The sequence below is a fragment of the Echinicola arenosa genome, assembly GCF_014841125.1.
GTDB classification, from domain to species: domain Bacteria; phylum Bacteroidota; class Bacteroidia; order Cytophagales; family Cyclobacteriaceae; genus Echinicola; species Echinicola arenosa.
Genome location: NZ_JACYTQ010000003.1, coordinates 115,344 through 173,014 on the forward strand (window position 1 = coordinate 115,344; position 57,671 = coordinate 173,014).

The following is a 57,671-nucleotide window of genomic DNA, read 5'->3' on the forward strand; positions in this document are numbered from 1 at the left end:
CACTTACCGAAGTCAGTGGGTTAATTTTCCAGGCGCCCCCAAAACCTTTACACTTACGGCCGACCTTAGTGCCAATGAAGGAAAAATGGGGTTTGGCATCTCATTTTTGAGTGATAAGCTAGGTCCAGCCAATACCAATGGGGCTTTGCTCACTTATGCTTATAGAATTCAAACAGGGGTGAATTCGTTTTTGGGTTTGGGAATTAGCGGTGGGGTTTCAGAATATGCGATAGATGGCTCCATGTTGGATCCCAATGATTACCCTGATGCAGAACTTCCGCAAGGAAGGATAAATCTCTTTACACCTAATATGAATGGTGGTATCTTCTTTCATACTACCCGGTTTTATGCCGGATTAAGTGCTTACAATATGGTTGGAAAAAAGTCCTTGGAAAGAGAAGATGTAGCATTGGCATATCATGACTTTCACTATTACTTGACTGCAGGACTAATGATTCCTTTTTCAGAGAATGTTCAGCTAAAGCCTTCATTTTTGATCAAAGAGGTAAAAGGCTCTCCTACCAATTTTGATTTAAATGCCATGTTTTTGTTTTATGAGAGAATTTGGTTGGGAGGTTCTTACAGGGCAAACAGCAAACTATGGAATGACAACTTAGAGGACAATCTGAATAATAGAAATGCCCTCGCCTTAATTCTTGAGATTTTCGCTACTAACAATTTCAGGATAGGCTATGCTTATGATCATAGTCTAAATGTTTTGAACAATTACAGAAACAATAGCCATGAAGTGTCAATAGGATATTATATCTCACCAAAAAATGTTAGAATAAGAAATCAAAGGTGGTTTTAGTTAAATTTTATAAAATAAACTGTTTGTAATCATTTTTGAGCTGTTTGTTTTTAGAGCATAGTTTTTACAGTTCTCCTACTATCTTTTTCTCCCTGATATTTACTGTTGGGCCGTTTTAAAATGGTTTGTCTTCTTATATCTTATTGATAATAAGTGATTTATTTGTTAAATTAAGTAGGTAGATTATTGGATATTGTTTTTGTTGATCAAACACCAAGATACACCACAAAACTGTTTAAAATGAAACGATTCATTGGGCTTTTAACCATTGCATTGGTAATTGTCATAGTCCTGATTTTTGTGACCAATCCTGAATTATTAAATAAGGTATGGCTCTATATTATTGGGTTTATTGGCTATATCGTGATGCTTGGGGAAAAGGGTGTTTCAGTGGTTAAGAAAGCATTTGGTAGCGATAAAATACCTCCAGATAATTTGAGTCAAAATATCTCAAATGAACAAGGTGTCAGGGAGTTAAGCCTAACTGAGCTTGAAAAGAAGGTAGCCGAAGTGGCAACCAGATTAAATAATGATCCAATAGAAGGTAAAGCGCTAGGAAACGGAACCGTTACCATCCTGAGGTATTTGGATGATGGTGAAAGTACTTTAGGATTATTGTTTTTAAGAAACCAATTCTTTGCCTATACTTTAGAAGATACTTTTAGAGCAGAAAAAATACATGGAAAAACCAGAATACCAGAGGGGTTTTATTCTGTCGATTTTTTAAAGGAGCAGACACCCAAGACACTGGCCTATCGAAATAGCAGGCCTTGGTTTGATTATCATTTGGAAATCAAGAACGTACCCAATTTCAGCAATATTTATATCCACGTGGGAAATACCCATGAAGATACTAAAGGGTGTATTTTAATAGCTGATGGGGTAAATGCAAGCACCTCCAAGTCTGTTGCCATGTCAAGGCAAGCCTATGAAAGGTTCTATAAAAAAATCAGCAGTTTACTGAAGTCAAATGAGAAAGTCAACATCCAGATCTATGATGAAGACTGGTTTGAAAAAAGCAAAATGACAACCATATGAACAAATTTATCCAACAAAATAAACTAGGGGTCCTGCGGGTAGTGACCATTTTTTTAATGGTGATACTATGTGCTGTTTTGGTTTACTTCCTTCTTGATAAGCAGGATGAAAAGGGTGCAGATATTGGTAAAACCCAACAGTGGATAGGAGTGGGAGCAGTCTTTCTGGTTGGAATTGCTATAATGTATAGCGTGGTTGTCAAATATTTCAGGTCACCAGAAAAGAAGAGAGGAATATATCGAAACAAGTACCATGATGTGTTTTTCAAGGGAACGGTAATTTTTGCCATTTTATTGGCAATAGGAGGGAACCTGTATGGGTTGCTTTCCTATTTCGAAGGAGGTAATCCTTATCGGATTGTCGGACTATCGATTACGGTGATTTGGTTAGCGGTTTTTATGATCTATTTTGTGTGGTCGGTATACTTTTACAATATCAATTATGGAATCACAGATGAGGAGTGGGAAAAGATTTTTAGAGCAAAAGAAATGAATGAGTTTGGTGTCACACATGATGACCCCGGCCTTGTGGAACCACTTTTTAATCCTTATCGAAGTCAGACCTTTGGTCTTCCTCCTGGGACAGTTAGAGGCATGATTGCTTTTACATTGCTGATTGGTGGGATTTCTTTATTGATCAGTAGTTATGGCCTTGATTATGTTTCCAATGCTGAGGTGGCACTTAGGGCAAAACAATTTGAATTTTTTGAAACAGCATTTTTGATGATGATAGCTTTTTATTTTGGCGACAAGTCTTTGAAATACCTTCAGAAAAGATGGAATGTAAATCAGGAACCAACGGAAGATAATGAGGAAGAAAATAGCCAGAAAACTTCTGGTAATCCTCTGGAAACAAAAACTACTGAGACCTTTAGCTTTCCTACTTCGGATCCAATGGCCATCGAGGACCAAGCTTTTTTAGAAGAAGATGAGATGTTTGCAGAGAGCAATAAAACAGCGGATTTAACCAAGCCAGTTACCCAACTAAAGAATGCTTTAAATACTACTCCAACACCCCCTGTTACAGCTATAGGTTCTGCCTATGTGCAAATCATGGACAATATCAATGCGAAGTTATTGATAGATGAAGAAATTAAAGAAGCCTTGGTTGATTTGAAAGCAGAAAAAGGAATTGAATTGACCCTACCTATTGTAAAGGCGGTTATATCTGTCGAATCTTCCGGGAGAGGACATTTGAAGGATGGTAGGGCAAAGATTCTTTTTGAGGGACATAAATTTTGGTATTGGCTGTCCAAAGCTGGGAAGAAAGAGGAAGAGTTAGTAGAACTTCAAAAAGAGCACCCCAGCATCATTTATCCAAAGTGGACAAGGGAATATTATGGTTTAGGGAAGGAAGAGTACAAGCGCTTGGAATTAGCCAAAAAAATAAATGAAAAAGCAGCAGTTTACTCTGCCTCTTGGGGCCTTTTTCAGATTTTAGGAGAGAACCTTGAAAACAATATTAAAAGCAGAAATTACAAAGACGTAGCAGAATTTGAGGCAAAGCAGCATGAAGCGGAGTACTACCATTTTCTTGATTTTCTAGCCTTTATCCAATATAAAAAATTGAAAGGCAAAGCTTTGATCAATTATATCGCGGAAGGAAATGAAGGTGGATATGATTGGGCATCCTTTGCTTATGGCTACAATGGTAGAGGTTATAAGGCCAATAAGTATGATCAGAAAATGGAAGCCGCTTATCATAAATTCAAAAAGGAATTGGGATGATTGGCTCCTTTACATATCGTTTCATATGTCATGTTTGTTATTGTGTTTGTCTGATATTTTTCTCTTGTAATCGAGACGAAAGAGCATTGGTGGTGGGCAAAATACAACTTGCAAGCGATTTGTCCACTACTGAGTTTGTGATTGATAAGGTTGTCTTTGGCACAAAAACTAAGAAACTGTTGTTGATCAATATCAGTGAAGCGCAATTTTTGGCTTATTCCAAAGCAACGGTCAAGACTGGAGTGGATCTCAGTAAGATTAGCCCAGAGGATATCTTAATTGATAGAAACAAAATTGAACTAAGACTTCCAGCTATTGAGGTAATCAACTTTTCTTATCCTCCATCTAGTTTTGTAGAGGACACTTTAGTCTCTGATACCAGGTCATTTCTTAATAAAATCAACATCCGAGACCAAGAAGAGTTTTTCCGATTGGCTGAATTGGACATTCGATCCAACCTTCAATATATGGGATTAGTGAAAACCTCCCAAGATCATACGCGAAAGATGTTTAAAGTACTTTTGAGTTCTTTGGGGTATAAGGAGGTTTACATTAGTTTTAAAAGTGACGAGCTATTAATTCCACAAGTGAATTTACTAGCGGATCAAGATCAAATTGTAAGTCCATGATCGGTTTACTGTTTAAAAATTGGCGCTTTATAATTGATATCCTATTGGTGATAGGAGTAGTAATTCTATTGTTTTGGTGGAACCCCCTGGGGATTTTTGGAGGAGGGCTTAAGTTAGAAGACACAGCTAACATGGTTACTGAGGTCAATGAAATTGGCGAGCTTGTGACGGCCGAATATTATGGAGAAGTCATTACTTCCATTGATGAAGCAAGACTTAATCCGATACAATCTGAGGACATAAAAGAGGAGATTGGCATCCTTCAGCTTGATTTGCTGGCAGCTTTAACCAATTTGACTAACTATCAAAAAAGACCTGTGGATGATAGGGTAGAAGAATATAGAGAATCCGAAAAGATCAATAATTGGAGAAGGATTATCAAGCATGAAGTAGACAGTAGAAATATAATGGAAAAGTTGGCGTATTTGGGGTATTTGGATGAAATAGCTGGTGATCCTTTGTATGATGATTTGATGGAGTTTTTATGGAGACAAGAGTTCGAACCTGCAACTGATAAGGAACCGAAAACCAGGGATCTTGAAAAGACCATGTTCCAACTTTATAATGGCCTTGATAATCAACAACCATTTAATGAAGAATTGAAAGTAGCTTTTATCAGTAACTATCATAGTAACCTCAATGAGAGTTTAAGTAGAAAAGAGTCCAGAAAGAGATTGACCATGATTGGTAGGGGTTGGGTAAAAGCTGGTTTTGATTTTGGAGAACTGGGGTCTGAATCGGTTGTCTATTATGAGGACAGGGGAATTGTACATATTATAGGCTTGACTCCTAAAATATTGAATGCGGACATAAATCCATGGTTTATCCCGGAAAAGGGAATTCCAGGTTTTCAGATTCTTGATGAGAAGGGTCAGGTAAATTTCCATGATGCCAAAAGGGTTAAGCAATACTGTATTGATAAGTTGACCATGTATGCTTACCAAGCTCAGATTCTTGAAAATGCCAGAAAACAAGGAGAAGAAACCTTGAAAAACCTTTTTTCTCTTTTGACTGGTCAAGAGATCAAACAAGTCGTTTTTCATAACAACCCATTTATTGAATTTGCCAAAGAAGCAGAGGAAGACGAATGGATAAGTTATTCGGAGGCTTATTTGTTTGATTCTTTGTTGAGAATAGAAATAAAGAAAATAGATTCCCTCAAAAATACGGTACAAAACCAGTCAATCAATAGGGGATTTGCTGAGGAAAACGAGAAGATTATTGTTCAAATTCTCCAAAGGTTCCAGCAATATCCTTATCTGGAAGGTAGGGACATGTTTAATTATTTTTCCCTGCAAAAGAGCAAAATAGCCGAGGACAGTTTGATTGATAAAAGGGAAATTGAATTATTACAAAATATGAGAGTTGGACTAAGTTTTGGATCAGAAATAAGTCAAATTCAATATGAAAATGTTTTCGATCCTTTGACTGGATATTGGTATGACCATCCCTTTAAATATGCTAAATCTTATAACGGGATGCTGAATGCACTTATTGAAATGGATTTGGGACTTACTGATGTGGATACTGCTACTTTACCGAAAACTGAATTTGATTTGTTATTAGTGAAAGATAGTATTAGGGTTTCCCATTATGAATACTTAGATCCCAATGAAGAAAAAGTTCTGGTGACGTATTTTTCCAAGAACTTTAGTGACAGTTTATATACCAATTGGCTCTATCCTATAGCCCTGAATTTGGACAGTTTATATGCTTTTAAGGAAATGGATAAGCCTTTTGAGGATAGTTTGTCCATAGCATCGGAGAATGTACTTCCAAAACGGACAACTGGTTTTTGGTATTTTGAATCTTCCTTGAACCCAACAGAGTCTTTTGCTGTCAATCTCAATCCTGAAAGTTTTTTGCCCAAACCGCTGCTTCTTAAGTTTGAAACAACTCCATACCTTTATCACTCTGAATTTGGTTTTTTTGGAAAGGGAAACTTTAATCTCAATGTAAGCGCGGACGCTCTATCAAATAAAAGAATACTCAATGAGCAGCAAACCAAAGAACTGAGCGGTTTTCTTAGTCTTATGATCCAAGTAAGGATAGCAGAAGATTCCAAATCACTTTTGGATAAAACGACAGATTGGGTCAATAGTAGAACCAAAGACAGAAAGGGCTCCCAAGTTTACTTTACCAAAAGAGGCTTTCAAGTGAAATAGTTAAGGGGATTAGCTATTTGATCTTTTTCACATAAGTTTCGAAAACATTTCCTGAAAAGAATTTTCCGAAAGCGGAAATAGCACTTAAGTTCTCTGAAGTGCCCGAAACATTAACAGCTTTCATGGTGGTCAATTGTTTCATAAAGTCCTCTGGGTGTATTTTCAGTTTGCCTTTTCCTAATGTTTCTCCTCTTGAATCAGCTCCTTTCTTGATAGTGATGAAGAGGGTCGTGGTATCTTTCCAAACGTCAAATCCTTTGTCATTATGGACATCCTTGTATCCTTCAAAATAGTATTTTTCACCTTTATGGTCTATTAAAGTAGAATTATAGATCATTTTCTTTCTTTCGGGATCAGCTTTATCTTCGATGAAGAGGTTAAAGGTTCCATATAGAGCAGTAAGTGGTTTAGGAGAAATGGCTGGTGCTGTCATACTTCCCATAAGGCCGGCCAAGTGGTTTTGATCTTTCACAAAAGTGTTCACATCTTCTGATAATATAGTCAAATTGAATTCGAAAGGCGAGTTGTTGGATTGCCCTAATTCATACCCTTTTTCATAGTCAGTCATTTCTCCCAAGCTAAAGTAACCTTTCATGGTTTCGGTAAACTGAACTCCTTTGGTTTCAATATTTTGACCTTTTTTGATAGAAGTGTTTTCGAAACTGTATTGGAGATTTTTCCCCATTGAATCAGCTATCAATTTACAACTTCTTTCGGCCAAAGCACTGATGGTGAGCAAAGGGTTGGTGCCTACGGGCCTCGGGAAAACTGCTCCATCCATGACGTAGAGACCATCGTATAGGTCTGTCCCTGATAGCCCTGAAAATACCTGTCCCTTATGATCCACCACCCCATTCTCAGCAGTATCTCCCATACTACAACCTCCCAATGGATGCACAGTCACCAGTTCATGATCCATTAATTTATTCCAAGTGGGATTAGGTACCCTGTTTCCGCCTAAAGCAGTAGTGGCAGAAAGCAATTCTCCGTTTACTTTATTGAAAATACCTTGTTTACCCACACCTTCCCAATTAATGATCAACTGATCATTCTCTAGTTCCATTTTGCCACTGGCATCATCATGGGTCATCACCAAATAGATTTGAGTGTGATTGACTGCACCATGAAACGGTCCTTTGAATATACTTACGATTTCACGCCACTTTTCTCTCCAAAAATCTTTAAAGCCCCTGTCTGTGTCATTTCCAAAAAACCTCGAAAATGTCACCAAGGAGCCTGCCATGATACCCCGAATAGGCCCAGGTACCGTACCTTCTTCAAGGGTCATTCCACTTTCCATATCATCCCGTTCTCGCATGTCTATGACGCTAGTGATGCAAGGCCCCACGTTGGCAATTCCTCCAGTGGCTTTTTTACCTAGACCAATACCGTTGATGGGCATGTCATTATTATATCCAAAGGCCAACACATCTCCATTTCCTGTCATTTTTTGGCCAAGAAGGGAAGAAAAAGTCAGCCCTTTTTGAGCAGATCTTAGTAGAATTTCTGTAGAGCCTAAAGAACCAGCACTAACGATAACCTTGTCAGCAAAGACAAATAATTCAGGAGCGTCAAATTTTTCCCTTCCCACATTGAGCAGTGAGAAAGACACCTTCCAGCCTTTTGTCGCCCTTTCGATATGTCTGACATCGATGTTGGTGAAAATTTCTGTCCCGTGATTATAGGCATCTGGTAAGTAATTCATGGCCGTCGTGTTCTTAGCCCCAACGTTGCAGCCTGTAACACAATCCCCACAATTGTTGCATTTAGGCTGCTTCACTCCAACATGATTTGCTTCTTGGTCTTTGAAATTGACATTGATATCCAGTAGCCTAAAGTCTTCTGACATATAATCTGCAGACTTTCTCATGGCCTGTGTCTTATTTAATAGGGGGTAACCATCTTTGTTTTCCGGATAGGGGGTGGGCTTAAGCATTTCCCAAGCCCTTTCCAATCCTTCCTGAAAAGAGCTTATGTCGTTTCGAAGAGCTTCTGGCCAAGCTTGGTCTTCCATCACTCTAGGGTCTGGCTTGATGGAGACATTGGCATTGACCAATGAGGTTCCGCCAAGTCCACAACCTTTGAATACACTGATGCCATTGCCTATGGTGAAATCATAAAGGCCGTTATTGTCAGCTGACTTTTTTCCTTTATTGAAGTTCATCTCTTTGGCAGCTTCAGCTAAAGTGTTTGGGAATTGACCCGGCAGAAACTCTTTCCCTTTTTCCATTAGACAGACAGAAAGCCCACATCTGGACATTCTGGAGGCGGCTATACTTCCTCCGTAGCCAGAGCCAATGACAATGACATCGTAGTGACTTTTTAACTCGGTTATAGGTCTAGAGAGCTTTTTCATGACGGATAATGATTGGGTTTTCGATTAATTCATATTGTATGGGACTACCTTTGAAAGTGGTTTGGTCTTTATCATCAGCATTGATAACTGTTTCTTGCCAGTCCTTGACCACCGCTTTGACACCAAAAGGATAGATGGTCATTGCTTCTGCATTGATATGGATTCTGAGAAAGTTCTTATAGCCTTCATGCCTAAAAGAACTTGATCCTTCGGTAATGTGGTTATCTAAAAAGTTGACGCTTATAAAAAGGTATATTCCAAAAATAACGGCACTGGTAATTCCTGAGATAATGATCAGCATACTAAAATAAATGACCAGATACTGCCAGCTATCATCCATCAAATTGAACAGTATGGATGTGATGTAGAGCATAAAATAAAAATTCGCCACATGGAGTAATCCATGGAAAAATCCAGCGATGTAATTCCAATTTCCACTACCAGAACTGTTATCCGTAAATAGAATAATTCCGCCCCATAAGATAAGGTTAAATACGATGACCATGACCGGAATATGGATATCAAAATAATAGTCATTAATGCTGTCTGGATTCAAAAAGATACTTAGTGGGCTATCTTGGTTCTTATGAAGCATCAAGGCAGTAAGTCCATGGAACAGACCAAAAAAGGCAATCATGGTCAGGCTGTAGATTGGAAAAACAAAGTTTTTTAATGCTAAAGATCTAGAATCATTTTTGGAAGGGAATGTGGCTTTCAAAGCGCCTGAACTTCCATATCTAGGTGAAATGCTATCTTTTAAAATATGGGTGAGATGCATAAAAGCGCCACCGCCACCTGCGGTGATCAACTGTCTTATTTGTCCTTTTTCATCTTTTTCTTCATATCGGGCGTAATGGTGAAGGTCACCGGTAAGGATAGTACTGATTTGGATGTTTTCATTCTTCCCATTGTAGCAACCATCGGATTTACCCAAAAGGATGTTATTGATAAAGAATTCAAAACGGTTATGAGAGGAGTTTTTTTGATCAAAAGACCGGTAAACCCAGCTGGGTTCTGCTGTAGCGATTATGATTTTGTCATTGGCCTGAATCTGGTGTTCAGCGATTTCACGAAAATACTGAATTTGGGGATAATCAATGTCTGAGTTGAGTTGAATATCCAATGCAATCAGCCAATAATTATGGGGCAGTTTTAAAGCAAAATAACTGCGACTTTGTTGGGTTCTCCAGTTACCTAAGGATCTTTTTTGACAGAAAATCCTCAAAAAGTTGGTCAATCCATCATACCAGTCATGATTTCCTGGAATGGCAAACAGGTCTGGTGGATTAGGATCATTGTCCTGCTTTGGAAATGCGGCATGATAAGGTCCTTGAAGCCTGTTTCGGTATTCTTCCAATTCAGGAGTAGGGTACACCTCATCCCCACCCATGACCAAAATATCACCTCTTTTGATAGGAGAACCATTTACATCTAGGTTTTCTTTGGCCAATAAACTGGCCATGGTGTAAGTGGGGTCAAAACCATCTCCTAGGTCTGAGATATAATCAATCCAGATTTCATTTTTTTCGGAATAGTCATATTGGTCTGGATTATCTTTGTCCAGCGCAGCTTGAATTTCCCTTTTGTCTGCAAAATTCCCAAAAATCCCAGAAATGATGGTTTTCATTCCGGTAAAGGCTAGTTGTTTGGGGTCATACCAGTTGACCATTTTTTTACGACTAAATTCCATAAGCGACAAAATCTTTGAACATGTTGAATTTTCCTTTGATACCTGTACCTGATCCACTGACAGTGGTCAAACTGGTAAAGTACCATGATTTTAATCTGTTGGATAGAGACTGGTACAATGTCCCTTCAAGGGCTACTTTTCCTTTCTGGTCAATTATTTGAATAGAAATACTTTTAAAGCCCAAACCAAAAATAATTTCCCATGGACCACTTAGTTTTTGTTTTGTGGTTAGAGTGTGGGTTTCTCCATTTTTAAGGAAGCTCCCTTTGATGATTTGATAAGGAATCTTGTTTTCTTTTTCAATAGAAATTTGGTGATCAAACAAGGCTGTTTCCTTTAGATGACCCTCTATGGCAATACTAGAATAACTTTCCACAATTTCCTGTTCATCACTGAACTTGGAATAACGATGATAAACAAAATATTGAGAGGGGACTTTGTCTGTACCTAAAGTCAGCCCTCCTTCATAAACTCCTCTAAAACTCAAAGTTTTGGAAGGTTCCGAGCAGCTAGTGGCTGTATGATCCAAATTCTCACCATTGTCATTCTTGCTCAGCAAGTATTCCTTAGCATGTTTATAGCCCATATTGATCAGTTCGCGGGCATTGACCTTATTAAAAAAGAAATCCGGGTCCAAGGGCAGTGGAATAGGAGATTTGATCACATAGAGCTTGGTAGGTTTTCTTTCGGGATGCAATTGGTCAAACATTTTGATTTGTTTATACTCTTCCAATAATCCACCATTCGCACTCATCTCAATCATATGGACATATTGATGAAATGCACCAGAAAGGTAAGTAGGGGTATTGCCAATAGCCCACACCAACCAGATTTCTTCAGCACCTTGGTTTACTGCTTCCATCAGATTGGCATCTTTGATCCAGACAGCGTCAGAGTACCAGTTGTTGTCTATTTTAAGGGCAGGCATAAATATGGGCAAAGAAACTCCGGCAATTAAATGTTCCTCTTTTGCGAGAGCGCATGGTATAGCTTCAATGGATTTCTGCGAAAAATTACAAACATTGAAAGTAGCATTGGCATGAGCTCCAGATTGGATCTGTTGGATGTCTATTCCCAAGTGTGGAAAAACTTTGTCTCTAATATTGTCCGCATCGGCATAGCCCTGCATTTTTAATGGCTTAAGGTAATTTTTAGCTCTTCTTCCTGATATAAAATGAGTCAGTTTTAGGGTTCTCCAATTTTCAGCCATTGATTTAGGTTTGAGGCCACTTGCTAGCATTCCTATATTGAAAATACCCCCTGATGTTCCATCCACATGAAAAAATTCTAAACCAGCTTCCTCCAAAGCCATGATTACTCCAGCCTGATAAGCTACTCTCATGCCACCGCCGGCCAGCACCAGTGACCTTTTGATACCGCTATTTGAACCTGGCCTAGTAAACATGGCTAATAAGCTTTGGTTTGGTATATTTATATATCAACCTCCAACCAATGGCCTCATAGATCAAGAAAAACTTGGTCAACAAACCATGTGTACCATCAAAAAGCCAGGAAAATACCCTAGCCATAATCCCCATTCCCATTATGAGTAAAAAGAGGGTGTTAAAAATTTTATACTGAAAAATATCCTTAAGGAAATACAAGCTAAATAGGCCAAAACCTAACTCCAAAGCCCTTAAAAATCGGTATTGACTGAGCAGATTGATACGTTTAAAGTCATTGAGTTGGTTTACATCCATGGAAAACAAGAAGCTAAAATCCCAACTTGGATAAATAAAAGCTCCCCGAAAACCAGCAAGGACCACAAGCCCCACATAAGTATAAAAGAAAAAGTAGCTGAGGTTTCTCATGGTTTTTGTAGGGTTGTTAAGTAATATAAAAACAAGCCAGCCGAAAATAAATCAAAGACAGCTACTCCCATGGCCATCCAAGAGAACAACCCATTGAAAACGCCAAGTGTAACGGCGATAAAAGCGCCTAGTTTTTGCATGGCACACCAAAAAACAGCTGTTTTGGAAGTATGGGTTTGGTAAACTGTATGCACCATTAAACTTCCGAACAAGGCCATAAACATTCCGATAATGCCAAATAAATGTTTGGTGGAATCACTGATTTCCGCACCAATGATCTTAAGGACCATTTCCGGCATAATCATTTGAGTGACACCAGAAATGATTGTGATAATTGATATTCCTATAACAATAAAAGTGAGGTTCTTTTTCATAGTGGGATGTAGGTTAATAGCAGGAGCTTAGGTTTGGTTTTTCGAATAGCGGGGTTTGGCTTTTGCAATAAAGAAATACATCGTCACACCCCACATAATCGAAAGAATAATCCATCTTAAATCATTGAGATACATCCACTCTTGCAAGAGTTCTTGAAGCCTTGCTTCATCAGTGACACCATCGATAAACTCATTGTTGATCGTCTCAATATATGCCTGTTGGATGACGACCGGTATCAGTAGACCCGGTGCCCATAAAATAGGAACCCATTTGAGTTTGGTTTTCCATTCAGTGATCAGCATGATCACAATGGCAACAGCCATAATGGGAATTGTAATAAAAAAGAACTTGGTGGCCAGGGTAGTTTGGGGAATGATGGCATCGTAATAGTTTTCCAAATTCAAAGTGGAAGGGTAATTCGGAAACCAAAAAAGGTGTAATGACCAAAACATGCCTAAGTAAATGGAGGAACAGAAAAATATATAGGCGTTGTTAATGTCTACTAGCGTTTGTTTTAATGGGCTCATGGCAAGAAAGTTTAGGAATTAAATTTTGTATTGATGGTAATCTGTGATGGAGGGAGGCGCCAACCAGTCTTCGGACAATCCAAGGTCAACTACCGACTCTAATCCCTCTGGCATTTGGGAGGGCGGTTGGTCATAGGTCATAAACCAACATTCAAAATGGTCATCCAAAACACCATTGGCTTCAGGCATGTACATCGTAAAGAATGGATCAGGATTAATATCTATCTCTCGTAAAAAAGAGACATTGGGATGATCGCCGATATAGAGGTTAGCTTTGGCTTTGCCAAAAAAGTTTACTCCTGCTTTGGTATTGAAATAGATATAGGAGGCCATCAGCATGTTCCTAAATCGACAATAATTAGTGGTTCCAATTTTCAGACTAAAAGAAGGCGAACTTGGACGATCCATTTCAATTCGGAACACAAACTGTCCATCCTTCTCATATTGGGAACTGACTTGTTCCTCACTGACCTTGAAATCCAAGTTTGCTTTATGCTTGGGCATTCCCCAGATTCCTTTGCCACCTTTTACAGAAACTTCGGAGCTTACAGGCAAATCCAATATGTATTGGCCTGTACCATAGGTTTTCATCATCATGGCATTAAGGATTTTAGGGGCAGGCTTGGCGCCATGAGTGCAGCCGATGGCTATGCTGTATTCGATGTATTTTCCAATGCTGGTATCCAAGTAGTTGATCACGGTAATCAAGAGGGCTGCACGTCCATTGGGCAATTTTAACGCATGGACTTCATCTCCAGGTAATAGGGCATTGGCCTTTTCCCAATCACAGCTAAAACCGACCATCAAGGCTGGTGACTTTTTGGCATTGACTGGCATTTGGTACGGGATTCCATCAACTAGCGCATATTTACCAGCATAACGTTTGATTCTTTTTGGAGGCATGATTCAAAAATTTAGTTTTTGTTCAATTCATCGATCATCAGTGGGAAAACATCTTTATTGGAAGTTTTACCCAAAAAAACATCCAGATGGCTATAGTCATCCAGCAAGTATAACTTATGTTTACCTGGCTGACATTTTTCCAGGTAATCAAAAGTGGCCTGTTGGCTTTGAGGCAAAAAGCAAAGGTTTCTGATTCCTCCAAACAAAACAATCCTTGGTGAAAATTGGTGATGTTGAGGTGCGTAGGTGCTGATCCCTGGTTCATTAGGAACCAAAACCCCTTGCTTAATGCACTGGCCAATGTGTTCGAAAAAGGAAATCGGCACTTCGGCAAACTCTTCTTCAATCCATTTCATGGTTTTCTCATCCAGGTTTTCCAGAAGCCAAAGTGCCGGAAAGCCTGATCCATAGGTAAAACTGACAAATTTCCCCACCTTGGTGTCTTTTTCAGGATGGGTCAATAAGACCATCAAGCGCATTAGCTTTGACTTAAAGTCAGGAGCAACATTGCCCCATTTGGGGCTAATGTATTCAAAGAACCTACTGACAATCGGTACCAAAAATCTGGACTTAAAAACAGAAAATCTAGGGACAATAGGGTGTAAGGAAACAGCATTGCTGATGATAGTGGTCACTTCTGGTACTAATCCCAAAACTACCGAAATCATAAAGCTAGTGCTTCCTTGACAGTGTATAATGGCTTTTATTTCCGATGCTCCTGACAATTCCAGTACTTTTTTTACAGCGGCAGGATGATCGAATTTAGCCACTTGATCCAAGTCCCATTTATTGGGTGGGAACTCAATACTCCCTCTCCAATTTTCCAGCCATACATCATAGCCTTCCTTGGCCAAAGTTTCTACCAGGTTCATTTCGGTGGGAGGGCAGAAAATATCAGCTCTTACACCAGCGCCATGAACCAGCAAAACAGGGCATTTGGAAGGTTGATTTTGTAGGTAATGTTTTAAGTTGCATTTGAAACCATCCAAAGCTAAAAAATCTATTGTTTCAAAATTTGACTGCATTTTATGCTTGTGTTTACATATAATTTAATATAAAAAAATGATATAATATTAATTTACCAAAAATATTATTGCAGGTATAATTAGAATTAGTAAAATGTTATTTTGAATTAGAGTTCACTAACGTTTGAAATTTTCTGCTCTTAATTAACGCTATGTAATGTTTATAAATAGTTAAAAAAATATTAATATTTGTAAAATAAATTCACCGTGACTTCAGATTCTAAAAGACTTATTCTTTCTTTGTTGAAATAGTAAATCATTATAATCTATAACTAAATATGAAAAGGTTTTTGGGCTTATTGGGGTTCTTGTTTGTAGTTTCCTTAAATGCGCATGCACAGAAAACAAAGAAAGTATTGTTTATTGGTACAGATGGGACTCGTGGAGAGGTGTTGAGAAGTATTCCGACACCTAATCTTGATCTTTTGACAAAGAAGGCTATTTTCAGTTATGATGCGATCAATAATGGGATTACCATTAGTGGACCAGGTTGGAGCAATTTGTTTACGGGTGTAGGGGAATCAAAGCATGGAGTAATCGATAATAGCTTTAAAAATAACCAACTTAGAGACCATCCTGACTTTCTTACGGTAATAAAGGAGCAGTTTTCTGACGCGCAAACGGCCGCATTCTACACTTGGATCCCGGTGGGGATTATTTTGGACAAGACGGATTTGAGGGTAGAGAAAAAATATTCCCAGAATGGAGATGCTTATGTTCACCAGGCTGCCATAGATTTTATAAAACATGAACCTGCGGATGCCACTGTAGTTTATTATGGTGATGTGGACATTGCAGGTCATGACCATGGTTTCTATGAAGATGTGCCTCAATATTATGAAGAAATTGTTCAGTTTGATAGGTATGTGGGTGATTTGATGGATGCGATAGCAGCTCGTACAACAAGAAGTGAAGAGGAATGGTTGATACTATTAAGTACGGACCATGGAGGACACAAAACAGGGCACGGTGGAATCACTTTACAAGAAAGAAATATCTTCGTTATTGTAGCAGGAGATAATGTCACTAAAAGAGAAATCAAGCCCAAGCATCCAGGCGTATTGGAACAGGATGCTCCGCTAGCTTTGGAGGACTTAGCTAAATATGGCTATGACCAAGTGCCCACTCAGTTGGATATTGTGGCTACCATTTTTGATTTTCTCCAAATAGATTCAGAAAAGTACGGTTTGGAAGGGAAATCACTTTTGAAGTAAAGCTAATTTTACCTAATTAGGGGAAGTATCAAACATTTGAAAACTATATGTCCAATTCTATACCTGAGTGTTTTTATAGGATCAGTGTCAAAGCCCTAATTACAGATGAAACTGGAAGGTTTTTGCTAATTAAAGAGGATAATGGATTATGGGACTTGCCGGGAGGAGGTTTGGATCATGGAGAAAACCCTCAGGAAGGAATTCGGCGCGAAATGATGGAGGAGATGGGCCTAGAACCATCAACAATAGCAGAAGAGCCAGAGTTCTTCTTTACCTGTATCAACCCAAAAGGCCAGTATATTGCCAACGTAGTTTACAGAGCAACTTTGCCTCATTTGGACTTTGTTCCTTCTTCGGAATGTGTAGAGGCCCAATTTTTTGGGCTTGATGACAATTTTGATAAAGGTAATATGTATCCCAATATTCCTGTTTTTGTTGAATTGTTTTCTAAGTCAAAAATCAAAAAGGATCAGTAAAAGAAAACCTCTTTCACTAATCCTTTAAGTTAATTAATTTTATTGGTTATAAATAATTGGTTTAGAATCATTTATAATGATCTTCTTTGAGTTTTTTTAATAGGAGAAATTATACCTTAAAGCTGCATTGATTCCTAAGAACAGCTCATCGTTTTCATCAAAAGTATCTCTTCTGAAATAGAAGTTCGGCTCCACATATTCATTGTATTTATCAGATTGTACCCAAGTAGCACTTGGCCCAACCACCAAATGAATTTTTTGACTCAAAGCAATGCCAAGGTTTAGGCTTAATCTGACCATGTCGTTATTACTTCCTACTTGGTTTTGAAAGATGGCCTCTGGGTTGACATAAAAGACATTGCCCATGGCGAGGATGCTACCAAAACCTCCACCTAAAGCAAATTCATCTTTTAAGTCTGGATTGTAAGAGGCATTGAAGGTGGTGTAGAGTTTTGGTACACCTATTTTGAAGGATGCATTGACGGGGTGCATTTCAGTGAAGCCGAATTCAATGGCCTTATATCCTCCCTTTCGCACAATAGACAATAGGCCAATAGGCACACCATTATCTTTTAAGCTATCAGCATAATTAAGAAATCCCAATTGTAAGCTCTCTAACGATTTGGTCATATTGACAAAACCAATTTGAGCTCCATCGACTTTTGCAGGATTGATGTTTACAAATCCAATTTGTGCTCCACCTAGGTATTGGGCCGCAGTGTTAACGAATCCAATTTGTGTCCCTGAGGATTCTTTTACCAATGTATTAACAAAGCCGATTTGTGCACCTGAAGATTCCTTCACGGCTGTATTGATGAATCCGATCTGGCTTCCGGAATAGCCTCCTGCTGTGACATTTACAAAACTGATCTGAGCCCCATCAAGATCACCTCCCGTAGTATTGAGAAAGCTAATCTGAGCACCGCTGAAGTCCCCACCATTGGTATTTACAAAACCAATTTGAGCTCCTTTATGATCTCCTACAGCATGGTTCACAAAACCAATCAGTGGATAATTAAATCCATCAGGAGCGTGATTGTATGCCACCGTATAAATTGGTCTTTCTTCCTGGGCATTAGCTAATTGAAGCACCAAGGCAAACAGTAAAGTAAGCGAGATAATTGTTTTCATGTGTAATGATAATTTTGTCCTTTTGTTATTAGGACACCTTACCCATTATTTACCCTGATTGTCTGTTGAAAAAAAATAAATATTATATAAAGACAAATTGTATTCCTGCACTAAGACCTACATAGCCTCCCAATACCCCATCTGAATAATCTGGTTTTCCTAGGCCCCATCCAGGGATATCTGTCTCCTCAGCATCCTCACTGAATAAATAATTGATAGAGGGGGCTACAAAAACCCGCCAATGTTTATGAAGGTTTACAGCTGGGATTAACCTGAGGGTGGCTAAATTGTATGTAGTATTAATATCTCCCAGTGAAACCCTTCCTGCTAATTCTGAATCCAAAGCAAAGCCTCCTGTTCTGATCAAATGAATACCAAGGCCTCCATCAATTGATACCCTTTGACTTCCTCTCAAATGATAGCCTAATCCCACCAAACCATAACTGTGTTGGCCTCCAGTTCTCATCGTAATACTTCCTACATCCAGCTCATCAATTCCAAATGAAAAGCTCTTTTCCCCAAACTTGATGAGATTGACCAAACCAATAGGGAAACTACTACTATCAGCTACATTGAAAAGTCCTGCTAGCTGCATGCCTTTTGCATTTTTTGCATGGTTAAACAAGCCAGCAATTTGAACTCCCGTATCTCCAGAACTCCAATTGAACAGTCCACCGATCTGAATTCCTTTTACATCGGTCGCTTGGTTAAAAAGCCCAGCAACCTGAAAACCTTCAAATTCATGAGTCATATTGGACAAACCCGTAGCTTGAAATCCAGTGGCTGTTCCAAAAACCTTGTTGGAAAGTCCAGAAAGCTGAATTCCCTTTTGATTTCCTCCTACTAGATTGAAAAGTCCAGCAGCTTGTACAAAGCTTACATCTTTCTTGTTGATGTTAAACAGCCCAGCCAGTTCTACCCCATCTACTCCAGCGGTATAGCCACCCCAAACATTCAAAGAAACATGGTTGATAATTTGACTGTTCAGCATTCCATGTGAACTCAGTCCTGGTACCAACGAGACCTGATAGGGCATTTCGGCAAAAAAACCACCTAGGTTAATACCTTGCATCCTTTGCCTAAAACCGATAAACATACGTCCAAGAAAAGTCTCTTCTACGTTTTCGCTGCTGGTGCCATAATATTCAAAGATGCCTTTTTTCTTTTTGGCACTAAGGTCAAACGTAGGTAAAAGCATAAATGTCGTGTCCCTGTAATTTTCCTTGCTTATGGTTAGCATGAGAGATTGGTCAGGGTTTTTGACTCTTAACTCAAAGTATCCATTTTTATCGGTCACGGCAGAAGTCAAAAGTCTTTGGTCATAGACACTGGCAAAAGCAATCAGTTCGTCACTGGACAAGTCTTTGACGCGTCCTGTGATAAGCCAGTTTTTGCCTAACTCGGTTTCATTACTGTCATCTAAGTATAACTTATTGGGGGCATAACGGATGACGATATATCCAGGTGTCTCTATAAATTCATATTTGCTACCCAGCAGTTTGAGCAACATCCCCCGAATCGGTCCCGAATAGGAGGGAAGGTTAACTAAACTGTCTTCTGGAACCAAATTGCTATTATAGGAAAAGAAAAAGCCCCTGTCTTTTGAGCTTAGTTCTAGAATTTCTCCAATACTTTTATCATTCACTTGATCAAGTGAAATCCGATCTTCCAACCTGCCTTGAGCATTGAGTTGGTTCACATTGAAAAAAAATAACATAAAGGCTAAGCAGCCTAGAGATAGCCTTTTTACAGCCATTTTACTTGCTCAAATTACTTGATTATGATTTGTTCAGGTTCTCGGATTATGGTCAGCCCAAAAGTTTCTTTTAGCACATTTAAGGCATTTTCCAGAGAATCATTTCTGAAGGTAGTCGTTAATGGTAAATTTCGCAAGTTCTCATTGAGAATGATAATATTGGCATTGTAAGCTTGGTTGAGCACTTCCACCACCCTCCAGAGTGGTGTTTGTTTAGCAGTGAAATAATCATCCACATAATACCTGTAGAGCCCATCCTGGGTCTTGGTCGTCGTGAATAGGCCCTTTTGAGGGTTGATCAGCATTGTTTCTCCTGGCTTAAGGATTTTTATCTCATTTTCATATTCTACGCTGACCGATCCACTTTCCAAAATAACTTCAACTTGATCCATGGTCTTTTTGACGTTGAATTCGGTACCCAAAACGGTAATCATCACTTCACCTGCTTGGACATGGAAAGGCCTGTTTTCATTTCTGTGCACCTGGAAAAAGGCTTCACCATTGATCAGCTCTGCATTCCTGTTTTTTTGTAGAATGCTTTGTTCGAAGGCCAATTGAGAAGATTTATTTACAGTAATGACCGAACCATCAAACAAAGTATCACTCACGGCATGCTCTTGGGTGTTGATAAGAATATTGGACATGAACCTGTTGTCTGGTTCCAAAAAAGTCCTGTAAGCCCACATCCCAGCAGTTAGCATCACTAACCAAATTGCCGCCTTGCTGAAATAAGAGACCAAGTTGACGGTTTTAGTTTCAATATTGTCCTCATTACTGGCAGAACGTTTTTCCAAGAACCTTTCCCAAGCTTGGTCCTCGTCAATGGTATTCTCAGGGCTTATTACTTTGCTTTTTTCCCAAACGAACTTAATTTGTTCGTACTTCTTTTGATGATCAGGATGCTTATGAAGCCAGTTTTCGACTTCCAGCATCTCTGCATCATTACTTTCGTGCAGGAGATATTTTATAAGTCTGTTGTCGTCCATAAGCTTAAATATTAATAAAGAGGTACAGTAAAACGGGAAGAAAATCAGCTAGTTCTACTCTCAAATGTTTCAATGCTTTTCCCATGTGGGTTTCTACAGTTTTAACAGAAATTCCCATCCTCTCTGCGATTTCACTATATTTTAATGATTCATACCGACTAAGCAGAAAGACTTGGCGGCATTTTTCAGGTAGATCCCTAAGGGCCTTTTTTAACAGGCTCATCAGTTCATCTTCATGGCCATGGTCATTTTGGAGTGTAGTATTTTGTGCTTCATAAAGGGTGATATTTTGATGTTTCTGTTTCACTTTTTCATGACGGATTAAGTTCATACAATCCCGATATACCATAGAATAAAGGTAAGCCTTCAGAGAGGTTTCGATAAGAATGTTTTCTCGTTTTTCCCAAAGCTTGAGAAAGACTGACTGGACAATCTCTTCAGCTTCATCTTCGTCTTTTAGTAAAACACAGGCATAGGCATGCAAAGCTTTGAAGTGCTCCTTAAAGGTTCCTTCAAAAACATTGTCATCGATCACTAGGCCAATTTGTTTTTCTTCAGCGTATTTCACTTTTTGCGTATTGCTTTACTAAAAATAATTGCTTTTATGGTCCTTTAATAATTAGACACTTATAAAAGATGATACCCTGAGTGAAAATTAAAAAATAATTCAAGCAATCTTTTTATGCTGCCCTTCCATGTTTCTTCAAGAATCTATAATGTGATTGTAGGGCAGTAAAGAAGGTTCTGTTACTCAAATAGGGAACGTCAAATTCATTGGCCGTTTTTTGTAGTATTTTCGAAATGGCGGGATAATGTATATGACAGATTTTCGGAAACAAATGATGTTCAACCTGAAAATTCAGGCCACCACAGAGAAAGGTAGCCAACTTACTGTTGACGGAAAAGTTTGCTGTGGTTTTCATCTGATGGATTGCCCATGCCTCTGAAATGTTTTGGCTTTGCTCTGGTTCAGGCATTTCTGTTTCCTCTACCAAGTGGGCCAATTGGAAGACAAGTGCTAAAGCAAGGCCTTCAGCAAAGTTCATCAACAAATAGCCAATCAAGAATTGCCACCATGTAATGTCCATGACCAATAATGGAATTACTATAAACAATGTATAATACATAGCTTTGTAAAAGAAAAGAAAGAAATACTCTTTTCTTGGGTGCTTATTGGTATGAGCACCTATGTTTTCTTGGAAGAATTTCAGATAATCTTTTCTAAAAAACCAGGAAAGGGAAGAAAGGGAATAGAGTAGAAAGGCATAAATATGCTGATACTGATAGGCTTTTTTGGTTTTCTCTCCTTTAGATACGCGGATCATTCCTGGCGCAACGTCCAAATCCCCATCATGACCCACAATATTGGTATAAGTATGGTGCACTTTATTATGGGTAATTCGCCAAACATACTCGCTGGCACCAATGACATTGAATAAAAAGCCCAATGATCTATTGACAACTGGCTTGGAAGAATAGGAGCCGTGTAAGGCATCATGGCATATGTTAAAGCCAATAAAGGCCATATTCATTCCTAAGCACACGGCTAAGATCAAAGTAAGATAAAGAGGGAGAAAGTCTGCCAATATCAAGACATAAAGGGAAACAAAGGAAATTAAATACACTACGGTTTTGGAAACCATAGCGGAATTCGCTTTTCGGGACAGGTTGTTTTCTTTAAAATATTCATCAATTCGCTTTTTGGTAGTAGTAAAAAAAAGCGAATTTTCAGAATCAACAAACTTGAGAGATTGACTCATATAGATATAAAATTTTACAGTAGTTAATATGTAATATGACACTCAGTAAAGGACATACCCTTAGAAGAAAAACAAAAAAAGCCAATGTGATTATGGCTTTAGGTATTGTCCTGTCCAGGCTGGAAAATCACTGTTTCGGTCAAATGTAACAATTCATTTTTCGATCAAAGCATCATTTGACATCTTTCCACCAGAAATTATTGGAAAGGAGAGTATTCAAGGAGAAGGTTTCTCCAAGTGAAGGGGTGTAGATATTAAGTTTTTTCTTTTCAGCGGCAGCTGTAAACCTTTCTACTCCATCTTTCCAGCTGTGTGGGGCGAGAGAGAAACCACCCCAATGGATCGGAATAGCATTTTTGGCTTTGGCATCTATGGCTGCTTGAACACTTTCTTCTGGATACAAATGGATTTGGTGCCAATGCTTATAGTATTGGCCGCATTCTACAAACATCACATCAAAAGGACCAAACTTTTTGCCTACTTCTTTAAAATGGTGGTCATAACCGCCATCGCCGCTATGATAAATACTTTCCGCTACGGTTTTAAAAACAAAGCCTCCCCAAAGCGATTTGGCCCGGTCTGTGGCACCCCGACCTGAAAAGTGCCTACTTGGGGTAAATGTAATTTCGATGCCTTCAAAATCAATTGTATCCCACCAATCCATTTCTTGGATTTTTTCTGCTTCCAATCCCCATTTTTCCAAATGTCTTGAAACTCCTAAAGCTACCAGCCAGTTATCTACCTTGGGAATCAGTTTTTGTATACTCTCCAGATCAATATGATCATAATGATCATGGGTTAATAATACCGCATCAATAGGAGGAAGCTGATCAATGATTTCAAGGGTGTTTTTACTAAAACGCTTGGTCTTGAAAGGAGCAATGGGGGAAGCATTTTCTCCAAACATGGGATCAATTAAAATGTTCTTGCCATTTAAGTGAAAAAGTAAAACTGAGTGACCAAACCAAGAAAATCTTGCTTCTTTATTTGATTGAGAATATTGATCGGTATCTATCGGTAAAATGGACAGATGCTGTTTGGGCATTCTCTGGATGTTTTTTGAGAAATTGTCCCTCAAAACTTCAGGGAGCTTTTTAAAACTGAAGCCCATTGTGGTCAGAGAAAGGTTAACGAATTTATTACCATCCCATTGATTGGATGATGCGAATTTCTCTAAATCTTTTTTTCTAATAGATCCTCCGAATTGTTTCTTAAATGTCTTCAAAAGTAGTTATGTTGTGTGAATTAAAGCATGGTCTGAAATAAACCCTAAAATGTGGTTTAAGGTTGCCTTATTGCTAGATTAGTTTAAAAAAACATCTATGTACAAAAAAGGTAATCAGTAACATTCAAGAGTAAAGAGTTAAAATAGGAGGTTGGTTATCTTGGGAAATATTCATGCAAAGATCGTAAAGGTTCAAAAACCACCCAAAGATAAAAGTGTAACCGAATGATAAGTATGGGTAGTATGCTAGAAAATTTAAATTTTCTTAATGATAGGGTTGAAGGCTTTTGAACCTACTAACACTTTATCACCAAGATAGAATTGTTTGGCTTCTTCTTTATCACAAACTACCTTGACCAAATCATTGCCCACCAAGAGCGTTACAATGACCAAAACATCCTCACTTTCAATTTGAATAATTTCTCCCGTAAACTGGAATTTTGCACTGGTACTGCCAAGACCAAATAATTCTGCCGGGCTTCCCTGACGTGCAATCTTGCCATTTTCTAATTCAAAAACCAGGTCAGAGAGTTTTATGATTTCACCAATATCATGGCTGACAAGGATGGTGGTCAATTTATACCTTTGATGGATTTTTAGAATGTATTTCTGCAGTTTGTAGCGCATTTTGTAATCTAAGGCAGAGAGCGGTTCATCCAACAATAGTATTTCTGGTTTTCCTACTAAAGCCCTTGCCAATGCGACCCTTTGTTTCTGACCACCGGATAAACTCTCTGGCTTTCTGTTTTGTAGATCCCCCAAGTCCATCATTTGGACCAGTTCTTCAATGGTTCCCTGATCAGTCTTATCAGAAAGGGCAAAGAACAGGTTTTCTTTGACTGTCATATTGGGGAACAGGGCGTAATCTTGAAATACAAAACCTATTTTACGTTTTGAAGGGGCTAAATTGATTTTTTTGTCCTCATCAAACCAGCATTGTTGTCCAATACTCAAATGGCCACTATCAGGTTTCATCAGTCCACTGATAAGCCGCAAAGTAGAGGTTTTTCCAGAACCAGATTCGCCATAAAGGGTGATGAATTGCCCTTTTTTAAACTGCAAGTTCAGATCTAGCACCATCTTGGTATTGTCGGATTCCAATACTTTCCTTAACCTTAGGTCAATCATTTTAAATATTGTTTAAAAAAACCTCCATTGAATAAATAAACCATTAGCAAGGTTAAAAATGAAAGTCCGATCAAAATGAGTGAATACTGATTGGCCATTCCATAATTCAAGGCTTCCACTTCATCATAAACAGCTATGGAGGCCACTTTTGTTTTGCCAGAAATATTGCCTCCTATCATCAATACCACGCCAAACTCTCCCATGGTGTGAGCAAAAGTCAATACCAGAGCTGTCAAAACGGAAGGTTTGATATTGGGCAACAATACTTTTCTGAGTATGGTGAACTTGCTTTTTCCATGCATGATCGCAGCTTCTGTAATGGAAGACGGGAGTGATGACAGTCCAGATTGGAGTGGATGGACCATAAAAGGCAGGCTATAAAGGCAAGAAGCCAATACCAAACCATGAAAAGTAAATACAAATTTTAAGCCCAACCACTGGTCCAGCCATGCTCCAAATGTATTTTGTGGACTAAAGGCCAACAGCAGGTAAAAACCCAAAACAGTAGGAGGGAGCACCAAAGGCATGCTTACCAAAGTTTCAACAATCGCTTTGATTTTAGATGAGGTTACACTCAGCCAATAGGCCAAAGGTAAGGCCAGAACAAATAAAATCAAGGTTGTAATCAATGAGAGTTTCAGGGTCAGTATGATTGGTATCCAGTTCATTTTGGAGATAGTGTGATTTCATTGAGTTTGACCAAAGCGGTTACCCAGTCGTTTATGAATAGGTCCAAGTCTGTCAGTGCCGTTTTACTGATCATGGACACCAAATTACCCGCTGCAGTTTCGATACTTAACCTGACCAATAGCTCTCCTTTTTCTATTGCTGTAATTTTTCCTCGAAATCGATTTTGAAGGCTTATTTTTGGATTTTCTTCTGGAGAAATGGCTACTTCGGTTTCTTTAAACAAAACAAAAACGGGGGTATCAAGAACTAAATAAGGAGCGGTGTCCGAGGTGTCAATGATTATGGATTGGACCTTATTGCGATCAAGTAATTCGACAGTCACAATGGAAAGCTGGCCACATGAATGTATTTGGACTATGTTACCTTCGAATTGGTTCATCAATAAAATAAGAATGATTACACTTTTTTTATGTGAAATTAAGTGTTTTGAAATAATTCAGTAATTAATATTCGAACATGAAATATAAAAAGATCAAGCAGGAATTTCATATCCATACTCCTTTAAGATTTCGTGAGCTTTTTTTTCAAATAGAAACTCATAGAACTTACTGGCGTTTTCACTATTTCCTTCTTTCTGTTTGATCAGGATGACCCCCTGTTCAATTGATTGATATAAACTATCGGGAACCTTGATCCAAGTTCCTTTACTTTTCATGGGAGGAGATTTCACTACTGACATTGCCGTAAACCCAAGCTCTGCGGCTCCCGAAAGGATAAATTGGTTGGTCTGGGATATGCTCTCTCCAAAGACCAACTTGTTTTCCAGGTCCTCATATACTCCCAAATGGTTAAGTGCTTGGATTGCGGCTTCTCCATAGGGAGCTGTTTTGGGATTGGCGACAGCAATGTGAGAAACAGTGGACCAGGTGTAGTCGGTTAGATCTAGATAGTTTTTCTCCTTGATGGACCAAAGAACCAGCTTTCCCAGCGCATAGACCTGAGGTGGCCTTTCTGCTAAACCAGCATCAAAAATAGCTTTGGGATACTTCATATTGGCTGCCACAAAAATATCGTATGGTGCGCCTTCTTTAATCTGAGCTGTTAATTTTCCTGAAGAACTGGTAACCATTTCACATTCGATCCCAGTTTGCAGGGAAAAGTCCTCAATCAATGCTTTCATTGCAAATTGCATATTGGCAGCAGTAGCAATGTTTAATGGCCTATTTTTGGGCGAATGGCATGAAAAGAGCAATAAGCATGTAGGTAATAGAAAAGCCAGCGTTTTCATTTTTTCTTTATGATTTGCCCATTACCTTCTGAAAATTCATTTCCTGATTTTGTTATTTCTCCATTGACGATCACAAGGTCAAAACCTTCAGCCAGCTGATCCGCTTTTTCATAAGTGGCCTTTGCTTTTACCTCACTAGGCTGAAAGACGAGAAGGTCTGCCATATAGCCCTCTTTGATCAAGCCTCTATCAGTAATTCCTAAGGTTTTGGCCGGCAATCCTGTCATTTTGTGGATAGCTTCTGACAATGATAATAAACTGTCTTTCATGACATAATTTTCTATGATTTTAGCAAAAGTTCCATATCCTCGTGGATGGCTGGAGTTGGGACTTCCATCAGAGCACACATTGATCAATGGTGCTTTTAAGAATGTTTTCATCACTGTTTCATCCATAACAAAGTACGCTGCGCTTGTTCCAGAAGGGCCGATATCATCCACGAGCACCTTCTCAAAAGGCTTTTTGAGCATTACTGCAATCTCTGCTAAGTTCTTTCCGCTATATGGTCCAGACCCGATCAATGTTGCCTCTGGACCATTTCGTTTGTTGACACGGTCCCTTAAATAGTTTTCTAGTTCCGTTCTTCTATTTTTAACCACTTCTTCATAATTGGCTGGTGCTTTGGCCCAATCAGGGAATAGGATCGAAATACCGGTATAACTGGCCTCATAGGGGTAGATGTCGGCAGTAATGGTTTTTCCCTTAGTTCTGCTGATTTCTAATTTTTCAAGAATTTCATTGGCGCGTTCTTCTCCTTTTGCATAGACGACTTTGATATGTGAAATGTGTACAGGGCAATAACTCCCTTGCAGTAACAATTCATCAATGGATCTTTCCATGGCATCATCATCTTCATTCCTCATATGGCTCATGATCATACCGCCGCTTTCTCCGACGATTTTTGCCAAACGGAGCAGTTCAAGACTGTCAGCAAGGTAGCCAGGATTGTATTCCAACCCTGTGCTTAAGCCAAAACAACCAGCATCCATTGCCATTTGAAGCAGGCTGTCCATTTTAGCCAAATCATCCTCTTTCGGAGTGGTTTGATACTTTACCCCTGAGAGCATTCTCAATGTCCCATGACCGACAAACATGCCTATATTAGGGCCTAGTTGTGACGCATCTACCTTGTCCATCCATTCGGAAATGTCTGCGGTACTCGGGCTTGATCCATCTTGTCCCAAGAAAATGGTCGTTACTCCCATAGCTAGGAAATTTCTAAAGTCAGGAGTTTCTATTGGACTGCCGTGCGCATGGGTGTCTATGAAACCCGGAGTCAGTATTTTTCCTTTTGCATTGATCAGTTCATCAGCCTGAAACTTTTTGCTTGTATCCTGTTCAATTTTTTGAATAAGTCCATTCCTCACCAAAATATTAGCATAGAAGGGCGGTGCTCCTGTTCCATCAAGTACTTGTGCACCTTTTATAAAAATGTCAAATTGTTCTGTAGAAGTATTTTCAGGTTTACTACAAGCCAAGCAGAAGGCCAAAATAATGGTAAGCGCTAAAGAAAGTAATTTATCGTTCATGAGAGTGATTTTGCAAAATTCAATTTAATGAAAGTTCGGATGTAATATGGCTATCTGTGACTTTACTTTCTAAAGATGTATCGTTTTAAAGTATAATGTTATGATTTTATAAAAAGTACCTGACTTAGTCAAATCAATAGAAATCATACCTTTTATGGAGTTTTAAAAGGAATTTATTGTGATATATGGTATAATTGGCAAAATTAAAATTTTAAGATAAACTCAATTAGAATGAACGTTTTTAAAGGATTCAAAGTCACCTTGATAGCGGTGGCTTTGGGGTTTACTTGTCTTCAATCATTTTCCCAAACCATTGACCCCGCAGTGGTAAAGAAAGAGATGAAACGGGTCGCTGACTGGCAAATTAAGTTCTACAATGGAGGGTCACCTGGTTATGAGAAAGCCCATCACCCATTGGACTGGACCAATGGTGCCCTGTACGTAGGAATGGTCAAGTGGGCAGCCATGTCAGGTGATGATAGTTATTATGAATGGTTGAAGAAAATCGGTGAGGATGCTGAATGGAAACTGCACAGAAGAAAGTATCATGCGGATGATCATACGGTGGGGCAGCTTTATGCAGATCTCTATAAAAAGTATGAGGATGAATCCATGCTCAAACCTACCAAGGATCAATTTAACTTTATACTTTATCACCCAGCTGTCAGTTCTTTAGAATGGAGAACTCCTTATCATCAGGACAGGTGGAACTGGTGCGATGCCTTGTTTATGTCTCCACCTGTTTGGGCAAAATTGTATAATATTACCGGAGAGCAAAAATACCTGGACTTTATGCTTTCTGAGTTTAAAGCCACCACTGATTTTCTTTTTGATGAAAAGGAGGACTTATATTATAGAGACCAAAGCTATATGGGGAAACTGGATAATGGCACCAAGATTTTTTGGGCGCGCGGCAATGGTTGGGTGTTTGCTGGCTTGGTCAATATCATGAATGAACTGGACCCGCAGTCGAAAGAATACAAATATTTTCTAAAGATTTATAAGAAGATGGCCAAGCGGTTGTTGGAATTACAGACTCCCGAAGGGCATTGGGCCATGAGTCTTTTGGGGCAAGAATTTTATCCAACACCAGAAACAAGTGGTTCTTCTTTCTTTACTTATGGCTTGGCTTGGGGAATTAACCAAGGGATTTTGGAAGCTGATAAATATGAACCAGCGGTGAGAAAAGGATGGATGGCCATGGTCAGCCACATTACACCGGAAGGAATGCTTGGCTATGTCCAACCTATTGGTGCCGCTCCTGGTAAAGCGTTTCCTGATAAAACTGAAGTATACGGAACAGGTGCTTTTTTGAGTGCTGGTTCTGAAGTGTTCAAGCTATACAGTAAATAGTTATAAAAATTATAAAGGTCCAGGTAGATAATTCAACTTGGACCTTTATTCAAAAAAAATCCCAGAAAACCTGGGATCCTTTTTTTCTAAACCAAAATTAAAATCATCTCGCTTGCATATGGTGATGAGCTTCTTCTACTTGAGGAGCTCTTTGTATGATCACTATATCTCTAAGCTTTGCAGCATCAAAGAATTTTTTAGCAAACTCCTGAACGCCTTCAACAGTCACTTCATTTAATGCTTTATCCATTTCCTCAGTTGATGTCAAATCCAGGCCACGTTGCTCGTAGCTGATCAAAATGTTCATCCAGTAAGGAACACCTTTGTGCTTTTGAGATTGCTCTTGAGCTCTTTTCATGAGATTAACTGCTTCATTTAATTCAAATGAATAAATGCCTTCTTTCTTCACATTTTCAATTTCTTGATAAATAAGTGGTTTCAATTCGTCCACTCTATCGGCATCTGTCTGGAAATTGATGGATACCTGTTGCTTGTTCTTAGGATATGAAGAGGTGATAGGTTTTACTTTTACTCCATAAGTTCCGCCATACTCCTCACGAACAGTTTTGAAATAACGATTTCTCAAGGTGTAGATCAAAGTATTCAATTGAACGGTTTCTTTTTCTGATAGATCAAAGTCGTTCAAGTAGCTGATATCAATAATTCCACGGCTTTCAGGCATTTTTACTTCAAACTGCTTTTTGATCACCTTGTCAGGAACAGAAAAGTCATATTCTTTAAATTCATCAGCTTCCTTGTTTGGGTCAGAAGGAAGAGTGGCGATGTACTTTTGGACCAATCCTTTGGCCATTTCTTTGTCCAAATCTCCAACCAGATAATAAGTGAAATCACCTGCATCCCCAAAGGCCTTAGTGAAAATTTCCTTCATGGTTTCAAAATCCATGGCTTCAAAATATTCATCTCCTAATTTCCAGGTCCTGTCATTTGGCTTTGACGTCACTTCAGTAATGGCCTCAGTGATCGCGTCCATTGGATTGGACTGCTGGTTGAACTTGTATTGGAGTTTTTGCTTGTAGGCATTGAAATCCTCTTCATTAAACCTAGGATGGGTCAGGAACAAATGTACAAACTGGAATAATACATCTGCGTCTTCTTCATTGGCACCACCTTTTAAGCCTTCTGTCAGTTCATCAAAGGTCAAACTGATCCTGATCTTCTTATCTGTAATGTAGGCCATCATGGTGTTTCTATCGTATTTATAGAGACCTGATTTTGTGGCCATTTTGATCAATGCATTTGCAGAAGGAATCTCCTTTGATTTCAGTACAGATTTACCACCATTGCTTTGGGAATACAAATCAAAATCACCTTTGCCTTCTTCTGAATATTTATAGATGACCCTCACGCCATTGGAAAGTGTCCAAGCTTCCGCATCAAATTGCTCTAGCTTTTCAATTTTGTCAATAGAACCTTCCGCTAATTCAAAGTCAACCAATTGGTCAATTTGCTCGATTTCTTGCTTTTCGTTAAGGTCAGCATTTTCGACTTTTTGCATGGTAGCAAGCACCTCATTTTCAGAAAGGATATTTTCCTCTTTCTCATTGGCATTGATTTCGATCAATAGGTCCTTTCTGAAATCAATATTCTTTGCCCATTCATTAATTTCTTCCGCTTCTATTTCTAGGGTAACTTCCATGATGTTGTCAATACCATCTTCAATATCACTTATGGGCACTTGATTGAAGAAGTTGGCCTTGAATTTATTCACATAAATGGAATTGCTGAAATTATCGGTATTGCTACTGGCAGCTTCCAGCTTTTCAAACATCTTTTCTTTTTGCTTTTCGACCTCTTCTTCGGTAAAACCAAACCTTTTGATTTGCTCAAAAATGGTCAATACCTGCTCCAAGGCTTCTTTGTCTTTTCCTGGGAAAGGGGTGACCGAAATGGAATGGGCATAGAAATCACCTAGTAATTTAGTGGTCCCCATGTCTGCGGTAAAGAATTTTTCCTGATCAGCATTGACAAATTCTACCAATCTGTCATAGGCCAACTCGCTGAAATATTCGATTAACTTTTGTTCTTTTCTTACTTCATTATAGTCATCAAACTGAGACTGCTCAAACCTTGAAAAAAGCTTGATCGTGTTCCTGTTGATTTCTTTGTCTTTGAAGACCACATAAAAAGGCTCTTCATTAGCAACCATGTGGATTTTTTCTGGCAGTGCAGGAGCATTTGGGTTTACTTCTAAGTCACCAAAGACTGCCTTTACCTTCTTCTCAATATCTTCCACGTCGATGTCTCCTACGATAATTACCCCTTGCATGTCAGCTCGGTACCACTTATCGTAAAAAGACCTTAATGTCTTAGGCTTGAAATTATTGATGATATCCATATCGCCGATTACATCGCGCTCTGCATATTTGGTATTGTAAAAAACGTAAGGAGCTACTACTTCTTGACGTCTCTTTCCAACATTGAGTCTAGATCTCCACTCTTCTTGGATTACACCTCTTTCCTTATCGATTTCTTCTTTGGTCAACAATAGATCGCCACACCAGTCTCTTAGCAAGTAAATACAAGTATCTACCAAAGCTTGGTTGTCTGTGTCTACATTGTCAATATTATAAACGGTCTCATCATAGGCCGTGTAAGCATTGTATTTTCTTACCCCTTGGCTTTTGAGGTATTTGTCCACACCATTGGGAAAGTGTTTGCTCCCATTGAATGCCATGTGCTCAAGGAAGTGGGCCAAGCCGTTTTGATCATCATCTTCCAAAATGGCACCAGCTTTCTGGACTAAATAAAAGCTGGCTTCATCATCTTGAAGGTGGGACTTCATAATATAATAGGTCAGCCCATTGTCTAATTGGCCTTTTACAAGTCCGTCAATGTGCTCACCATCCTGGGCAAATAAGATATTGGTCAAGAAGCAGCCAAGTATGCTCAGGTAAAATGCGGTTGTTTTCATACTGTTTGTTTTTTAGCATTTCATGGGTATGAAAGCTTATTTAGGATAATGAACAAATAGATAAACAGGAAGAGGCATTCTCTCCCTGTTTCAATAATTTATTCCAGTAAATGCTATTCTAGATTAAGCATTTCAATCTTTCTTTTCAGCTGTAGCTGAAGGTACATTTGTGAACGGCTTTCTTCCATCTGAAGGGTCTCTGCATAAGCTCGATTATAAGCTTGCTCAGCTTCCTTTAAAAGTCCCATGTGTTTGTTCACGTCTCCTAAAAGCGCGATAATGTTGATTCGCTGCATCAAAGGGATCTTGTCTCCAGCAAGTGAGGCAATTATCCATTCTTTAGCCGCTGCATTGTTCTTTTCAGAAACATCATTTCCCATTGCATAATACATGGCTTGGGCAGCTGAAGCTTTGGAAAGGGAAGTTACTTTGTCACCGTCTGCTTCAAAATATTCATTTTTCAGTTGAATGTATTTATCGGCGTCCTTTTCTTCATATAGCGCGTATAGCGCATCACAGTCTAATTTTGCAATTTCATATTGACTGATATTATGCCCTTCTTCTGCTATATCATAAGCTGGCTTCATATCACCTTTGATTCTTTCCAGAATTTCCATGTATTTCTTGTCGCCCTTTTTAGCAAGGTCTTGGGCCATAGTAGTATTGTTACGAATCACATAGAAGGCAGGCGCATTGCCTACGTTTTCGATGTATTTGTCCATATTGGCTACCATAAACTCAATGACCTCATCATGCTCTCCTTTTGGCTCATAAAACCTGTTCACCAGTCTGTAATCATCAGCATTGATGAAAGCATCTCCCATGGCCATCTTTTTCTCAATATATTCTTCGAAGATATTTTCGATACGGATGATCCATTTTTTCTTGTCCATGCCTGTTTGGAAAGACACAAAGGAAGGAGCAGCTTTAAGTAGTTCTTGCATTACTTCGAAGTTATTTTTATCCTTCTTATAGGCAGTATACATTTCTTCAAAGCTTTTTAGATCACCTGTTACGGTTTTTCCAAGCTTAAGCATTTCCTCGATGTTCATGGAACCACTGATTCTTGAAATCACTTCACCTTCACCATCAACAAACATCAATGTAGGCATAGAGGTAATATCAAGTTCTTTGACCAACTCTTCATTGATCTCGTGCTCTGTGTTAAGTTTCACAGAGACGAAATTTTCATTGAAATAGGTTCCTAATTCCTGATCAACAAATACTTGCTTGTCCATCATTTTACAAGGCCCACACCAATCTGCATAGAAATCTATAAACAAGGGAACACCTCTTTCATTGGCCTCAGCCAAAGCTTCAGTATAGGTTCCTTTGTTAAATTCGATTCCTTGTGCATTTACTGTTGTCGCAGCTGCGATAACAAATGAAAGGGTGAGCAGTAAGTTTTGCTTAATGTTCATAAGGGGTATGATTTTTATTCTACGATGATGGTCATCGCATCTTCAATTACATGATAATAATCTCCTGAATTTTGCACACCAAGACTGATGGTGTAAGAACCTGGCTCTGTATCCGTATTGATAGGGTAATAAATTCTTCCAAGTCCTTGAACGTATACATTATTAAAGAAATATTCTATAGCAGCTTCATCCACATCATCGGATTTTACATCCACAATGCTGAATACCAAAGGGTTCGTACCTATGACACCACTGATTTTAGTGCTAACCCATGGAGCTTGATTTTGAATTCTTATCGCGTCAACCATTGGATCCAATTCTTTTCTGATGGTCATGGTATTGGGAAGGTATTCGGCATTTTCAGTATCCAAATAGCCAACCAGGTTATCGCTGCATCCTGAGTTCATGAAGCCGAAAAAGGCCACTAAAGCATATATAATTAGTTTTTTCATTTGATAATCAGTTTTGAATTGACTTGCTTCCAAGTTGTTTATTGTAATCGGTCAATGATATAATCATAATGCATCGCATGAACGATACCATTGGCAGGATGGATATCAGCGGAGGCTACTTGAGCATCTCTTACTGTAAAACCATCAGCAGAATTAAACTTTACTAAGACAGGTCCCACACCATAAGTTGGGTCTAATTCCTCCTCAGCAAAAAGTCGGATTTCAGCACCTCCTACAGAGGTGATCAGTACGCCACCATCCTGTCTTGCAGGAATATTATCTCTCATGTACAGGTCAGTAAAGACATGTCTCAAAAGGATTTCACGGCAAACTTCAGGGTCAGCTTCAGCCACAACCGTTAGGTTTTGCTCATAAAGCCACTTTCTGATAGAGTGGGAGGTAAGTCCCATAAACATGATCTCAGGATAGTTAGCATCCTCACCATTGAACAATGGAACCAGGTCAGCATGATTGATCATCTCAACTGTAAGCGCCCAGTTATAATTGTCTGATTGCAGGTATTCATATATGGTTTTGTCAGGAATATTACCATCAGCAATTCCACTATCAATCAGGTTGTTTTCAGTACAGCTCCAAAGCAGGGAAACCGTAAGCAAAAGTAGTGATGTGATTTTTTTCATTTTAAAGTATTTTTTATCTCTTGAAAAGGTTCCTATTCAGTCCTGTTCCAGTAGATGTTTTGTTTCAATAAAGTATTGTTCGTAAATGCATCTTGACCGATATTAAGGTAAAGTGCACCATCTTGTATGTCCTGATTTGTCAGGTTGGCAAATGCCTCAGAAAGTTCCGTGCGGAAGTAGTTGTTTCTAACCACATCGTAGAACCTTGTTCTTTCCATCATCAGTTCCTTCTCTCTTTCTCTAAAGATGGCATATTGCAAATCAGTGTCTTCAGGAGCAGGGTAAAGATCTGCTTTTGCTCTGGCACGAATGGTATTCAAATCCTGAGTGGCCGCAGCCGCATTACCGATTTTGGCATAGCACTCTGCTCTCAAAAGGTAGATTCCTGCCAACCGGATGTAAATTTCATTGCAATTCAAGCCTGTCATTAACGTCCTACCAGTAGCTTGGCTGACCACTCTAAAAACGCCTTCTCTAATTTTATAGGGATAAGCAAATTCATAGCCTTTTGTTGCCATGGAATCTACTTTGTAGAAATAGGCACCTTTTCTTTCATCCTCTCCAGGATACATGTTTTGGATGGTGGAAGATTTATATTTGAAAGTCACTTGACTTTGATTGATATAAGAGGTGGATGCATTAAGGTCTACTGGCCATGTAGTATATCTTTCCGCTAAAGGATCAGCGTAACCTCCAGAGTTATCTGTTTGGTAAAAATTTTGAACTTCAAGAATGCTTTCTTGAGCAGCCAGTCTGGTTGCAGGATCCCAGCTGGATATGTTTTCGCTAAGCATTGCTTCGATGTTTGAAGACAATCCGTAGGGTGCAGAAGCTTCTCCGGAGATCAATTTGGTACTCCATTCAATGGAATTGTTATATGCTTCCTGAGCAGATACATTTTCCCAATTATAAAGCTCTGCCATGCTGCCCTGCCAAGCATAAGCATGGGCCAAAAGACCGGCAGCAGCACCTTTGCTTCCATATTGCTTAGAGGTCAATAGGTTGCCATTGGCATCTTTCATGGTACCATATTCATCTAATAATTCATAGGCCATTTGTAAGTTTTTGATAGCTTCTGCAATTACCTCTTCATCGGTACTATTTCCATATGCTTCGAAATTATTGGTACCTTCGGTGATGATGGCATTTCCCCAAATTCTTCCCAACTCCAAGTACATCCAACCTTTTGTGAAATAAGCTTGACCTTTGTAAAAATCAATTCTGTCAGCAGTCATATTACTTTCTGCTTGATCAATGTTTTCCAAGATCAAGTTAGAAAGGTAGATGACATCGTAATATTCTTTCCAGCTTGAGTAAAGCGATATTTTGACCGTTTCAGGTACGAGCCCTCTTAGATTGCTGTAGGCCACATTATCGCATCGGTCTGCTCCAGCTCCCATAGGTACGTGAGGGTCATCTTGTATCATATACTGGATTTCACCTTGAATGGTGATCAGAAAACCCATCAATTCACTGTCATCATCAAAGGCATTTGTTATGGATTGACGATCCTCAGGTTTTACATCCAACAAGTCAGTGCACGAGCTGGCTAATGCTGTAAAGCAAACCAATAGAATTAAGTATCGTTTTATGTTCATTTTCTCAATATTTTAAAACAAGTCCTCTCTTGATTATAATTTCAAAATGCGGGCTTGTCATTAAGATTTATTTCTTGGTTGAATTTGGCTTAGAATTTTAGCGTACAACCTGCAGTGAATACCCTTGGAAGTGGATAATTATCAAGTTGATCCACGCCTGGATAAGGAACAGCTTCTGGATCCAATCCTGAATAGTTGGTAATCAACATCAAGTTCTCAGCAGTGAAGAAAAGTCTCGTTGAAGTAATTCCTAGTTTCTTTACAAGTTTTTCGTCAAATGTGTAAGACAAGTTCAGTTTCTTTAATCTAATCCAATTGACTTGCTCAATGTTGGTATTGACCATCACATCAGCTTGAGGTGCATAACCAAGATTTGGAGTCGGGAAGAATGGAGAATAGCTTTCGCCTGCATTTTCAAATGCTTCTTGGTTCCAGAATTCAACGTCTCTATAATCCAGTAATAATACAGTTGCAGCAGGGTCTCTTCTGTTGGAGTATGCAGAATAAGGGACGGCATTGATAATCGATCTACCTAAAGTATAGGTGAACAACATGTTCAAACCGAAGTTTTTGTATTTGAAATCATTGGTCCATCCGCCACTCATTTTTGGAATAGGGCTACCTACATAAGTCTTGTCTAAGTCATTGATCCTGCCATCAGAGTTCAGGTCAAGGATGTTTTTCATCCCAACCTGAGCAGGATAAAGGCTACTTGGAGAACCTAAATTTTGGATAGATCCATCTGAATCAAAATAAACTGGTAGATCTTCCACAGAATTGATGTATCCATCTTGGATATAGACATTAAAGCCCATGATAGGACGGCCTAAGATGAAATCATCTACATCATTGCCATTATAGCTTTCCTCAAACCTGTTGGTGTTTTTGGCGATGTTGAGTTTTGTATTCCATGTGAATGCCCTATCTCTGATCACATCATATTGAATTCCCAACTCGATACCCTGATTAGAAGTAGAAAAGGTGTTTCTCCATGTTGAAGAGAGGTAATAAACATTACCTGGGAATGGAGCATCATAGATTTGGCCGTCGTTATATTTGTAATAATAGTCCGCAACAAGACGTAGTCTGTAATCAAGGAAGTCTAAGTCCAAACCAATGTCATATTGTGTGGCTTGTTCCCAAGCCAGATTGTTATAAGAAACCATATCAGGAGCAAGTCCCGGTTGTCCCATAAAATAAGGAGAGTTGATGTCGGATACAGTACCGTGGGCCAAGTAAGGGTTTTGGAACTGTAGTCCAGTGATCCCCCAAGATCCACGTAATTTTCCTTGATTCAACCACCACACATCATCCATAAATGGTTCCTCAGAAAAATTCCAACCTGTGGCTACAGAAGGAAAGGTTCCCCAACGCTTGCCTTCACCGAAGGTACTTGATCCGTCTGTTCTAATGGAAGCTTCGATTAGGTACTTCTTCTTATAGTTGTAGGCTATTCTGCCAAAATAACTCAACAAGTAAGTTTCACTGAAAGTAGAAGAGAAGTTTCTTGTTACTACTTGGTTGCCATTTTGGTCAACGACAATGGAGTTTTCAGGAAGAAGTGGTACATAATGGATGTCATCACTGGCCATTCCACGTCCCATACCAAATGCTGTTTCATTGATTCTTCTGGTCAAGCCCTGTCCAGCCAAAAATTCAAACTCGTGATCCTGATCAACTGTAAGGAAATAGTTTAACAGGTTTTCCCAGTTAAGTACAATGCTTGAATTGTTTTGGTTGATAGCTTGGGACATCCCATATCTGTCATCAAGGTAGGAAGGGGTGAAAATATTACTTTTACCCAATGAAAAATCCACGGATGGGGTAGTGGTAAAAGAAAGTCCCTTTGCAATGTTTAGGTTTACTTTCAAGCCAGAACGCAATCGATAAGTATTGTTTTTGACTTGGGTGTCAGCAATTTTGGCTGCTTGTTCGCGGGCAATAGAATTATCCACTGAAAGTAGAGAAGATGATGCCTTTGGAGAGCCGACCATATTGGCAGAACCATTATTACTGTTTGACCCTCTACCTCTATTAGTGTAAGCGAAATAGTTGAAAGAGGTAATGGTCAAGTTCTTCCTAGGAGTCAAAGTAAGGTTAGCTGAGAAATTGTAACGCTCAAAAGCAGTTCCTACCATGATGCCTTCCTCATCATAATGACCCAAAGCAAGATTGTATTTCATCAACTCTGATCCTCCGTTGATTTGAACGTTGGAATTGGTCGTTTTACCTGTTCGGAAGAAGTAATCCCACCAATTGGAGCTGTTATTGTAATAGGAGTTTAAACTGTCCTGAAGTGCTGGCTGGTAAAGTCCATTTACCCGACCATTTCCCCAGAAATAATCATAAGTCCCGTATTTTCCCCAAGAGTCTTCATAAGAAGTAGGCAAGCTATACCCCCTGGTAGCCGGGTCATAATAGGCAGCAGTAGCATTTTTTGCAAACAGCAAAGCAAAATCTCTTTCAGCCTTTCCGATAGTTTGAACTGGGGTTCTTGGCAAGATACTGAAGCCCATTGATACATTGGCGGAAATTTCCGCTTTACCCTCTTTACCTTGTTTGGTGGTAATGAGAATCACACCGTTATTGGCCCTAGATCCATAAAGTGCCGCAGCAGAAGCATCTTTAAGCACTTCTACAGACTCGATTGTGGAAGGGTCTATATCGGCTAAACCACTAGTGCTCATCTTACTATTGGTTTCCGAAATGATGGGAATACCATCAACTACATATAGCGGAGAACCGTCATTGATCAATTGACCGTCAGGTCCAGCCACCATTAGAGAGTTTTGACCACGGATGTTGATGATTGTACCCGTTCCACCTGGAGAGCCAGATTGGTTGGTCACTGCTACACCGGCCATTTGCCCTTGAAGCAAGTTTTCGAGGTTAGCAGCAGGCATATCTTGGATATCTTCACTTTTTACGGAAGCCACAGAACTGATCAGCTCCTCTTTGCTTCTCTTACCGTAGGCAATAACAGTTACGTCATCCAAGGTGTTAATGTCTTCCTCAAGCGTAATTTTTAATTTTGTTTGGTTGCCTAGAGTAATTTCTTTGGATTTAAAACCAATAAATGACACAACCAATACAGGTTGTTGATTTGGTTTGGTAGGTACATCAATAGTGAAGTTTCCATCAGGGCCTGCAGATATTCCTACTAATGTCCCTTTAACCAAAACAGTGGCTCCAGGAAGAGACTCACCTGATTGGTTTGTGATGCTACCAGTGATGTGAATTCTGTTGTTTGATTGTTGTGCATACCCTTCTTGGCTAAATGCCAAATAGGTAGCTAGAAACATCACTAGCAATAATAAGCGACGGCTTATTATTGAAGTTTGTAAAACTAGTTTCATAAATGCGGTTTTAAGTTTTGATTTAGGTGGATAGCCCATCTAGAACGAAAGACCTAATTAGGGCATGGGCACAAATATAAAATAAATACTTTAAATTTGTTTATATGTATGTTAAAAAAGCTTTATAATTTTAATATTTATCATTAATTCAGAATTATATTTTGCTCTAAGAATTTGCGAAATTTTATTTGGCAAAAAAGAAGCAAAAAAATTATTGCTTATAGAAAAATCAATAAAAAGCTCTAAAATAACGGTTTGAATACTATTTAAACCCTAGTGGTTTTTAGGGTATTAGAAAACACAAAATAAAATTTTGTGTTAAGTGATTTTTGTTAATTGCTGATTTGCAGTTAGTTGTGCTTTGTTGTTAATGTTTGTTTTGGGATAGATTTTATTTATTGGGTCAGCTTTCTGAAGGTTAAGATAATTTAACAGGAGACTGGTTCGTTTTCAATGGATATTTCGTGTGTGATTTTTAAAGAGACTGGTGGTATTAAAGTGCAGTTGATACTATAAAAATGATTTTTGTGGTGTAAAAATTGATTTTGTTTTTTTTGTATTTTTCATAGTAAAATTCAATGACGGTATTCTGAGTATTTGGCCGCTTAATCATGATATTTATTATTTGATCAAAGCACCTTTAAAAGTGAATATTATGTAAAGTTGAAGAACCATAATAATGAGAGAGAGAGTTCTTTCTATAAGATTAATTTAAAACACCAGAAGGTATTTTGAACTTACTGGATGTCGTTAAATCAAAAAAAGGTCCGCACATCGTACAGACCTTTTTTTACTATCAAACCTATTAAACCTATTGTTGAATTATTCAAGCATTTGAATAACTTAACGGAAAGGTAAAAAATAATTCTTAATATCCAAACAATCGATTGCGAAAGGGAAATTTATTAAATGAAAACAAGTAATATGGAACCATAAATTTGCCAAGTATCCTTTTTGAAAGATCGCGGAATTCAGTAGTTTTTACTTTAGTATCTTCGATTCTCCTTATTAGTTAGTAATAAAAAATCAGCAGCCGATTTTTATAATCTATAAATTATTTGTGCACGCAATCCGAGGAACTTATTTTGGGTTTTGGTTATATTCATTTTCCAAATGCATTCTCCTCATTATTAATAAAAATCGATGAATTCAACTGTAAAACCTGTTGTCGTTTCTGAAATTATAGCAGCTTACATAAAGTATATTACGGCTTTTCATAAACATACCAAAAGGGCTCCTGAATACTTCAAAGCTAGAGATTGGGATGGTGTGCAGTTGAATCACAGACAGCGATTAAGGTTGTATAAAGATTGTGTCAATGAGGTAGTTAATACTTGTAGGGAAAAATATGGAGAGTTTTTAGATGACAGGGTTTTTTGGATGGAGGTCAAGCAATCTTTTTCAAATGAAATAGACCAAAGAACTGACAAAGAATTGGCTGAGTCATTTTATAATTCTGTCATTAGAAAAGCAGTAGCCCATTTGTCCATAGATGAAGAGTTGATGTTTGTGATCGAAGGCTATGATTCATGTGAAATTCATCCTCAGGAACCTTTGTTTTATAATTATCCACCACATTGGGGGGTTCAAAAAATTATCAGGAAAATTTTAGAAGATTTTGATTTCCAAGCTCCTTATTATCAAAAAGAAAAAGATGTCCAGTTTTTGGTAAGAAGTATTCGGGAAGTTATTCTTACCAGATACAAAGTGGATGAAAATACCACTACGCAAGTTCTCAAACAAGTGTTTTATCGAAACAAGGCAGCATACTTAATAGGAAGGACCTTTTTGGGAGGAAAGTGGATGCCTTTTATCATTCCATTTATGCATGGTCCACAGGGTGTTTTTGTGGACACTTTGATTTTTGACCCTAATTTAATGAGTGCTATTTTTAGTTATACCAGATCATATTTTATGGTTGAAACAGAGATTCCGTCGCAGATTGTGGCTTTTTTGAATTCGGTTATTACCCACAAAAAGGTATTTGAATTGTACAATGCCATTGGTTTTAACAAACATGGCAAGACGGAATTTTACCGTGATTATCTCAACCATCTCAAAACCAGTGATGACCAGTTTGTGGTAGCTCCTGGTATTAAAGGAATGGTCATGACTGTATTTACTTTGCCTTCATATAATATGGTTTTCAAAGTGATCAAGGATAACTTTGACCCACCCAAAAACATGACCAGGCAAGAAGTTAAGGAAAAGTACAGGCTCGTGTCGCTTCACGACAGGGTAGGGAGAATGGCAGATACGCATGAGTTTGAATATTTTCAAATACCACTTGAAAGGGTTCACCCAGATTTGATCAAGGAATTGAAAAATACGGTTAACTCGTTGGTTGAAATCAAAGATGATGTTTTGGTCATTAAGCACCTTTATACAGAAAAAAGGCTTACTCCATTGAATATGTATTTGGAGACATGCAGTTTGGAGGATGCTAAAATAGCGGTTGAGGAATATGGAAATGCTATTCTGCAATTGGCCAAAGCCAATATTTTTCCAGGAGATATGATGACCAAGAACTTTGGTGTCACCAGGCAAAAACGCGTGATTTTTTATGATTATGATGAAATAGAGTTCCTCACTCGGATGAACTTTAGGGAAAAGCCCAAACCAGTAACTTTTGCTCAGATTTATGCTTCAGAACCTTGGTATGACATTGCCAAGAATGATGTGTTTACAGAAGATTTTAAAAGGTTTATGATTGGAAGGGTTGATGTAAAACCACACTTTTTGGAGTTTCATGAATTGCTTTTTGACCCAAATCATTGGAAAGAAATCCAGAAACGCATTGAACAGGGAGAGCTGATTCATGCATTTCCATATCCAGAATACATGCGTTTCAGACCAGATGAAGAAGTATAACAGACAGTTTAAATAATCATTAATTTTTGTAATAACTTATTCGCGAACAGTTAAATAACTGTGTACAATTTTTTTATCTGTCAGTTACTTATTCACTCCTAAAATATTTTGATTATTGGAGTTAATTCGTTAATATTCAATAGATCAAATCACTGAATGCCAAAACAAAACCAATTTATAAATGGTTGTACAAAAAGCATTCTTGATCGAGCGATAAATTGAGCCCGAACTATAGTATTTCTTCTATCATGGTTTATCATCCAAATTAAATTTAAAAGAAATGAAAAAAGCTCACCTATGCATTTTGTTGACGCTGTTCTTATCTACGGCGTGCTTTTCCTCCAAAGATTTTGTCGCTGAATATGATTATGACTACCGAGGAAATTTTAAAAAATATAAGACTTTTGCTTTTATGGAGGATACAGGGACGGATTCTGTGAAACATATTCCCATTATTGACAAAACCATTATTTCAAGACTTAATTCCCAAGGTTTTAGACATCAGATTGATAAGCCTGATATTTTGATCTATTACAAACTCTTTGTCAACCAGATTAGGTACAGAGGTTATGTTCAGCCAGAGTTTGATAACTGGTTGGCTAGCCGTGGTCTGGAAATTTTGAAAGAAGAAGAAGAAAAAGACAAAAGAGGTGAAGAGGATGATATTGATAATCCAGAAGACCGTGAGAAAGGGGAAGATTATGACAATATCAAATATTATGAGAATGACGGTATGTTGATCATTTATGTAATAGATTACAAAAAGAACAAAACAATTTGGCAAGGATATACTTCCGCTACTTTTGATGTAAACTCACCAAGTATCAATTTGGACCTTACCAGGGCCACCTATAAAGTCATGAACCAGTTTCGGCTGGTCACCAATAATTATTCTTTTTAGTAAAGGTTAAACATTTACTTTTAGCCTTCAGGGATCTACCTGAAGGCTTTTTTTTTCTTTTCTTAGACCTAACAGTGCAGGACAGTGTAATGAATTTTATCATATAATTTTATGGATGTTTTTTAGCATAAACAGATCAATTCAAGATATCCGTACAATGTTGCGACAGTGTGTAGGATTGCTCGTTTTTATTTTACTTGTATGTACCTCATGTTCCCAGAGTCAAAATTCTAATATTGAATCGAGGAAGCTCCCCAATATTATTTTTGTTTTGGCAGATGACCTGGGCTATGGCGATCTAAGCTGTTATGGACAGAAAAAGTTTAATACGCCTCATATAGATCTCCTTGCAAAAAGTGGCATGTTGTTTACGAATCATTATGCTGGTACCAGTGTTTGTTCGCCATCCAGAGCTAGCTTAATGACAGGCCAACACACTGGTCATGTCGCTATCCGTGATAATAGAAGTTTAGATCCCTCTCCATACGGATTCAGAGAGCGGGAAGGTCAGTTTCCGCTGCCTGATTCGATTCAAACACTACCAGAAGTTTTGAAATCAAGAGGTTATTTTACCGGTGCTTTTGGGAAATGGGGTCTTGGCGGGCCCGGTACAGAGGGCACTCCTAACAACCAAGGTTTTGACGAGTTCTATGGCTATGTTTGTCAATCATTGGCCCATAATTACTATCCCGATCACTTATGGCATAATGATGAAAAAGTGCTGTTAAGTGGTAATGACGAGGGACGATTTGGTAGCTATTCACCTGACTTACTACATGAAAAGGCATTGGAGTTTATTGATTCTAATAAAGACCAACCTTTTTTTCTATTTGTCTCCAGTCCATTGCCTCATGCTGAATTAATAGTTCCAACAGAGGAAATGGATAAGTTTAAAGCATCCATCAGTCCTGGAAAACCTTTTCATGGAGTGGATGAAGGTCCGGCTTTTAGGAAGGGAGGCTTGGCTTCCCAAGATCAGCCTCATGTTGCCTTTGCAGCCATGGTTAGCGTTTTGGATAAGCAGTTAGGAGAGATAATGGAAAAACTCCGAAAGTTAGGGTTAGTGGAAAATACCATTGTTATTTTTACTTCAGATAATGGTCCCCATCAAGAGGGAGGCGGTGATCCAGCTTATTTTAATAGTAATGGGCCACTTAGAGGTATAAAAAGAGATCTATATGAAGGCGGGATCAGGGTTCCTTTGATTGTGAGTTGGCCAGGAACCATTGAAGCAGGTAGTACCAATGCCCATATATCTGCTTTTTGGGATTTTTACCCCACTCTAAGTGAGGTGGCAGGTGCGAAAAAACCTCCAAAAAGCGATGGTGTTTCATTTTATCCTGCTCTATTAGGGGATTTTGACAAACAACAAACGCACGACTACCTTTATTGGGAATATCATGGTGAAGCAGGAAAACAAGCTGTTAGAATGGGGAATTGGAAAGCAGTTCGAAAAGATATTAGAAAAGGGAATAGATCCATAGAGTTGTTTGATTTATCCAATGATGAGGGGGAGACTACCAATTTGGCGGATTCAAAACCAGACGTAATTGCCAAGGCAGATAGCATTATGAAGAATGCCCATCAACCAAACGCAGAATTTAAGCTGGGCTATTTGGATGAGAAGTGAAATTTGGTTTTTCAGCCTGTGCCGCTTAACCTTTTGTGTACAATAACACTTAAACTTTAAATACGGAAAACCATTGTTTGAAAATATTTAACTGAATAATTATGCAAGCCAGCCGTTCTTTAATAAAATTAGCCTGTATAGCTTTAACTTTATACTTCACTTCCTGTCAAACCCCAAAGGAGAATAATACAGAGGAAGTATCCTTTACAATAGTCAATGCCGTGGATAGAGAGGATTTCGTTATAGAGATACCCCTATTGAAAATCAAGGAAAAGAACAATGACCTTGATTTTGAAAACTTAAGAGTTCAAATGGGCGAAGAAAATATTCAAACTGAAATAGATCGGATAAGTGAGTCTTTACTTTGTCTTATTCCTGAGGTAAAGGCAGGAAAAGATTATGAATTATACATCAAAACCAAAAGTCTAGGAGAACCCAGCTTCATAACAAAAAAAAGAACCCAAGCAGAATTATCCCATAAAGTAGGAGGGGAGTTTCATGACAGAAAATATATTGGAGGCGAATTTAAAAATGTCAATGCACTGAAAGTGCCTCAGGAACATACAGATCATTCTTACTTTATCCGTTATGAAGGTCCAGGTTGGGAATCCGATAAAGTGGGCTATAGATTTTATTTGGATTGGAGAAATGGCATTGATGTATTTGGGAAAAAAACTCCTGAAATGGTGCTCCAAGGGGTGGGACAAGATGGATTTGACAGTTACCATGAACCTGCTGGTTGGGGGATGGACATTTTGAAAGTAGGCCCCTCTTTGGGTTTGGGTTCCATAGCCACTTGGGAAGATGGCAAAGCAAGAAGAGTAGATGTAACAGATAGCCTATATGTTGATATTGCTCAAAATGGAGCATTGAGATCCATCATCAAAACCAATTATTATGGATGGGACATTAAAAATGGGAAAACCGATCTTTTATCGATGATAAGCATTGATGCCGGGTCTCGAATGAGCAAGATAAAACTCATAGCCTCCAATGGCATCAATAATTTTTGTACTGGCTTGATTAAAAGTGATAAGGCTCCTTTAAAGGTTTCTGATCAAACCAAGAAATTTAGCTATATCGCAAGCTATGGTCAGCAAAGTTTAGCGGATGATATGTTAGGGATTGCCGTTATATTTCCAACAAAACAACTCCAAACCATCACTGAAGATACTAACAGCCATGTTGTAGTTTTAAACCCAGAAAATGGTAAGGAAATCTCTTATTACATTTTAGCGGCTTGGGAGCAGGAACCTGATGGAATTAAAGATGAAAAAGCATTTTATAACTATTTAGCGCATCAACTAGACCTTCTTTCTCAACCGTTAAAAATTGAATGATTTGGTTAGGGAGTTGTCCGTTTTGTTTGCCTTCCTATTTTCCCATTAATAGTGTTTTATTTCATCAAGATTGAGGGTTCTTATTTACTATCTATTGATTAGGAATATCTAAAGTATTGGTGTAATACCTGTATTTAAGTTGTTCCAGTTGTCTTTTCATGATAAGATCAACGAGTTTTAACTGTCCTTCCAAGTATTTTTCTTGTCTTTTGTTCAAAAGAAATACAGAGCTTTCACCGAAATTGAATTTTTCATTTTCTGCCCAAAGTAACTTTCTGTAGCCCTCTACATTTTCCATTTGTATAGCCTCTTGGTTAGCCAGGAAATTAATTTGCTGCTGACTGTTGAGGATTTTGTTTTGTAAAGAAATGGTCTTGTTTTCCAACTCCAGTTGTTGTTCTTGAACTTTTACTTTTCCCAGTTGAAGATCTCCTCTTTCCCCTCTGAGGAACAGTGGAAAGCTGAATGAAAAGCCCCATTTATAATCATTTTGATTATATCCAGGCAAGCCTTCACCACCATCAGGAGTCAGCAAAGGCATATATTTTAGCTTTAGTTTGGGCAGAAGTTTTTCACGTTTCATCCGCCTGTCAGCTTCTAATGCAGAAAGCTTAAACTGGGCTTCTTGCAAAATGGGATGCGCTTCTATGGTGTCAAGAGAAAATACTATGCTGTTATCGTTTTCTACAATATTACCTAAATCAGTAGGCACCTTTTGCTCAATAGCATACCAGCCATCTTCATTCCATAGGTAGTTTTCTAGGTTTTTTTGAGTGCTCGTATAACTTGATAGCACAGACTGAAGTAGGTTTTTTCGATCTTGCCACATGATGTAAGCCTCCACTGTATCAATGGCTGTTTTTTCACCATTAAAAAAGGAAGTCTTTGTATTATCAAAATAGTTTTCTGCCAAATCAATGCTCTCCTGAACGATTTGTAAGGCAGCATGACTATTGGCCCAATAGAGGTAGGCTTCACTGGCACTAAAATAAAGATCGTTGGTTTGCAGTGTTCTTTGCTGTTCTGCAATCGCAGCATAGGCTTTGGCCTGTCTCAAGGCAGTTCGTCCTTCATCCATGAGAAGTCCCTGTAGCACATTTAGCTCTATCCCAGCATTCCAAAGTCCATCAGTCCCGGTTTGGTTTTCAGAATTCAAATAGGTTCCTGAGTTTTTTTCATATCCTGCCACCAAGTCAAATCCTGCCACTGTCGGAAATCGCAAGGAGGAATAGGACTTGCGGTAGTACAGCTTATCACTATATAGTTTTTGGTTGAAATCTGACTCCAATACTGGGTCAAAGTTACCTCTGGCCGAACGGATGGTAGCCTCTGCTTTTAAACCATTCAACTTTGCCTTTTGCGAAAGAGGATGGTGCTCGATTACCTTATGAATGAATACATCATAATCTAGGGTATCCGTAAGCGCGTATTGTGCATTGCTTAAATATGGCACCACAACCATTAGGAAAACCAAGATATAGTGGATTACTAACTTATTATTCATTCTTGCATTTATTTAACCGATTTTAAAGGAGCCTTTAATTTCAATGGCTCTGGGCTTCTTTTTTCTTTGCTGTAATAATCAGGAGGAAAGCCGTTAAGCTGTCTCCATATTTCATACCAAATAGGTACATTGTTCAGCAACATAAAAGTCTGCACACCGGTGCCCATACTTAATTTATCAGGCCATTCGCGGTCATCAGGATCCGGGCTTACAAGAATTCGATAATATCCATTACTGCTGATAAATCTGTCCATGGCAAACACCTTTCCAGTGAATACCCCGGTAGAAGCTTCTGGCCATCCACTAATGACAATTGCAGGCCATCCATCAAAGCGTAACCTAACTCTGTCTCCTTGTTGAATCAATGGAAGGTCTTGAGGTTTGACATATACTTCCACTGCCAAATCATAATCTTGAGGCATAATAGAGACGATGTCCGTTCCTTCCTTAATGACTTCACCAACACCTTTCTTAATGGCTTTGGTAATATAACCAGCTTGTGGGGCAGTGACATAATATAAGCGTTGTCTTTGGCTGTAATTTGAAATTTGATTCCGTAATTTGGAAACCTCTGCCGCTGTGCCAAGCTTTGCTGACAAGGCAGACTGAATGTCAGATTGTGCCTTGGCTAACTTGTCCCTGTAGTCTTGTTCAGTTGAGGACATTTCAAGATCAAGGTTCAATAATTCATTTCTGGTATTGAGCAATTTATTCCGTCCCACCGTCACTTTGGCGTTGGCCTCCTGTACCTTCATCTCTTTCTCCTGAAGCTCAGTAAGGGACTTCAAGCCTTTTTCATGGAGTTCTTGTGTTCTGACTAGCTGATTTTCAGCAATCTTCAGATTGGTTTGATAGGCTACCAAGTCGATACTGTCCATTTGTACCTTGTTGGTGGTTTGAAGAATTTTATTCTCGAGTTGTCTTAACTTAAGCTGCATTCCACCTTGCAGTGCTGCATACTGATTTTGGATGGCGCTGATTTTGGCTTCATAAGAATCGGAACTACCCATTTTAGCATCCAACTGCTCCTGAGTCCGTTCAATCAAAGCAGGATCAAAATATTCACTTTTGGCATCAGACATAAAGACAACCGTGTCACCTTTATTGACAAAATCACCTTCTTTGACATACCATTTTTCCAACCTTCCAGCAATTACGGTTTGAATGGATTGTGGACGTTGTTCAGGAGATATGGTGGTAACGTAACCGTTAGTCTGGATATTTTGGGTCCAAGGCAATAAAAGGAAAACAAGGAGACCCAAAAGAAATAGGATAACAGCTCTCCTTGAGAATTTGAAATAGCTGAATTCCTCTAACACCTTAAATGCCTTGAAATCCTTTTGTTTGATGTGCTTGGAAATACTATTTTCTGATATATTAAGCATTAGTATTTAGAGCTTTATTATTTGGGTACTATTTGCGATCCAATCATCTTCATCTGTGATGACAACCAAAGTCCATTGATGGGCTTTGTCGGTTAGGAATTTGATAATGGATTTTCTCTCTTCCTTTGGGATATTTACCAGCGGGTCTTCCATCAGCAATAGTCCCGGATTATGACAAATGGCCCTTGCCAAATGGATCTTTTGAATGATGCACCGTGGCGTACGGCGTCCACCACTGTCCAAAATCAGGTCTAATCCCTTGGAATTGCTTTTTAAGAAATCATTCATTTCGAGCTTGGTCATTAAACCCATCAACTTTTCGTCAGAAATTTGGCGACCCACAAGTATATTTTCCCTAAGCGTTCCTTCGAAAATCTGATTTGATGCTAGGACCACTCCTAAATTCTGGTGTAAACTTTTTCTATCCAAATGATCGTATGGAATGTCATTAATTGATATTTCCCCCTTATCCAGGTTTATGATTCCCGCAAGAATCTGAAGCAATGTCGATTTACCTGAACCCGTTTTCCCAGTTAAAACAACACGGGATTGAATGGGGATTTCTGAATTGAAATTGTCAATAATTGGTTCATTATCGGTTGAATAATGAAAAGTGGCATTTTTTAACTTGATGGAGCATGGGCCATTTTTATTTATTTTTGACTTTCCAGCAGAATCTTGGAGCTCCATGTCAGTCACAAAGCCAATTTTTTCGAAGGCAGTCAATACATCGTAAACATTATCCCAAACACTGACCAATTTTTCCACTGAGTTGATGATTAGAATAATCACAATTTCAGCAGCCACAAACTGTCCGATATTCATCTGTTGGTTGAAAACCAATAAACCACCGACTACTAAAATTCCAGCGGCAATAAACACTTTAAAACCAATAAAAGATTTGAATTGATCCAAAAGCACCCTAAAGTGAGATTCCCTTGAGGTAATATAATCCACTGTTATGTCGTCGCTTTTGTTGAGGTGAAAGGACTGGTTTTGGCTGAGGTGAAAAGTCCTCCTGACCCTACCAATTTCCTCCAGCCAATGAGCCAAGTTATACTTGTATTTACTTTCCTTGATACTGGTTTCCAAACCGATTCTTCCTGTGATTTTGACTAGGAGAAAAAGAGCAAAGCCCAGGAACAGTCCCAGTGCAATAAAGTAAATACTGTATACTGACAATAAAATGATTCCAAATATGATCTGAAAAGAAGAGACTGACAGGTCAATCAGTAATTTTGGCAGTCCTTTTTGGATGGTCATGGTATCAAAAAAACGATTGGCCAATTCTGGAGCATGTTGGCTATCCAACTCTCTAGGCTTGATTTGAGGCAACCTGAAAGCAAATTCAAATGCTGAACGAGCAAAAATATCCTGTTGGATATTTTCAACGATTCTCAATTGTAAAACTTGCAATAGTCCTGCGGCAGTGATACCAACCAAAACTATTGTGACCAACAGGATCCAGGAAATTGAAAGTTCTCCAGTTTGGAGATAGTTGATGATAGCTTGTATTCCCAAGGGCAAAGACAAATTTACTATCCCTATCACCAATGCATAGGTATAGATTTGCCGAATTTCTGGTTTATATAGCTTTAACAGCCGCCAAAGCCGCTGTATAGGGGTAAGTTTGGTCATGTTGTAAACTAAAATAAGAATATAGCTTAGTTATTTTACGTAAAACAAGCTACGAACTAAAGATGTTTTGGGTAAGTTTTTGGGTTGTCTTCGCCACCAATAAAGTGGAGAGGTGTATTTAAGCTTTCAAAGATTTAGCAAAGTAATTCCTTTTACTATGCAAACTCACTATTAATAATTTCATGTCATTCATTAAGGTTATGGTAGTTTGAAATAGCAATTTTAGTGCAAACAGCATTTATAAGAGATTAGAAAGTCATTAAAATTACTAATAGCTATGAAAAATGGGATATACAAACTTACACATTAAAGGAGTTTTAAACCCAACTCTTGTTTGAAATAGTTTATGGTTTGGGAAACTTTCTATGCCAAAACGATTATAGGAATTTGGTGATATTTACTTATGCGGCTGATTGGGTGCTTAACTTAAATTTTTATATAAATGTTTTTTAAACATTTAATAATCATTTTTAAATATAATAATATGTATTACATTTAAATTTATTATTTAACCTTAATTTTTAAAACATGAAATTACTACGTTTTACCTTTATTTTAATGCTTGCTTCTTTAATGTTTTCCTGCTCCGATACAGAGTTACCAATGATCAATCATTCGGTGGTGGGAGAATGGGAAATGGTGGCAATGACTTATAGTGGAACCTCTACTGTATCCTATGATGGGATAAATTTTCCATCCACTTTTTCGGAAGGGATTGCTTCTGACATTGACTACATTTTGACTGTCAATGAGTCACCCAACACGCTTGTAGGCGAAGGAAGTTATACGGTTGCCTTAAAGGGTTCATATATGGATCAAGAGTTTGATTTTCCAGTTCCTGTTGATTATTTCATGAAATCAGGTTCATGGGAGGTGGAAGGAGATAAGTTTATCATAACCAAGCCGGGTGAATCTCCTGAAACTGCCACTATTGTCAAATTGACAGCAGATGAGATGGTGCTTAAAGTATCCACTGATCTCTATTAATCTTATGATGAACTTGTAAGCATAAGGTATATTATAGAGGGGGTGATCAGTATGAATCGACGATAAATTATTATTTAAATCCGCAATTTCACCAGTAAAGGTTAAAAGCGAATAGCAACTACGCTTTTTATTAAAGTATTGACCGCTTCGGTCTTCAGACTCCAGTTCTACCTGGTAGTTAGCCAGGCTTCCTACTATTTGAGTAAAGAATTTCTGGTTACTGACATTATAGCGGATAATCAGATAAATTATTTATTCATACTGTTTTAAACTAAAAAGGCGATTTAATTTAAATCGCCTTTTTTAATGTTTTCAGGTTTTTCTATTCGAACAAATCAAATTTCACCCCGAAATTAAGTCTTGCATTGTAATATTCTTCTTGCATGGTTCTGGAACGGATGCCTTGATAATATCTCAATGGTTGATTGGTCAAGTTATTACCTTCAAAGAACAGTCTCCATTTAGGTGTAAAGGCGTAAGATGCATTGACGTCCAAGAACATTTGCTCATCGTAATACCTGTCCTCAAATGCTTCACCACCCAGTTCATCCAAATAATCTCCGGCATAATTCAAAGAAGCTCTCAAAACCAATTTATTGGTTTCGTAGGAAAGAGAAGCATTGAACATGTGCTTAGCTGTACCTGGCAGTTCAAGGTTGTCTTCTTCTCTACCTTCAATACCAGTGGTCTCAGATTGAGTAAATGTATAATTCAGGTAAATGCCTAACCCTTTCCATACTTGTTTCTGAATGGATGCTTCCAGACCATACACAGAAGCTGTACCGCCATTTTCAGGTCTAGTGTATTCTAGGCCATCTCCAAATACAGGATCATTGTAGTTAAGGTCTGTTTTCTCGTAAACGAACTGATCAATATCTTTGTAAAAACCACCCAAGGAAATCAAGCCAACATTGTCAAAATACCTTTCAGCCATCACATCAAAATTCATGGCAACGGTCGGTAACAAATCTGGGTTACCTCTGGATAGTTCGTCATCTTCTGCTACATATTCCGCATAGGGGACCAAATCATAATAATTTGGTCGGGCAATGGTATTGGTCCAAGCAAACCTTAAGACACTGTTTTGGTCTGCATCATATTTCAAATGAACGCCAGGCATAAAATTAGAGTAGCTATCATCTTGAGTAGCTTGACTGAAGGTTTCATTGTCTACATCATAAAGATTACCTGTATAGGAAATCTGGGTGTGTTCCCACCTTAAACCAACAATGGTGGAAAGCTTATCCGTCAATTGGTGGTCAGCCATAACATATGCAGCAGTTACGGTTTCATTTGCAGAATAGTTGCTAGGTAAAAACTCCTCATAGACTAACTCCCCTTCAAATTGACTTGCATCATCTAAGTTTAGAGTTCCTAAGAATTGTGGGTCCACAAACGTTCCGATTTGATACTGACTGCCAGGTAGGAAGTTTGGATCTGATTGATCTGTATGAGGAACATCTCCAAGGGTAGCACCGAAGCTATCTTCATCTACTGGCGAATATTCATAATAGTTGTTGATTCGGCTCTTGTATTTGCCTCTGTATCTACCGCCAAACTGTAAAATACCTTTATCACTATAGGGCAATTTAAAATCCAATTTTGCATTGAGGTCCTCGTCAAAAGTATACTGGTATTCTTCAGATAAATTATCGAGACCAAATGCCAAATTGTCCGATAAGTTGGCCAAGGAAGCAAATGGCTTTCTAGGATTACGGATGTCAATGTTTACATTTTGATCTTCCTCTCGGTAAGCAATGTACCTTTCGTGAGGTCTTTCTTCAGATGCCTTTGCGTAAGTTGCAGACCAATCCATTTTTAATCTATTAAAGAGGTGGTCACCTCCAAAAGTAAAGTTCTGAACCCTTTGATCTTCTAGTCTTCTTGCCTTGTTTCTGTCAGAATCCAAGCCACCTTTGGTCTCATATTCCACTCTTGCACTGGATGAGGTAAAGACTCCTTCTGAAACTTCTTCAAAATCACCATCATCGAACACATCATCAAGATTATCCACTTTCATCGCAAAACGATTTTCCCAGTCATCTCTATGGTTGTACATACTGGAGAAAAGAAGGGTGTGGTTCGGGTTGATTTCATAATCCAAAGCCAATGATACAGATCGGCGTACTCTCTGTACCATATACTTTCGCATTTCGAATTCCTCCAATGCCACTCCATTATCCGAATTATACCAAGCTGTTTCAATATTCTCAGACCCAAAATTATGGTTGTTGTAAGATGCAGATACAATCGCTCCAAGTTTCCCGTCTATAAAACGGTCACCGAGAATCATCGCACCCGTCCAAATTGGCTTGTCTGACAAAAGGTTAATTCCTGTTCCTGCTGTACCAGAAACCCTAAGGCCATTAGGAGCCTTTCTAGTCACTAAATTTACTGAACCGCCAATCGCATCAGCATCCATACTTGGCAAAACAGCCTTGTTTACTTCAATGGTCTGTATCATATCAGAAGGAATCAAATCCATCTGTACCCTTCTATTGTCTCCTTCTGCCGAAGGGATTCTTTCTCCATTGATCGTTACAGAATTCAATTGAGGAGACATCCCTCGGATGATAATGTCACGAGCCTCTCCTTGGTCATTTTGCATCGTTATGCCTGGAATCCTCTTCAATGCATCCCCGATATTGGCATCTGGGAACCTTCCTATCTGGTCAGAGGAAACAATATTGGTAATGTTTGAATTGTTTTTCTGTTGGTTCAATGCTTTGGCTTGGCCTTTAAGGCGGTCACCCATGACCACAAACTCCATATTTTCTATGATCTTCTGATCCAATTTGAAGTTTATGGTAGTTGTTTTTCCTTCTTCAATTTTAGCGGTATGGACTACTGAGCCATATCCCAAATAAGAAACTGAAACTTCATAGTTACCCTCAGGTAGATCCACAATGGCATAATCCCCTGATTGATTGGTGATAGTCCCTAAAGAAGTCCCCTGTAAGATTACATTGGCGCCAGGCATGGATAGGTTTTGGGCATCGATGACCCTACCACGCAATACTCCTTGTGCCAGCAATACCTGATGACTTAGGCATAAAAAGGCCAGCAAAGTAATGGTTCTCAGTAATTGATTTTTCATAATTGTGAGCTTGAAAGATTAATTTTTTGATTTTAGGGTGTCTCTGGCCATATCTTCCCATTTATAGATTTGGAAAGTCTTGTCATCGGACATGGCAACAAATAATCCATGTGGGAAATCAGGGCCTAAAGCTGTGCTGCTGGTCTCTGAGCCGTCACTGGAAACAGTACTGGTTGGGATTTTAGTAATTAATGAATGTTCATGAGGGTTTAATGAAGATCCTTCTCTAGGAAAAACATGGAATAAGTTAGCTTCTTGGTCGGAAACCAAGATATAACCTGTTTGATCATCTAGTTTGTAAAAGCTGATTCCTTCGTGATCTTTGGTGAACCCTTCTGTGGCAAACAAAGCTAATTGTTCATTGCCTTTCTCGGGATTTGCATAATACTTACGAACGCCAACCCCTTCATCAGAGTAATAGATATATCCCAATTCATTATCTACAGCGATAGCCTCTATTTCTTTATTTCCACTGAATTCACCGAACTTGCGGACTAAATCAAGACTAAGATTACCATCCTCGCTTTTGATTTCATATTGCCACAAGTAAGTACCGTCCTGAGGTCCGTTTTTTCGTCCTGCAATTACATAATGCTTCTTATTCTCAGGGTTGTGGTATACGGCGACTCCCATTAAGTCACGGTATTCTGGTCCCTCTTCGCCAAGGTACACTTCTATGCCCTCAGGATGAATTTCCTTCATGTCAGGAAGGCTATAAAAGCGAAGCTTGGAGGTCATGCGCTCACCCGTTACAGCAAAGTCCACTGTTTTGTCACCTAATTGTAGACCATATCCGATATCCACGTTGTTAGGTCGCTGGATATTCCGAACGGTTAAAGAATCAATCGCTTTGCCTTTTAGATTAAAAACATACAATGCCCCATCGGCGTCTTTGTCTGTTCCAATGATCAAGCTTTGGCTTGGGTCAGTTGGGTTAATCCAGATGGCAGGATCATCTGTATCATGGTTTACCTGATCTGTTACATAAGTTGGTTTGACTTTGTCCAAGCTTTTTGCAGTGACATTTTCGTTTTGTTGACTTGGGCTACCACATGCTCCTGCAAGAATGCCTAGTGTCCAAAGCCCATTAATTAGTTTACCTTTTGACATAAGATTTAAAAGAATTTGATGCTACAATTTTAGCGCAGACTAATTTTTAGGGCTAGGAATTACTGTAATCAATTAGGCAACAACTGGAAAAATGACTGTTAACAAAACCTAAACAGAATTTAAAATAAATGTATTAAATAGCTGATATATAGTTATTTGTGAAATGTTACGAATGGATTAATTAATTGTGAACTATATACAAAGAATAAATTGCTGTAAGCTGTCACCTTTTTCTATGTTTAATTTTTTTCTAAGTCGGTAGCGAGAAATTCTTAGACTATCCATGGAGATTCCCAAAGAGGAGGCGATCTCTTTTGAGCTTAAGTTGAGCCGCATAAGGCTGGCAAGTTTCATTTCAGCGGGTGTCAATCCACCAGTCTTTTGTTGGATATTTTTAAAGAAATCTTGGTGGACTTTTTCAAAATTTAGTTTAAAATCATCCCAATCCGTGTCGTGTGAAAAGTTAAAATCTATCTCTTTAATCAAGTTTCTGATTTTCTTTTTTTGATCTTTGGGGTTTTCTTCTAATATGCTCTTTAACTTGACTTGTATGCCTTCTAGCATTTGGTTTTTATCAATCAAATGTAGGGTTTGGGCAGTAAGCGATTTGGAATGGGCCTGTTCTTCGGTTTCCATTTTTAATTCTAATAATTGTCTATTTTCTTTTTCGGTAGCAATCAATTGTTCCTTTACCTGAAGGATTTCCTCTTGCTGTTTCAGCATTTCTTTATTGCTTTTTATTTTTAGCTTTTGTCGGTTAAAAATCACCCAGCCCAGTACACACATCAATGCGACCAAAAAGACTAAAAGCCATTTTACCATGGCATCAAATTCCCGCATTTGCTCCAACTGGTTGATTTGTTGGTTTTTGGTGTAGAGGTGATTTTGTGCTTCTTGAATGGCGATTTGGCGAGCAGATTCCTCTGAATAAACCATTTCACTTAGTTGGCGGCTTTGTTCCAAAAAAATATAGGCATTTTCATAATCACGCATTTCGGCATATGCTTTTGAAATATCCACTATGGCACTGTTTTGTTGGTCCAAAAAACCTAAACGCGCACTCATTTCAGCAGCCATTTGGGAATAGGTTAGCCCTTTTTCTGGTTTTCTGGTTTTCCTAAAGACATCACCTAAATTATTGAGGTTACTGACTAAGCGTAAGCTGTCTCCGGCAGCCATATTCAAAATATAGGCTTTTTGGAAATTGAAATAGGCGGAGTCGTATTGCTCCAAATCTTCGAATATGCTTCCAATGTTTTCTCTAACAAAAGCTTT

The 57,671-nt window shown here is 38.6% G+C and carries 44 protein-coding genes (2 of these 44 cut by a window edge); 13 read left to right on the forward strand and 31 right to left on the reverse strand.

Going from position 1 to position 57,671, the window contains the following annotated elements; translation table 11 throughout:
• The 5 genes from IFO69_RS09780 to IFO69_RS09800 form a co-directional block, all read left to right on the forward strand.
• Window positions 1-811 carry the 3' portion of a PorP/SprF family type IX secretion system membrane protein gene (locus tag IFO69_RS09780; protein WP_192009924.1) on the forward strand. Its footprint begins 164 nt before the window's first position, so 811 of the gene's 975 nt are visible here — the last part of the coding sequence; the start codon falls outside the window, past its left edge; the stop codon is at window positions 809-811.
• A 240-nt stretch (window positions 812-1,051) separates the two neighbouring features.
• Entirely contained in the window at window positions 1,052-1,849 is a 798-nt protein-coding gene (locus tag IFO69_RS09785) for a DUF5675 family protein (RefSeq protein ID WP_192009925.1), read from the forward strand.
• Window positions 1,846-3,576 (forward strand): N-acetylmuramidase family protein, encoded by a 1,731-nt coding sequence (locus IFO69_RS09790; protein WP_192009926.1) that lies wholly within the window; start codon window positions 1,846-1,848, stop codon window positions 3,574-3,576. Before IFO69_RS09785 ends, IFO69_RS09790 begins: the two co-directional genes overlap by 4 nt.
• Window positions 3,577-3,668: 92 nt before the next feature.
• On the forward strand, window positions 3,669-4,205 hold the full coding sequence (locus IFO69_RS09795; protein WP_317173448.1) for a DUF4230 domain-containing protein: 537 nt from the start codon (window positions 3,669-3,671) through the stop codon (window positions 4,203-4,205).
• Window positions 4,202-6,370 carry a DUF4230 domain-containing protein gene (locus IFO69_RS09800; RefSeq protein WP_192009928.1) on the forward strand — a complete coding sequence of 723 codons (2,169 nt, stop codon included), beginning with the start codon at window positions 4,202-4,204 and terminating at the stop codon, window positions 6,368-6,370. The genes IFO69_RS09795 and IFO69_RS09800 overlap by 4 nt, the downstream gene beginning before the upstream one ends.
• Before the next feature lie 13 nt (window positions 6,371-6,383).
• On the opposite strand, the gene IFO69_RS09805 is transcribed toward IFO69_RS09800, so the two are convergent.
• The 8 genes from IFO69_RS09805 to IFO69_RS09840 are packed head-to-tail and all read right to left on the reverse strand — an operon-like array spanning window position 6,384 to window position 15,057.
• Entirely contained in the window at window positions 6,384-8,726 is a 2,343-nt protein-coding gene (locus IFO69_RS09805; protein WP_192009929.1) for a GMC family oxidoreductase, read from the reverse strand.
• Window positions 8,710-10,416 carry a ferric reductase-like transmembrane domain-containing protein gene (locus IFO69_RS09810; RefSeq protein ID WP_192009930.1) on the reverse strand — a complete coding sequence of 569 codons (1,707 nt, stop codon included), beginning with the start codon at window positions 10,414-10,416 and terminating at the stop codon, window positions 8,710-8,712. Before IFO69_RS09810 ends, IFO69_RS09805 begins: the two co-directional genes overlap by 17 nt.
• A complete protein-coding gene (locus IFO69_RS09815; protein WP_192009931.1) occupies window positions 10,406-11,821 on the reverse strand; it encodes a patatin-like phospholipase family protein in 1,416 nt (471 codons plus the stop codon). The genes IFO69_RS09810 and IFO69_RS09815 overlap by 11 nt, the downstream gene beginning before the upstream one ends.
• A complete protein-coding gene (locus tag IFO69_RS09820) occupies window positions 11,811-12,227 on the reverse strand; it encodes a DUF4345 family protein (protein WP_192009932.1) in 417 nt (138 codons plus the stop codon). Before IFO69_RS09820 ends, IFO69_RS09815 begins: the two co-directional genes overlap by 11 nt.
• Window positions 12,224-12,601 carry a patatin gene (locus IFO69_RS09825; protein ID WP_192009933.1) on the reverse strand — a complete coding sequence of 126 codons (378 nt, stop codon included), beginning with the start codon at window positions 12,599-12,601 and terminating at the stop codon, window positions 12,224-12,226. Before IFO69_RS09825 ends, IFO69_RS09820 begins: the two co-directional genes overlap by 4 nt.
• Before the next feature lie 27 nt (window positions 12,602-12,628).
• Window positions 12,629-13,129 (reverse strand): hypothetical protein, encoded by a 501-nt coding sequence (locus IFO69_RS09830; protein WP_192009934.1) that lies wholly within the window; start codon window positions 13,127-13,129, stop codon window positions 12,629-12,631.
• A gap of 18 nt (window positions 13,130-13,147) precedes the next feature.
• Complete coding sequence (locus IFO69_RS09835) at window positions 13,148-14,032, reverse strand: acetoacetate decarboxylase family protein (RefSeq protein ID WP_192009935.1); 885 nt, start codon at window positions 14,030-14,032, stop codon at window positions 13,148-13,150.
• 11 nt (window positions 14,033-14,043) lie between these two features.
• Window positions 14,044-15,057, reverse strand: coding sequence for an alpha/beta fold hydrolase (locus tag IFO69_RS09840; RefSeq protein WP_192009936.1), 1,014 nt, complete (start codon window positions 15,055-15,057; stop codon window positions 14,044-14,046).
• Window positions 15,058-15,335: 278 nt separating this feature from the next.
• Here IFO69_RS09840 and IFO69_RS09845 point away from each other — a divergent pair, with 278 nt between their 5' ends.
• A complete protein-coding gene (locus IFO69_RS09845; RefSeq protein ID WP_192009937.1) occupies window positions 15,336-16,271 on the forward strand; it encodes an alkaline phosphatase family protein in 936 nt (311 codons plus the stop codon).
• Between the two features lie 47 nt (window positions 16,272-16,318).
• Entirely contained in the window at window positions 16,319-16,747 is a 429-nt protein-coding gene (locus tag IFO69_RS09850; protein WP_192009938.1) for an NUDIX hydrolase, read from the forward strand.
• 96 nt (window positions 16,748-16,843) lie between these two features.
• Here the strand turns inward: IFO69_RS09850 and IFO69_RS09855 are convergent, their stop codons facing one another.
• The 11 genes from IFO69_RS09855 to IFO69_RS09905 all read right to left on the reverse strand — a co-directional run bounded on the left by IFO69_RS09855 (window position 16,844) and on the right by IFO69_RS09905 (window position 28,180).
• Window positions 16,844-17,878 (reverse strand): hypothetical protein, encoded by a 1,035-nt coding sequence (locus IFO69_RS09855; RefSeq protein ID WP_192009939.1) that lies wholly within the window; start codon window positions 17,876-17,878, stop codon window positions 16,844-16,846.
• Window positions 17,879-17,960: 82 nt separating this feature from the next.
• Window positions 17,961-19,595 carry a carboxypeptidase-like regulatory domain-containing protein gene (locus IFO69_RS09860; RefSeq protein ID WP_225444086.1) on the reverse strand — a complete coding sequence of 545 codons (1,635 nt, stop codon included), beginning with the start codon at window positions 19,593-19,595 and terminating at the stop codon, window positions 17,961-17,963.
• A 53-nt stretch (window positions 19,596-19,648) separates the two neighbouring features.
• Entirely contained in the window at window positions 19,649-20,620 is a 972-nt protein-coding gene (locus tag IFO69_RS09865; RefSeq protein ID WP_192009941.1) for a FecR family protein, read from the reverse strand.
• A 4-nt stretch (window positions 20,621-20,624) separates the two neighbouring features.
• A complete protein-coding gene (locus tag IFO69_RS09870) occupies window positions 20,625-21,188 on the reverse strand; it encodes an RNA polymerase sigma-70 factor (protein WP_192009942.1) in 564 nt (187 codons plus the stop codon).
• Between the two features lie 112 nt (window positions 21,189-21,300).
• Window positions 21,301-22,380 (reverse strand): fatty acid desaturase family protein, encoded by a 1,080-nt coding sequence (locus IFO69_RS09875; protein WP_192009943.1) that lies wholly within the window; start codon window positions 22,378-22,380, stop codon window positions 21,301-21,303.
• 172 nt (window positions 22,381-22,552) lie between these two features.
• Window positions 22,553-23,605 (reverse strand): MBL fold metallo-hydrolase, encoded by a 1,053-nt coding sequence (locus IFO69_RS09880; protein ID WP_192009944.1) that lies wholly within the window; start codon window positions 23,603-23,605, stop codon window positions 22,553-22,555.
• Window positions 23,606-23,860: 255 nt separating this feature from the next.
• Window positions 23,861-24,733 (reverse strand): ABC transporter ATP-binding protein, encoded by an 873-nt coding sequence (locus tag IFO69_RS09885; RefSeq protein ID WP_192009945.1) that lies wholly within the window; start codon window positions 24,731-24,733, stop codon window positions 23,861-23,863.
• The gene (gene modB, locus IFO69_RS09890; protein ID WP_192009946.1) at window positions 24,730-25,401 is read right to left on the reverse strand and encodes a molybdate ABC transporter permease subunit; all 672 of its coding nucleotides are present in this window, start codon (window positions 25,399-25,401) and stop codon (window positions 24,730-24,732) included. The genes IFO69_RS09885 and modB overlap by 4 nt, the downstream gene beginning before the upstream one ends.
• Window positions 25,398-25,802 (reverse strand): TOBE domain-containing protein, encoded by a 405-nt coding sequence (locus IFO69_RS09895; protein ID WP_192009947.1) that lies wholly within the window; start codon window positions 25,800-25,802, stop codon window positions 25,398-25,400. Before IFO69_RS09895 ends, modB begins: the two co-directional genes overlap by 4 nt.
• 93 nt (window positions 25,803-25,895) lie before the next feature.
• Window positions 25,896-26,651: a molybdate ABC transporter substrate-binding protein gene (modA, locus tag IFO69_RS09900; RefSeq protein WP_192009948.1), complete on the reverse strand. Its 756-nt coding sequence runs from the start codon at window positions 26,649-26,651 to the stop codon at window positions 25,896-25,898.
• Entirely contained in the window at window positions 26,648-28,180 is a 1,533-nt protein-coding gene (locus IFO69_RS09905) for an N-acyl-D-amino-acid deacylase family protein (RefSeq protein WP_192009949.1), read from the reverse strand. The genes modA and IFO69_RS09905 overlap by 4 nt, the downstream gene beginning before the upstream one ends.
• Before the next feature lie 231 nt (window positions 28,181-28,411).
• Here IFO69_RS09905 and IFO69_RS09910 point away from each other — a divergent pair, with 231 nt between their 5' ends.
• On the forward strand, window positions 28,412-29,533 hold the full coding sequence (locus IFO69_RS09910; protein WP_192009950.1) for a glycoside hydrolase family 88/105 protein: 1,122 nt from the start codon (window positions 28,412-28,414) through the stop codon (window positions 29,531-29,533).
• A gap of 103 nt (window positions 29,534-29,636) precedes the next feature.
• On the opposite strand, the gene IFO69_RS09915 is transcribed toward IFO69_RS09910, so the two are convergent.
• From IFO69_RS09915 to IFO69_RS09940, 6 genes are all read right to left on the reverse strand, one after another.
• Window positions 29,637-32,465 (reverse strand): M16 family metallopeptidase, encoded by a 2,829-nt coding sequence (locus IFO69_RS09915; RefSeq protein WP_192009951.1) that lies wholly within the window; start codon window positions 32,463-32,465, stop codon window positions 29,637-29,639.
• A 113-nt stretch (window positions 32,466-32,578) separates the two neighbouring features.
• Entirely contained in the window at window positions 32,579-33,886 is a 1,308-nt protein-coding gene (locus IFO69_RS09920; protein WP_192009952.1) for a thioredoxin family protein, read from the reverse strand.
• Between the two features lie 14 nt (window positions 33,887-33,900).
• Window positions 33,901-34,338: a hypothetical protein gene (locus IFO69_RS09925; RefSeq protein ID WP_192009953.1), complete on the reverse strand. Its 438-nt coding sequence runs from the start codon at window positions 34,336-34,338 to the stop codon at window positions 33,901-33,903.
• 38 nt (window positions 34,339-34,376) lie between these two features.
• A complete protein-coding gene (locus IFO69_RS09930) occupies window positions 34,377-34,979 on the reverse strand; it encodes a fasciclin domain-containing protein (RefSeq protein WP_192009954.1) in 603 nt (200 codons plus the stop codon).
• A 32-nt stretch (window positions 34,980-35,011) separates the two neighbouring features.
• The gene (locus IFO69_RS09935; RefSeq protein ID WP_192009955.1) at window positions 35,012-36,577 is read right to left on the reverse strand and encodes a RagB/SusD family nutrient uptake outer membrane protein; all 1,566 of its coding nucleotides are present in this window, start codon (window positions 36,575-36,577) and stop codon (window positions 35,012-35,014) included.
• 89 nt (window positions 36,578-36,666) lie between these two features.
• Window positions 36,667-39,933 (reverse strand): SusC/RagA family TonB-linked outer membrane protein, encoded by a 3,267-nt coding sequence (locus tag IFO69_RS09940; protein ID WP_192009956.1) that lies wholly within the window; start codon window positions 39,931-39,933, stop codon window positions 36,667-36,669.
• Between the two features lie 1,143 nt (window positions 39,934-41,076).
• Here IFO69_RS09940 and aceK point away from each other — a divergent pair.
• From aceK to IFO69_RS09960, 4 genes are all read left to right on the forward strand, one after another.
• Window positions 41,077-42,804 carry a bifunctional isocitrate dehydrogenase kinase/phosphatase gene (aceK, locus tag IFO69_RS09945; RefSeq protein WP_192009957.1) on the forward strand — a complete coding sequence of 576 codons (1,728 nt, stop codon included), beginning with the start codon at window positions 41,077-41,079 and terminating at the stop codon, window positions 42,802-42,804.
• Between the two features lie 280 nt (window positions 42,805-43,084).
• On the forward strand, window positions 43,085-43,705 hold the full coding sequence (locus tag IFO69_RS09950) for a DUF4136 domain-containing protein (RefSeq protein ID WP_192009958.1): 621 nt from the start codon (window positions 43,085-43,087) through the stop codon (window positions 43,703-43,705).
• A gap of 157 nt (window positions 43,706-43,862) precedes the next feature.
• Window positions 43,863-45,335: an arylsulfatase gene (locus IFO69_RS09955; protein WP_192009959.1), complete on the forward strand. Its 1,473-nt coding sequence runs from the start codon at window positions 43,863-43,865 to the stop codon at window positions 45,333-45,335.
• A 101-nt stretch (window positions 45,336-45,436) separates the two neighbouring features.
• Window positions 45,437-46,675, forward strand: a complete 1,239-nt coding sequence (locus IFO69_RS09960) for a DUF4861 domain-containing protein (RefSeq protein WP_192009960.1) — start codon at window positions 45,437-45,439, stop codon at window positions 46,673-46,675.
• A 91-nt stretch (window positions 46,676-46,766) separates the two neighbouring features.
• On the opposite strand, the gene IFO69_RS09965 is transcribed toward IFO69_RS09960, so the two are convergent.
• The 3 genes from IFO69_RS09965 to IFO69_RS09975 are packed head-to-tail and all read right to left on the reverse strand — an operon-like array spanning window position 46,767 to window position 51,202.
• Window positions 46,767-48,179 (reverse strand): TolC family protein, encoded by a 1,413-nt coding sequence (locus IFO69_RS09965; protein WP_192009961.1) that lies wholly within the window; start codon window positions 48,177-48,179, stop codon window positions 46,767-46,769.
• Between the two features lie 8 nt (window positions 48,180-48,187).
• On the reverse strand, window positions 48,188-49,564 hold the full coding sequence (locus IFO69_RS09970; RefSeq protein ID WP_192009962.1) for an HlyD family secretion protein: 1,377 nt from the start codon (window positions 49,562-49,564) through the stop codon (window positions 48,188-48,190).
• Between the two features lie 6 nt (window positions 49,565-49,570).
• Window positions 49,571-51,202: a peptidase domain-containing ABC transporter gene (locus tag IFO69_RS09975; protein WP_192009963.1), complete on the reverse strand. Its 1,632-nt coding sequence runs from the start codon at window positions 51,200-51,202 to the stop codon at window positions 49,571-49,573.
• A 528-nt stretch (window positions 51,203-51,730) separates the two neighbouring features.
• Here IFO69_RS09975 and IFO69_RS09980 point away from each other — a divergent pair.
• Window positions 51,731-52,189 carry a lipocalin-like domain-containing protein gene (locus tag IFO69_RS09980; protein ID WP_192009964.1) on the forward strand — a complete coding sequence of 153 codons (459 nt, stop codon included), beginning with the start codon at window positions 51,731-51,733 and terminating at the stop codon, window positions 52,187-52,189.
• A 322-nt stretch (window positions 52,190-52,511) separates the two neighbouring features.
• Here IFO69_RS09980 and IFO69_RS09985 read toward each other — a convergent pair whose 3' ends face one another.
• The 3 genes from IFO69_RS09985 to IFO69_RS09995 all read right to left on the reverse strand — a co-directional run.
• Window positions 52,512-55,286 (reverse strand): TonB-dependent receptor, encoded by a 2,775-nt coding sequence (locus IFO69_RS09985; protein WP_192009965.1) that lies wholly within the window; start codon window positions 55,284-55,286, stop codon window positions 52,512-52,514.
• 18 nt (window positions 55,287-55,304) lie between these two features.
• Window positions 55,305-56,396, reverse strand: coding sequence for a phytase (locus tag IFO69_RS09990; protein ID WP_192009966.1), 1,092 nt, complete (start codon window positions 56,394-56,396; stop codon window positions 55,305-55,307).
• Between the two features lie 192 nt (window positions 56,397-56,588).
• Window positions 56,589-57,671 carry the 3' portion of a tetratricopeptide repeat protein gene (locus IFO69_RS09995; protein WP_192009967.1) on the reverse strand. 462 nt of this gene lie beyond the right edge of the window, so 1,083 of the gene's 1,545 nt are visible here — the last part of the coding sequence; its start codon lies beyond the right edge, outside the window; it ends in the stop codon at window positions 56,589-56,591.

What these genes read in the sequence shown, in the direction of transcription:
- IFO69_RS09790 (WP_192009926.1), top strand. Translation starts at nt 1,846, where the DNA reads ATGAACAAATTTATCCAACAAAATAAACTAGGGGTCCTGCGGGTAGTG.
- IFO69_RS09865 (WP_192009941.1), bottom strand. Translation starts at nt 20,620, where the DNA reads ATGGACGACAACAGACTTATAAAATATCTCCTGCACGAAAGTAATGAT.
- IFO69_RS09805 (WP_192009929.1), bottom strand. Translation starts at nt 8,726, where the DNA reads ATGAAAAAGCTCTCTAGACCTATAACCGAGTTAAAAAGTCACTACGAT.
- IFO69_RS09915 (WP_192009951.1), bottom strand. Translation starts at nt 32,465, where the DNA reads ATGAAAACAACCGCATTTTACCTGAGCATACTTGGCTGCTTCTTGACC.
- IFO69_RS09975 (WP_192009963.1), bottom strand. Translation starts at nt 51,202, where the DNA reads ATGACCAAACTTACCCCTATACAGCGGCTTTGGCGGCTGTTAAAGCTA.
- IFO69_RS09820 (WP_192009932.1), bottom strand. Translation starts at nt 12,227, where the DNA reads ATGAGAAACCTCAGCTACTTTTTCTTTTATACTTATGTGGGGCTTGTG.
- IFO69_RS09935 (WP_192009955.1), bottom strand. Translation starts at nt 36,577, where the DNA reads ATGAACATAAAACGATACTTAATTCTATTGGTTTGCTTTACAGCATTA.
- IFO69_RS09910 (WP_192009950.1), top strand. Translation starts at nt 28,412, where the DNA reads ATGAACGTTTTTAAAGGATTCAAAGTCACCTTGATAGCGGTGGCTTTG.
- IFO69_RS09815 (WP_192009931.1), bottom strand. Translation starts at nt 11,821, where the DNA reads ATGTTTACTAGGCCAGGTTCAAATAGCGGTATCAAAAGGTCACTGGTG.
- IFO69_RS09850 (WP_192009938.1), top strand. Translation starts at nt 16,319, where the DNA reads ATGTCCAATTCTATACCTGAGTGTTTTTATAGGATCAGTGTCAAAGCC.
- IFO69_RS09875 (WP_192009943.1), bottom strand. Translation starts at nt 22,380, where the DNA reads ATGAGTCAATCTCTCAAGTTTGTTGATTCTGAAAATTCGCTTTTTTTT.
- IFO69_RS09990 (WP_192009966.1), bottom strand. Translation starts at nt 56,396, where the DNA reads ATGTCAAAAGGTAAACTAATTAATGGGCTTTGGACACTAGGCATTCTT.
- IFO69_RS09800 (WP_192009928.1), top strand. Translation starts at nt 4,202, where the DNA reads ATGATCGGTTTACTGTTTAAAAATTGGCGCTTTATAATTGATATCCTA.
- IFO69_RS09930 (WP_192009954.1), bottom strand. Translation starts at nt 34,979, where the DNA reads ATGAAAAAAATCACATCACTACTTTTGCTTACGGTTTCCCTGCTTTGG.
- IFO69_RS09825 (WP_192009933.1), bottom strand. Translation starts at nt 12,601, where the DNA reads ATGAAAAAGAACCTCACTTTTATTGTTATAGGAATATCAATTATCACA.
- IFO69_RS09980 (WP_192009964.1), top strand. Translation starts at nt 51,731, where the DNA reads ATGAAATTACTACGTTTTACCTTTATTTTAATGCTTGCTTCTTTAATG.
- IFO69_RS09955 (WP_192009959.1), top strand. Translation starts at nt 43,863, where the DNA reads ATGTTGCGACAGTGTGTAGGATTGCTCGTTTTTATTTTACTTGTATGT.
- modB (WP_192009946.1), bottom strand. Translation starts at nt 25,401, where the DNA reads ATGAACTGGATACCAATCATACTGACCCTGAAACTCTCATTGATTACA.
- aceK (WP_192009957.1), top strand. Translation starts at nt 41,077, where the DNA reads ATGAATTCAACTGTAAAACCTGTTGTCGTTTCTGAAATTATAGCAGCT.
- IFO69_RS09920 (WP_192009952.1), bottom strand. Translation starts at nt 33,886, where the DNA reads ATGAACATTAAGCAAAACTTACTGCTCACCCTTTCATTTGTTATCGCA.
- IFO69_RS09940 (WP_192009956.1), bottom strand. Translation starts at nt 39,933, where the DNA reads ATGAAACTAGTTTTACAAACTTCAATAATAAGCCGTCGCTTATTATTG.
- IFO69_RS09840 (WP_192009936.1), bottom strand. Translation starts at nt 15,057, where the DNA reads ATGCAGTCAAATTTTGAAACAATAGATTTTTTAGCTTTGGATGGTTTC.
- IFO69_RS09970 (WP_192009962.1), bottom strand. Translation starts at nt 49,564, where the DNA reads ATGCTTAATATATCAGAAAATAGTATTTCCAAGCACATCAAACAAAAG.
- IFO69_RS09785 (WP_192009925.1), top strand. Translation starts at nt 1,052, where the DNA reads ATGAAACGATTCATTGGGCTTTTAACCATTGCATTGGTAATTGTCATA.
- IFO69_RS09845 (WP_192009937.1), top strand. Translation starts at nt 15,336, where the DNA reads ATGAAAAGGTTTTTGGGCTTATTGGGGTTCTTGTTTGTAGTTTCCTTA.
- IFO69_RS09985 (WP_192009965.1), bottom strand. Translation starts at nt 55,286, where the DNA reads ATGAAAAATCAATTACTGAGAACCATTACTTTGCTGGCCTTTTTATGC.
- IFO69_RS09925 (WP_192009953.1), bottom strand. Translation starts at nt 34,338, where the DNA reads ATGAAAAAACTAATTATATATGCTTTAGTGGCCTTTTTCGGCTTCATG.
- IFO69_RS09950 (WP_192009958.1), top strand. Translation starts at nt 43,085, where the DNA reads ATGAAAAAAGCTCACCTATGCATTTTGTTGACGCTGTTCTTATCTACG.
- IFO69_RS09905 (WP_192009949.1), bottom strand. Translation starts at nt 28,180, where the DNA reads ATGAACGATAAATTACTTTCTTTAGCGCTTACCATTATTTTGGCCTTC.
- IFO69_RS09885 (WP_192009945.1), bottom strand. Translation starts at nt 24,733, where the DNA reads ATGATTGACCTAAGGTTAAGGAAAGTATTGGAATCCGACAATACCAAG.
- IFO69_RS09860 (WP_225444086.1), bottom strand. Translation starts at nt 19,595, where the DNA reads ATGTTATTTTTTTTCAATGTGAACCAACTCAATGCTCAAGGCAGGTTG.
- IFO69_RS09835 (WP_192009935.1), bottom strand. Translation starts at nt 14,032, where the DNA reads ATGCCTCCAAAAAGAATCAAACGTTATGCTGGTAAATATGCGCTAGTT.
- IFO69_RS09960 (WP_192009960.1), top strand. Translation starts at nt 45,437, where the DNA reads ATGCAAGCCAGCCGTTCTTTAATAAAATTAGCCTGTATAGCTTTAACT.
- IFO69_RS09810 (WP_192009930.1), bottom strand. Translation starts at nt 10,416, where the DNA reads ATGGAATTTAGTCGTAAAAAAATGGTCAACTGGTATGACCCCAAACAA.
- IFO69_RS09830 (WP_192009934.1), bottom strand. Translation starts at nt 13,129, where the DNA reads ATGAGCCCATTAAAACAAACGCTAGTAGACATTAACAACGCCTATATA.
- IFO69_RS09895 (WP_192009947.1), bottom strand. Translation starts at nt 25,802, where the DNA reads ATGAACCAATTCGAAGGTAACATAGTCCAAATACATTCATGTGGCCAG.
- IFO69_RS09965 (WP_192009961.1), bottom strand. Translation starts at nt 48,179, where the DNA reads ATGAATAATAAGTTAGTAATCCACTATATCTTGGTTTTCCTAATGGTT.
- IFO69_RS09855 (WP_192009939.1), bottom strand. Translation starts at nt 17,878, where the DNA reads ATGAAAACAATTATCTCGCTTACTTTACTGTTTGCCTTGGTGCTTCAA.
- modA (WP_192009948.1), bottom strand. Translation starts at nt 26,651, where the DNA reads ATGAAAACGCTGGCTTTTCTATTACCTACATGCTTATTGCTCTTTTCA.